This is a genomic window from Pseudundibacterium arcticum (genome assembly GCF_042646465.1).
Lineage (GTDB): Bacteria > Pseudomonadota > Gammaproteobacteria > Burkholderiales > Burkholderiaceae_D > Undibacterium_A > Undibacterium_A arcticum.
Map to the genome: position 1 here is coordinate 1 of NZ_JBHRTP010000007.1, position 57671 is coordinate 57671.

51 protein-coding genes, 1 tRNA gene and 1 pseudogene (1 of these 53 running past the window's edge) are annotated in these 57671 nt (G+C 58.9%); 17 read left to right on the forward strand and 36 right to left on the reverse strand.

The annotated features are described in order from the left end of the window. Positions 1-51: 51 nt before the first annotated feature. The 4 genes and pseudogenes from ACFOFO_RS02520 to ACFOFO_RS02535 all read right to left on the reverse strand — a co-directional run. A pseudogene (locus ACFOFO_RS02520) lies at positions 52-228 on the reverse strand (4Fe-4S dicluster domain-containing protein); the annotation flags it as partial. A 66-nt stretch (positions 229-294) separates the two neighbouring features. Continuing rightward, positions 295-1350, reverse strand: a complete 1056-nt coding sequence (glcE, locus tag ACFOFO_RS02525; protein WP_390330766.1) for a glycolate oxidase subunit GlcE — start codon at positions 1348-1350, stop codon at positions 295-297. Positions 1351-1393: 43 nt separating this feature from the next. Next, complete coding sequence (locus tag ACFOFO_RS02530) at positions 1394-2881, reverse strand: FAD-linked oxidase C-terminal domain-containing protein (protein WP_390330767.1); 1488 nt, start codon at positions 2879-2881, stop codon at positions 1394-1396. Positions 2882-2977: 96 nt separating this feature from the next. After that, positions 2978-3124 carry a hypothetical protein gene (locus tag ACFOFO_RS02535; RefSeq protein WP_390322634.1) on the reverse strand — a complete coding sequence of 49 codons (147 nt, stop codon included), beginning with the start codon at positions 3122-3124 and terminating at the stop codon, positions 2978-2980. A 237-nt stretch (positions 3125-3361) separates the two neighbouring features. Between ACFOFO_RS02535 and ACFOFO_RS02540 the strand changes: the two genes are divergently transcribed. Then, complete coding sequence (locus ACFOFO_RS02540; RefSeq protein ID WP_390330768.1) at positions 3362-4144, forward strand: FadR/GntR family transcriptional regulator; 783 nt, start codon at positions 3362-3364, stop codon at positions 4142-4144. A 53-nt stretch (positions 4145-4197) separates the two neighbouring features. After that, the gene (locus ACFOFO_RS02545) at positions 4198-4701 is read left to right on the forward strand and encodes an HAD domain-containing protein (RefSeq protein WP_390322632.1); all 504 of its coding nucleotides are present in this window, start codon (positions 4198-4200) and stop codon (positions 4699-4701) included. Here the strand turns inward: ACFOFO_RS02545 and ACFOFO_RS02550 are convergent. After that, positions 4695-4862 (reverse strand): hypothetical protein, encoded by a 168-nt coding sequence (locus ACFOFO_RS02550; protein ID WP_390322631.1) that lies wholly within the window; start codon positions 4860-4862, stop codon positions 4695-4697. The two genes, ACFOFO_RS02545 and ACFOFO_RS02550, sit on opposite strands and share 7 nt — an antisense overlap. A gap of 200 nt (positions 4863-5062) precedes the next feature. On the opposite strand from ACFOFO_RS02550, the gene ACFOFO_RS02555 reads away from it, so the two are divergent. From ACFOFO_RS02555 to ACFOFO_RS02570, 4 genes are all read left to right on the forward strand, one after another. Beyond that, complete coding sequence (locus ACFOFO_RS02555) at positions 5063-5581, forward strand: PH domain-containing protein (RefSeq protein ID WP_390330770.1); 519 nt, start codon at positions 5063-5065, stop codon at positions 5579-5581. A gap of 174 nt (positions 5582-5755) precedes the next feature. Then, entirely contained in the window at positions 5756-6121 is a 366-nt protein-coding gene (locus ACFOFO_RS02560) for a nucleotide pyrophosphohydrolase (protein WP_390322629.1), read from the forward strand. Between the two features lie 502 nt (positions 6122-6623). Further along, the gene (locus tag ACFOFO_RS02565) at positions 6624-6974 is read left to right on the forward strand and encodes a PA2779 family protein (protein WP_390322628.1); all 351 of its coding nucleotides are present in this window, start codon (positions 6624-6626) and stop codon (positions 6972-6974) included. An 8-nt stretch (positions 6975-6982) separates the two neighbouring features. Continuing rightward, the gene (locus ACFOFO_RS02570) at positions 6983-7954 is read left to right on the forward strand and encodes a PA2778 family cysteine peptidase (protein ID WP_390322627.1); all 972 of its coding nucleotides are present in this window, start codon (positions 6983-6985) and stop codon (positions 7952-7954) included. Between the two features lie 29 nt (positions 7955-7983). On the opposite strand, the gene ACFOFO_RS02575 is transcribed toward ACFOFO_RS02570, so the two are convergent. After that, the gene (locus tag ACFOFO_RS02575) at positions 7984-8139 is read right to left on the reverse strand and encodes a hypothetical protein (protein ID WP_390330771.1); all 156 of its coding nucleotides are present in this window, start codon (positions 8137-8139) and stop codon (positions 7984-7986) included. A 457-nt stretch (positions 8140-8596) separates the two neighbouring features. On the opposite strand from ACFOFO_RS02575, the gene ACFOFO_RS02580 reads away from it, so the two are divergent. Together ACFOFO_RS02580 and ACFOFO_RS02585 are read left to right on the forward strand one after the other, a co-directional pair. After that, positions 8597-8851 carry a hypothetical protein gene (locus tag ACFOFO_RS02580; protein ID WP_390322625.1) on the forward strand — a complete coding sequence of 85 codons (255 nt, stop codon included), beginning with the start codon at positions 8597-8599 and terminating at the stop codon, positions 8849-8851. Between the two features lie 90 nt (positions 8852-8941). Beyond that, positions 8942-9223 (forward strand): hypothetical protein, encoded by a 282-nt coding sequence (locus tag ACFOFO_RS02585; protein WP_390322624.1) that lies wholly within the window; start codon positions 8942-8944, stop codon positions 9221-9223. Between the two features lie 649 nt (positions 9224-9872). Here ACFOFO_RS02585 and ACFOFO_RS02590 read toward each other — a convergent pair. From ACFOFO_RS02590 to ACFOFO_RS02615, 6 genes are all read right to left on the reverse strand, one after another. Continuing rightward, positions 9873-10079: a dodecin gene (locus ACFOFO_RS02590; RefSeq protein ID WP_390322623.1), complete on the reverse strand. Its 207-nt coding sequence runs from the start codon at positions 10077-10079 to the stop codon at positions 9873-9875. Between the two features lie 43 nt (positions 10080-10122). Next, the gene (locus ACFOFO_RS02595; RefSeq protein WP_390330773.1) at positions 10123-10842 is read right to left on the reverse strand and encodes an ABC transporter ATP-binding protein; all 720 of its coding nucleotides are present in this window, start codon (positions 10840-10842) and stop codon (positions 10123-10125) included. Then, positions 10839-11615, reverse strand: coding sequence for an ABC transporter ATP-binding protein (locus ACFOFO_RS02600; RefSeq protein ID WP_390330775.1), 777 nt, complete (start codon positions 11613-11615; stop codon positions 10839-10841). The genes ACFOFO_RS02595 and ACFOFO_RS02600 overlap by 4 nt, the downstream gene beginning before the upstream one ends. Next, positions 11612-12766: a branched-chain amino acid ABC transporter permease gene (locus tag ACFOFO_RS02605; protein ID WP_390330777.1), complete on the reverse strand. Its 1155-nt coding sequence runs from the start codon at positions 12764-12766 to the stop codon at positions 11612-11614. Before ACFOFO_RS02605 ends, ACFOFO_RS02600 begins: the two co-directional genes overlap by 4 nt. A 4-nt stretch (positions 12767-12770) precedes the next feature. After that, positions 12771-13691, reverse strand: coding sequence for a branched-chain amino acid ABC transporter permease (locus ACFOFO_RS02610; RefSeq protein WP_390330779.1), 921 nt, complete (start codon positions 13689-13691; stop codon positions 12771-12773). Positions 13692-13760: 69 nt separating this feature from the next. Next, on the reverse strand, positions 13761-14933 hold the full coding sequence (locus ACFOFO_RS02615) for a branched-chain amino acid ABC transporter substrate-binding protein (protein WP_390330780.1): 1173 nt from the start codon (positions 14931-14933) through the stop codon (positions 13761-13763). A 348-nt stretch (positions 14934-15281) separates the two neighbouring features. Between ACFOFO_RS02615 and ACFOFO_RS02620 the strand changes: the two genes are divergently transcribed. Genes ACFOFO_RS02620 through ACFOFO_RS02630 form a run of 3 tightly spaced genes read left to right on the forward strand, consistent with a single transcriptional unit; the run spans position 15282 to position 16746 of the window. Continuing rightward, complete coding sequence (locus ACFOFO_RS02620) at positions 15282-16268, forward strand: GlxA family transcriptional regulator (protein ID WP_390330782.1); 987 nt, start codon at positions 15282-15284, stop codon at positions 16266-16268. Then, positions 16268-16420, forward strand: coding sequence for a hypothetical protein (locus ACFOFO_RS02625; protein ID WP_390322619.1), 153 nt, complete (start codon positions 16268-16270; stop codon positions 16418-16420). Before ACFOFO_RS02620 ends, ACFOFO_RS02625 begins: the two co-directional genes overlap by 1 nt. After that, on the forward strand, positions 16417-16746 hold the full coding sequence (locus ACFOFO_RS02630) for a hypothetical protein (RefSeq protein WP_390322618.1): 330 nt from the start codon (positions 16417-16419) through the stop codon (positions 16744-16746). Before ACFOFO_RS02625 ends, ACFOFO_RS02630 begins: the two co-directional genes overlap by 4 nt. Positions 16747-17522: 776 nt before the next feature. Here the strand turns inward: ACFOFO_RS02630 and ACFOFO_RS02635 are convergent. The 14 genes from ACFOFO_RS02635 to nirB form a co-directional block, all read right to left on the reverse strand. After that, positions 17523-17601: transfer RNA gene (locus ACFOFO_RS02635), tRNA-Ile, on the reverse strand. Between the two features lie 83 nt (positions 17602-17684). Continuing rightward, a complete protein-coding gene (gene rpoD, locus ACFOFO_RS02640) occupies positions 17685-20243 on the reverse strand; it encodes an RNA polymerase sigma factor RpoD (RefSeq protein ID WP_390330784.1) in 2559 nt (852 codons plus the stop codon). A 292-nt stretch (positions 20244-20535) separates the two neighbouring features. Continuing rightward, positions 20536-22335 (reverse strand): DNA primase, encoded by a 1800-nt coding sequence (dnaG, locus tag ACFOFO_RS02645; RefSeq protein ID WP_390330786.1) that lies wholly within the window; start codon positions 22333-22335, stop codon positions 20536-20538. A 98-nt stretch (positions 22336-22433) separates the two neighbouring features. After that, positions 22434-22883, reverse strand: coding sequence for a GatB/YqeY domain-containing protein (locus ACFOFO_RS02650; protein WP_390327884.1), 450 nt, complete (start codon positions 22881-22883; stop codon positions 22434-22436). A gap of 103 nt (positions 22884-22986) precedes the next feature. Continuing rightward, positions 22987-23199: a 30S ribosomal protein S21 gene (rpsU, locus tag ACFOFO_RS02655; RefSeq protein WP_008451879.1), complete on the reverse strand. Its 213-nt coding sequence runs from the start codon at positions 23197-23199 to the stop codon at positions 22987-22989. Positions 23200-23338: 139 nt separating this feature from the next. After that, positions 23339-24538 (reverse strand): BaiN/RdsA family NAD(P)/FAD-dependent oxidoreductase, encoded by a 1200-nt coding sequence (locus ACFOFO_RS02660; RefSeq protein ID WP_390322617.1) that lies wholly within the window; start codon positions 24536-24538, stop codon positions 23339-23341. A 36-nt stretch (positions 24539-24574) separates the two neighbouring features. Next, on the reverse strand, positions 24575-25813 hold the full coding sequence (locus ACFOFO_RS02665) for a YbdK family carboxylate-amine ligase (protein ID WP_390322616.1): 1239 nt from the start codon (positions 25811-25813) through the stop codon (positions 24575-24577). 9 nt (positions 25814-25822) lie between these two features. Then, positions 25823-27034 carry a cation:proton antiporter gene (locus tag ACFOFO_RS02670; RefSeq protein ID WP_390322615.1) on the reverse strand — a complete coding sequence of 404 codons (1212 nt, stop codon included), beginning with the start codon at positions 27032-27034 and terminating at the stop codon, positions 25823-25825. Between the two features lie 451 nt (positions 27035-27485). After that, positions 27486-28268, reverse strand: coding sequence for a uroporphyrinogen-III C-methyltransferase (cobA, locus tag ACFOFO_RS02675; RefSeq protein WP_390322614.1), 783 nt, complete (start codon positions 28266-28268; stop codon positions 27486-27488). A 147-nt stretch (positions 28269-28415) separates the two neighbouring features. Beyond that, entirely contained in the window at positions 28416-29417 is a 1002-nt protein-coding gene (gene ybiB / locus ACFOFO_RS02680; RefSeq protein WP_390330787.1) for a DNA-binding protein YbiB, read from the reverse strand. Positions 29418-29537: 120 nt separating this feature from the next. Then, complete coding sequence (locus tag ACFOFO_RS02685) at positions 29538-32375, reverse strand: nitrate reductase (RefSeq protein ID WP_390322613.1); 2838 nt, start codon at positions 32373-32375, stop codon at positions 29538-29540. Positions 32376-32383: 8 nt separating this feature from the next. Next, positions 32384-32734 carry a nitrite reductase small subunit NirD gene (gene nirD, locus ACFOFO_RS02690; RefSeq protein WP_390330788.1) on the reverse strand — a complete coding sequence of 117 codons (351 nt, stop codon included), beginning with the start codon at positions 32732-32734 and terminating at the stop codon, positions 32384-32386. A 114-nt stretch (positions 32735-32848) separates the two neighbouring features. Then, positions 32849-33604: a type IV pili methyl-accepting chemotaxis transducer N-terminal domain-containing protein gene (locus ACFOFO_RS02695; protein ID WP_390322612.1), complete on the reverse strand. Its 756-nt coding sequence runs from the start codon at positions 33602-33604 to the stop codon at positions 32849-32851. A 74-nt stretch (positions 33605-33678) separates the two neighbouring features. Continuing rightward, a complete protein-coding gene (nirB, locus tag ACFOFO_RS02700; protein WP_390330789.1) occupies positions 33679-36117 on the reverse strand; it encodes a nitrite reductase large subunit NirB in 2439 nt (812 codons plus the stop codon). Between the two features lie 246 nt (positions 36118-36363). On the opposite strand from nirB, the gene ACFOFO_RS02705 reads away from it, so the two are divergent. Together ACFOFO_RS02705 and ACFOFO_RS02710 are read left to right on the forward strand one after the other, a co-directional pair. Further along, entirely contained in the window at positions 36364-37578 is a 1215-nt protein-coding gene (locus ACFOFO_RS02705) for a nitrate/nitrite transporter (RefSeq protein WP_390330790.1), read from the forward strand. 71 nt (positions 37579-37649) lie between these two features. Further along, complete coding sequence (locus tag ACFOFO_RS02710; protein WP_390330792.1) at positions 37650-39362, forward strand: protein kinase domain-containing protein; 1713 nt, start codon at positions 37650-37652, stop codon at positions 39360-39362. Between the two features lie 11 nt (positions 39363-39373). Here ACFOFO_RS02710 and ACFOFO_RS02715 read toward each other — a convergent pair whose 3' ends face one another. From ACFOFO_RS02715 to ACFOFO_RS02735, 5 genes are all read right to left on the reverse strand, one after another. Continuing rightward, a complete protein-coding gene (locus tag ACFOFO_RS02715; RefSeq protein ID WP_390322608.1) occupies positions 39374-39847 on the reverse strand; it encodes an aminoacyl-tRNA deacylase in 474 nt (157 codons plus the stop codon). A gap of 189 nt (positions 39848-40036) precedes the next feature. Next, entirely contained in the window at positions 40037-40855 is an 819-nt protein-coding gene (locus tag ACFOFO_RS02720) for an ABC transporter ATP-binding protein (protein ID WP_390322607.1), read from the reverse strand. Between the two features lie 82 nt (positions 40856-40937). Then, positions 40938-41882, reverse strand: coding sequence for a nitrate ABC transporter permease (gene ntrB / locus ACFOFO_RS02725; protein ID WP_390330794.1), 945 nt, complete (start codon positions 41880-41882; stop codon positions 40938-40940). A gap of 9 nt (positions 41883-41891) precedes the next feature. Beyond that, a complete protein-coding gene (locus ACFOFO_RS02730; RefSeq protein WP_390330796.1) occupies positions 41892-43142 on the reverse strand; it encodes a CmpA/NrtA family ABC transporter substrate-binding protein in 1251 nt (416 codons plus the stop codon). Between the two features lie 280 nt (positions 43143-43422). Beyond that, the gene (locus ACFOFO_RS02735) at positions 43423-44070 is read right to left on the reverse strand and encodes an ANTAR domain-containing response regulator (protein WP_390322604.1); all 648 of its coding nucleotides are present in this window, start codon (positions 44068-44070) and stop codon (positions 43423-43425) included. Positions 44071-44193: 123 nt separating this feature from the next. Here ACFOFO_RS02735 and tsaD point away from each other — a divergent pair, with 123 nt between their 5' ends. Then, positions 44194-45228: a tRNA (adenosine(37)-N6)-threonylcarbamoyltransferase complex transferase subunit TsaD gene (gene tsaD, locus ACFOFO_RS02740; RefSeq protein WP_390322603.1), complete on the forward strand. Its 1035-nt coding sequence runs from the start codon at positions 44194-44196 to the stop codon at positions 45226-45228. Positions 45229-45309: 81 nt separating this feature from the next. On the opposite strand, the gene plsY is transcribed toward tsaD, so the two are convergent. After that, positions 45310-45915 (reverse strand): glycerol-3-phosphate 1-O-acyltransferase PlsY, encoded by a 606-nt coding sequence (plsY, locus tag ACFOFO_RS02745; RefSeq protein ID WP_390322602.1) that lies wholly within the window; start codon positions 45913-45915, stop codon positions 45310-45312. 139 nt (positions 45916-46054) lie between these two features. Beyond that, complete coding sequence (ybaK, locus tag ACFOFO_RS02750) at positions 46055-46546, reverse strand: Cys-tRNA(Pro) deacylase (RefSeq protein WP_390327882.1); 492 nt, start codon at positions 46544-46546, stop codon at positions 46055-46057. Between the two features lie 128 nt (positions 46547-46674). Here ybaK and ACFOFO_RS02755 point away from each other — a divergent pair, with 128 nt between their 5' ends. Next, positions 46675-47784, forward strand: a complete 1110-nt coding sequence (locus ACFOFO_RS02755; RefSeq protein WP_390322601.1) for an endonuclease/exonuclease/phosphatase family protein — start codon at positions 46675-46677, stop codon at positions 47782-47784. 69 nt (positions 47785-47853) lie between these two features. Here the strand turns inward: ACFOFO_RS02755 and ACFOFO_RS02760 are convergent, their stop codons facing one another. Continuing rightward, positions 47854-50484: a sensor domain-containing protein gene (locus tag ACFOFO_RS02760; protein ID WP_390322600.1), complete on the reverse strand. Its 2631-nt coding sequence runs from the start codon at positions 50482-50484 to the stop codon at positions 47854-47856. 968 nt (positions 50485-51452) lie between these two features. Here ACFOFO_RS02760 and ACFOFO_RS02765 point away from each other — a divergent pair. Together ACFOFO_RS02765 and ACFOFO_RS02770 are read left to right on the forward strand one after the other, a co-directional pair. Continuing rightward, positions 51453-52679 carry an efflux RND transporter periplasmic adaptor subunit gene (locus tag ACFOFO_RS02765; protein WP_390322599.1) on the forward strand — a complete coding sequence of 409 codons (1227 nt, stop codon included), beginning with the start codon at positions 51453-51455 and terminating at the stop codon, positions 52677-52679. Between the two features lie 3 nt (positions 52680-52682). Beyond that, a complete protein-coding gene (locus ACFOFO_RS02770) occupies positions 52683-55808 on the forward strand; it encodes an efflux RND transporter permease subunit (RefSeq protein WP_390322598.1) in 3126 nt (1041 codons plus the stop codon). A 493-nt stretch (positions 55809-56301) separates the two neighbouring features. Here the strand turns inward: ACFOFO_RS02770 and ACFOFO_RS02775 are convergent, their stop codons facing one another. Both ACFOFO_RS02775 and xerD read right to left on the reverse strand, forming a co-directional pair. Beyond that, complete coding sequence (locus ACFOFO_RS02775) at positions 56302-56463, reverse strand: hypothetical protein (protein WP_390322597.1); 162 nt, start codon at positions 56461-56463, stop codon at positions 56302-56304. A 339-nt stretch (positions 56464-56802) separates the two neighbouring features. After that, a protein-coding gene (xerD, locus tag ACFOFO_RS02780; RefSeq protein ID WP_390322596.1) for a site-specific tyrosine recombinase XerD crosses the window boundary here: on the reverse strand, positions 56803-57671 show its 3' portion. 88 nt of this gene lie beyond the right edge of the window; 869 of the gene's 957 nt are visible here — the last part of the coding sequence; the start codon falls outside the window, past its right edge; its stop codon occupies positions 56803-56805.

The window sequence follows — 57671 nt, forward strand, 5'->3', positions numbered from 1 at the left end:
CCTTTCAAGTGCGGAATTTCAATACGAAGCATCAAGAATGCAACACTACACTAGCACCTGCTTGATCAGATAAATCCGTCCGCGCGGGCCATCCAGCTCATCGCCCAGCAATTGATACGTGGGACAGGTTGCGGTACAAAATCCGCAGTGCACACAGGCGCGTAAAATCGCCTCGGCTTCCTGCCCTTCGCGGGTGTCTTTAATGAATGCTGCTAAATTGGTTTGCATATAATCCTGTGATTCAGTGACCGCTCAAGTGCGCTCAATTGCGAGTAAGGCCCACGCTCATCCGTCCTACAAATCCGGATACATCCGCCCCGGATTAAAAATCCCCGCCGGATCAAATGAGGCTTTCAGGTTGTGATGAATTTGCGCGACTGCGGGCGCTAAAGGCTGGAATACACCGACATTATTTTTATCCCCACCCCGATACAAGGTCGCGTGACCGCCGACGGCACTGACGGCCGCGCGTATTGCCGCGGGATCGGCATCGGTGACCAGCCAGCGTTGCGCCCCTCCCCATTCGATTAGCGTGCTACCCGGCAAACCTAATGGCGGCGTCACCGATGGCACTGACAAACGCCATATCGATGATGCTGTAGTAAAAAATGCGTGGGTCTGTTCACGCACGCCATGCCAGAACGCGTCGGCAGCCGGCACCGCGTCGCCGCCCATCTTCTTCTCCGCAGCACTGACCGCCGCTTGCGCACCCGACAGCCGGATAGACAACACGCCATCGCACCAGCAACTGGCAGAAATCGGCAAAGGCTGACCGCCCCATTCGTTCAACCAGCGGATCGCTTCCGTCTCGGCGACTGCAAAGCGCCGGCTGCTAACCGCGATTGGCTGCGGCAGCACTTTCAAGGAGACTTCGAGTATCAGCCCTAGTGTGCCGAGTGAGCCGGTCAGCAAACGCGAGACGTCGTAACCGGCGACGTTCTTCATGACTTGCCCGCCAAAGTGCAGGACATCGCCCTTGCCATCCATCAGTACCGCGCCCAACATAAAGTCGCGCACGGCACCCACGGCCAGACGCGAAGGACCGGACAAGCCGCTGGCAACCATTCCGCCCAAGGTCGCGTCGGCGCCGAAATGGGGCGGTTCAAATGCCAGCGCCTGATGGCGATCTGCCAGCGCGGCTTCAACCTCCGCCAATGGCGTCCCACAGCGCGCGGTGATCACCAGTTCGGTGGGCTCGTAGTCGATGATCCCGCGATGCGTGCGCGTGTCGAGTAACTCGCCGCGTGATGGTTCGCCGTACCAGTCTTTCGTGCCGCCGCCGCGAATGTGCAGTGCGCTGCGAGCGCTACTTGCTGTGAGAATCTGATCCCTGAATTTTTGTACGTCCATAGTCTCGCTTCAAGTAATTCTGTTGGCTTCAGTAAATTTGCTTTTAGAATCTCGGCAACTCGGGAAATTTCATTTGCCCGCGTTGCACATGCATTTTTCCGTATTCGGCGCAGCGGTGCAGCGTCGGAATCGCCTTGTCTGGATTGAGCAGGAAGGCAGTGTCGAACGCGCGCTTGACGCCAAAAAACGCCTCGCGCTCCTGCGCCGAAAACTGCACACACATCGAATTGATTTTCTCGATGCCGACGCCATGCTCGCCGGTGATGGTGCCGCCGACTTCGACGCACAACTCCAGGATGTCGGCGCCGAACAGTTCGGCGCGATCGAATTCGCCCGGGACGTTGGCGTCGAACAGGATCAGCGGGTGCAGGTTGCCGTCTCCGGCATGGAATACATTGGCGCAGCGCAAGCCGTACTTGATTTCCATGTCGGCGATGCCGAGCAGCACGCGCGCCAAATGTTTACGCGGAATCGTGCCGTCCATGCAGTAATAGTCGGGCGAGATGCGGCCGGCCGCCGGGAACGCGTTCTTGCGTCCGGACCAGAACCGCAGCCGTTCTGCTTCCGATTGCGACACCTCAATGCGGGTCGCACCACTGCCGTTGAGTACCTCGCTCATGCGGCCGATTTCTTCTTCCACTTCTTCGGCTGTGCCATCCGATTCGCATAACAAAATCGCCGCAGCATCGATGTCGTAGCCCGCTTTGACAAACGGCTCGACCATGCGCGAAGAGGTCTGGTCCATCATCTCCAGCCCAGCCGGAATGATGCCGGCGGCGATGACGTTGGCGACCGCATTGCCGCCTTTGACCACATCGTCGAACGACGCCAAGATGACGCGCGCGGCTTGCGGCTTTGGGATCAACTTGACGGTGACTTCGGTGACGATGCCAAGCATGCCTTCAGAGCCGATGAACACCGCCAGCAAATCCAGCCCCGGCGCATCCAGCGCTTCGCTGCCGAGTTCGACGATGTTGCCGTCGATCGTCACCATCCGCACCCGCAGCACGTTGTGCACGGTCAGGCCGTATTTCAGGCAATGCACGCCGCCGGAGTTTTCGGCGACATTGCCGCCGATGGTGCAGGCGATCTGCGATGAGGGATCAGGCGCGTAATACAGGTTGTGCGGCGCGGCGGCATCGGAAATCGCCAAATTGCGCACACCGGGTTGCACCACGGCGGTCCGCGCGAAAGTGTCGAGCTTGACGATTTTGTTCAATTTGGCGGTCGACAGCACCACGCCATCGGCAATCGGCATCGCGCCGCCCGACAAACCGGTGCCGGCGCCGCGCGGCACGATAGGCACTTTCAGATCGCGGCAGGTATTGAGAATCGCCACGACTTGCGCCTCGTTTTCTGGCAGCGCAACCACCATCGGCAGTTGACGGTATGCCGCCAGGCCATCGCATTCGTACGGACGGGTATCTTCCTCATTGAACAATACCGCGTATGCCGGCAGCAAAGCGCGCAAGGCAGAAACCACCTTGCGTTGCCGCGGCAGTATCAAGGCCGGATCAGACAGGACATTCATGATGGGTTCCTCTTGTCGCATTTCATGGTTGGTTGGCCGGCCGGGGTCTTCGGCACCAATCGGCCATGGACAGTGATTGCCTGCAGCGATGCGCTCTCAATGAAATGCAACTACTGCACCAGCAAACTGGCGCGTCTTGAGCTGGGAGAAAGCGAGCGCCGCTAGCATCACAACGACAGCAATTGCCGCCGCCAGCGTCGATAGCACCGCATTGTTGAACGGGTCATACACGTGCGACCACATGATTTGTCTCCTACAGAATGGTTGGATTCCGCTTGCACTCGGATTTTTTCTCTATGGCAAGACTGGATAAAGCTTTGTTTGGCGTGACGGATTTCGCCCGCAAACCGCGTTTAAAGTTGTATAACAATAATACATCATACAACTAGTTTTTTGAAGTATAGGAAGGAAGCTGTATGATGTCAATACATCCAACAACTTTTTAAACTGATGGTTGGCAAATTAAAAACAGAGGCACATATGGTTGACGTCACGCACTTCCAAACGGAGCCAATCGCTGCGGCCGGCACGCTAGCCGACCGCGTCACCGAGGTGCTGTTGCAGAAGATCAAAAGTGGCGAGTTTGCGGTCAACTCGCGCCTTCCGTCCGAACTGGTAATGGCAGAGCGCTTCGCTGTGAGCCGCACCGTGATCCGCGAAGCGGTATCTCGCCTCAAATCGGAGGGCTTGGTTGAAACGCGGCAAGGCAGCGGCACCATCGTAGTGGAACCCAGCATTAGCGCGCCATTCCGGATCGACGTCGATGTGAAAGATTCGATGCAAGCGGTGCTGCGCGTGCTCGAACTACGCCGAGGGCTGGAAGCTGAAATGGCGGCGCTGGCTGCCGAACGCCGCACGGACGCACAAAATACGCAGATCAAGCAGGCCTTGCGCGATATTGATCAGGCAGTCCTCGCTGGCCGTGATGGGGTGGACGAAGATTTGGCTTTTCATAAGGCGATTTCAGAGGCTACTGGCAATCCTCTATACACATCGCTGCTTCAATTTCTGAGCCAGTTTCTCCAGGCAGCCATTAGGGTGGTCCGTATCCATGAGGCGCAACAGAAGGATTTCAACGGGCAATTGCAGGCCGAGCATGGTGCGATCGCGGACGCAATCGCACGCAAGGATGCATCCGCCGCACGCACTGCCGCATGGCGGCACATGGAAAATGCTGCAGTGCGCATTAAGGCCGCCGACGACGGATTTTGGAACAGCGAGGGGGGCGAGGTGGCGCGAAGCCTCGCCAAATCTGAAGTTTAGTGGCATGACTTGATGGGACATACAGTCAAGCCCAGCAATTCGTCAAGCGGTAAGTGAAGACGACCAAGAATGATGGCGCCGATGCCGCGGGAACCATAATGATCCTTTTCCTGGATTTTGACGGCGTGCTACATCCGGATCCTTGTGACGAAGGCGAACGGTTTTCGAGATTGCCAGCATTTGAGGCCCTGATGCGCGACTTCCCGGCCGTGGAGATCGTGGTGAGCAGTTCTTGGCGGGTAGCCAGGACACTAGACGATTTGCGAGCTTTTTTCGCGACCGACATCGCTCAGAGAATTATCGGCGTCACGCCGCCCGACTCCCGGGAATTTCCGGAATTGGCGCAGATTATCGGGCCAGGCTATTTCCGGCAGATCGAGATTGAGGCATGGATCCGCCATTTTGGTCGCGCCCGGGAACCATGGCTGGTCCTGGATGACCGCGCTTACTTATTCAGGCCGTTTTTGCCCAACTTGATCTTGTGTGATGGCGACACCGGCTTAACTCCAGCCGTCGAAGAAAAGCTTCGGCAAAAATTAAATCACCATTCTCAGTAGGATTTTCGTCTGCTGACCTTGGCCACGACGACGGCCAGCACGGTGGCGCGGGATATGGCGTAGCGCCGCAACAAGCTGCCGACGCTGGCGCCGCGCTTGCAATAGCAAGGCCGGTTCAGCAATGCGAGAGAATTTTTCAGTGAAGATGTTCTTGACTTCATTGAAGGGATCGTCGGATTGCATAGCCGAATACAAACGAAATTTTTTGGAGCGATCTGCTGTTTGAGCATGTATCCTTCTTCGTGATCGCAGAGTGTGGTCGAAGTAGAATTGCGGCGAATAGTCCACTGCCCATTTACATGTCGGCTACTAACTGATGCGCTGCAATCTTGGACGAAATTGAACAACGCGAGGGAGAGAGATGAGTAATGATATAAAGGATTGTCCCGTATGCGGGGAGACGATCAAGCAGTCAGCAATCAAGTGCCGCTTTTGTAATACTGATTTATTGGCCTTCAAAGCAGGTCAGGAGGCCGAAATTGAAAAGCCTCTGTATTCAGGCCATCCGGCGATCATCCATAGTGTGTGGCAGTGGATACCAATCGTTCTCACCTTGGGTATTGCGTACCTGTTCTATTGGTTCACTAGTATTGGGATCACCTATCAAATCACCACCCAAAGAATCAAGATAGAACGCGGAGTTTTGTCCAAAGCCAAGGATAGTGTTGAGCTATTCACTATCGAACATTTCGATCTACATAAGCCGCTGGGAATGCGACTGGCGGGATACTGCGTTCTACGACTTCGGTCATCTGATACCGATTTCCAGACCGTGTCAATCTACGGCATCCAGAACCTTGAATCACTGGCTGATACGCTTCGTGAATGTTCCTTACGTGAGAGAACAAGGCGGCGCATTACTTCGATAATTCAGCCGTAATATGACTGAGCAGGACATCAAGCCGGAATATTTACAGGGCCACCTCTCTTAAGGGCACCAAAATCGCAATGGATCCATTAAAGGACTTTACGGTGCTTTGCTCGAACAGCCCTCGGATGGTCCATCGCTCGGGGTGCCTAGACGATATAGAAAAATTCAAGTTGGAGCACTACCATGGATGAATGTCCGACAGACAATGATCTGCTGAAACTTCGTGATGAAATTCGAACTTTCGTTGCTGAACGTGACTGGGACCAATTTCATACCCCAAAAAATCTATCCTCAGCGCTTTGTGTTGAAGCGGCAGAGCTTCTCGAGCACTTCCAATGGCTAAAAACCGGCTCCAGTGAGGAGCTTAATGCGACGAAAATTGAGCAAATTCGGCATGAGATGGCGGACGTGTTGGTCTACTTAATTCGCCTAGCCGATAAGCTAGACATAAATCTCAACGCTGCGGTGCTCGAAAAAATGGCGCTTAATCGAATCAAATACCCTGCTGAAAAGGTCCGGGGTGACTCACGTAAATACTCGGAGTACTGAGTTGATTTGGAACATTATTTTCACCGAGAATCGCATAAAGGCTGCAGCATCGAGCTCCTCAGGGGTCAGGAGCGGCAGGCTTGCGAGATACTTTCGCAAAAGCCTTCTTGAGAAATGAGATCGGCTAATTATTCCAGCAAAGTCGACGCAGGTAACTAGCAGCTACGAATTCCAACTTTCGATTCATTGCGCCACACGCAGCGCTCTAACCGGTCGGACAAGCCGAAAGTTGGCTGCTGACAGAGGGCGGCCGTGTTTTTCGTAGGGCTATGTGCGACAAGGTCGCGGGGCTAATATCAATTGCCGACCGGCCGGATCACCCGCACACGGAAACCGCGCCTTGACACTTCGAGGTGTGCGAACTATAAACAAAAAATGCACTGTTTTATTCCAGCTATCACCGCTAGGAGTAATGCAATTCGCATCTGTCTGCACGGCCGTATTTGTTGGTAACGGCACCAATAAATGCTCTCACACAACCAAACCTCGAAGGAGCGCAAACATGAATCGTTTTTTCAGAATAATCAGTCGCGTTTTGATTGCGAGCATGCTGCTGAGCTTTCATCCGGTACACGCCGGTATCGTGGGAACCGACCAGTTGATCAGCGCGACACAGGTACAAGGCGACCGTGAAAAGGTGTTGAACTTCATCAGCCGCGCGAATGTCCAGCAGCAGTTGGAGACACTGGGGGCGAAGCCGGGGACGGCGAAAGACCGTGTCGCTGCCATGACTGACGAAGAAGTCAGAACCATCGCCGGCCAACTCGACACCTTGCCCGCCGGCGGCAACGGCTGGGCTATTGCGGCAGGCGTCCTCATTGTCGCGGCGGTTCTGTATTACGCGTACAAGTAATGCGCTGCATGCGGCTCGGAATATCGGCCCGCCTCCTGGCGGGCATTCTTTTTTTGGCGCTGACGCTTGGTGGCTGCGCAATTGCGCCACAAACGCGCCTGCTGGAAACCAATCGTCCAACCGACTTGCCGGTGCGTATAGAGCTTACGGAAGTCCCCTTCTTCCCGCAGGAAGAATACCAATGCGGACCGGCCGCACTTGCCACGGCCCTCAACAGTGTCGGCGTGGCGATCTCCCCGGATACATTGACCGATCAGGTTTATCTGCCTGCACGCAAAGGCAGCCTGCAGATCGAAATGCTTGCAGCCACGCGCCGCAACGGGCTTGCCGCATACGTTCTCGCGCCTCAGCTTGCCGATGTGCTCAGGGAAGTCGCGACGGGTACGCCGGTCGTCGTACTGCAGAATATGTTGGTGAGCTGGGCTCCGCTGTGGCATTACGCAGTCGTGGTCGGGTATGACTTGGACAAGTCGAAGCTGATCCTGCGCTCGGGCACCAACGCCCGCCAGGTATTGCCGTTTTGGTATTTCGAACACACTTGGCAGTTCGGCGGGCATTGGGCGATGGTGACGGTCCGCCCGGATCGCATACCCGCCACCGCCACCGAGATCGGCTATACGTCCGCTGCGAATGCGCTGGACGCAAGCGGACAAAAAACAGCCGCCGCCACCGCCTATTCCACGCTTTTGGCACGCTGGCCGAACAGTCTGGTCGGCCAACTGGGGCTGGGCAACATTTACTATGCCGCCGGCAAGCTGGCCGAGGCTGAATTCGCATTCCGGAATGCGACAGAAAACCACCCGGACTCGGCCCCGGCATTCAACAACCTGGCGCAGACCCTCGCGGATCGGGGGAAGCTCCCGGCAGCATTGCAGGCAGCGCAATCGGCGGTAAGTCTCGGTGGGCCTTTTCTTTCTGCATCCAAGGACACGCTTGAGGGCATTTTGAGCAGAGGGGCCGCGCCACCTTTATCACGCTAGAGTGCAGCTTATTGGATGGATCGGCGGCTTCACATTTCCGTGGCGGAGAACTTGACAACATCGGTAAAAGCGCTGGCGTTGGTGTTGGCTTCGCTTGCAAGCATGTATTCTTTGAGCTTGTTGCCATCAAAAGCAAACGCCGGTGACGCGACCAGCAGCATACAGATCAGAAGTTTTTTCATCATGCCCCCTTGATTGTTTGTCACTGTAGTGTAGGCGATGATCGGTGCGCTTAACGGCTATGCTTGAAGGGAAGTCGCTTGACCGGGATATGCCTTAACGCCGCGCCAAGGCGCTGATGCTGGTTCCGGTCATAAATCCTTTAATCATCTCCTGACGATCCGCTACGGTCGTTTTAGGCGGCCGGCCGAACGTTTTTACAAATTTCTACGATAGCCGCCAATGTGTTGGGTTCTATCTGACAGCTGCCATGAAATGTGTTTGGCAACTCCAGACACTTGACCTGCACCACCTCAAAAAGCATCGAAAAACGTCCGGTCGAAATCTAAATATTCTTATATTTTTCAATTACTTACGTCTATTCGCGCGGTGCATGGCTTGGGCTGGCACGCCCTATGCTTTATGTCCACCGAGCGCAACGAAATGCTCATCCAGCCCAACCAAACCTTTAGGAGAACTACCATGAAATCGACTCTGATGATCCAAGACCTGTCCCTCGACAAGGAACTCGACGGCCGTGAAATGTCTGCCGTACGCGGCGGTTTTAACGCCACTAATATCGGCAGCTTCAACCAGGCCGCTATTCAAAGAGGTGGGTTTGCCAGCCCGAACACGCAAGTCGGCGTGTTTACGCCGGTCGTGACCAATACCGACGTCAATTTGACCAGCCTCACCAATGTTCTTGGCAATATGCATGCAGGGGTGGCCCAGATTTAAAGGGCCACGAGAGCCGCCTTACAGGGATAGTCCAATCCTCTGCTGTGCGGCTCTCCGCTTTGCCGTTCTTGGGAATTTTGGAGATACAACATGAGTGCAATTACGATCAATGACCTCCCCACAAACCGCGCCTTGGACCGCAAAGCGATGTCGTCCATCAGAGGCGCCGACGGCGCCCCGTCGGTCTATGGATGGATTAACGCTTACTCTCCTGCCACCACTAGCCTCGTTCCGGTCGTCAACTTCTACCAGGCCAACAACAGCTTCTATATCGAAAAGATGATTAATCAGTCCCAGACAGTCAACATCAACAATTCGGGGGCCAATTCGGCTATTAACGCGGTCCTTCTAAGTTCCCTCAGCTCGTCATAATCGAAGTCCGCCAGATGTGGAACGCATTGGTATGGCCGATGCGCTACTTGGGGGCTTGGTTTAGCCGGTTCAATCATGAGCGGGCTGATTTTGGGGCTTCATGCCCTGCTTGGGGTAAAAATGGCCGCTGTGGTGCAAACCAGCTCATCGATCCACTTGCATAGCCTTGCGGTGCTGCCGGCGTGACCGTCGCCCGGTATCGTCACCCTGGCCGTGGTCGATGGCGTGGCTGCGGCCTTGTGCTGATCTGTATCCCCGCCAATATCGGCACAGGGTCTGCCGTCCCTGCCAGCATCCGTCCGATGGGCCAAGCCGCTACTCGATCTGGTCGCCAAGGATGTCAGCATAGGTGCCGACGGCGATTGTACGGCTCTATTTGCGTGCGCGCGGGAACAGTAGGCTGTGCCCGTCGGGAATTCGGCCGCTTATTTCTACTGTAGCGATGACCGGCTTGCCGAAATCATTCGCATCTATTCCGACTTGTCCGAAGCAAAACGCGAAGCGCCGCATTCAGCAGCGACCGCGCTGATTGAATAATGCGCATCGGATCAACGATGGCGCTGGCGGCGGTGCCGATTGGCTGCTCGATGGCAGCAACCGTGGATGGGGCCGACTGCGAGACTGCTGGCGCCGACCGCACCGGATTGCGCTACTCCAGCCGGAAGCCTACCTTGATCGTGACCTGGTAGTGCGAAACCTTCCCGTCTGCGATATGTCCTCGCGACTCGACCACTTCATACCAATCCATGTGCTTGACCGTGAGCGCGGCCTTGGCAATCGCGTCGCGTATCGCCTGGTCGGTACCCTCGGTTGAGGCGCCGACCAGTTCGATGAGCTTGTAAGTCTGTGCGGACATGATGTTTTCCCAATTAACGCGACAGAACCAATTTTTACCCGCCTCAAGCAAAATACGCCTGTTTCACTTCTTCGCTATTGCGCAGCGCATCGGTGCTGCCGCTGGCGACCACGCGGCCTTGCATCAAGACATAACCGTAATGCGCTACCGCCAGCGTCTGGTGCACGTTTTGCTCGACCAGCAAGATGCTGATGCCGAGCTGGTTGATGCGCTGGATCACGCTGAAGGTTTCCTTGACGAACAGCGGCGACAGGCCCAGCGACGGTTCATCGATCAACAGCAGCTTGGGGGCCGCCATCAGGCCGCGCCCGATCGATAGCATGGCTTGTTCGCCGCCGGACATGGTGCCGCTCAATTGTTTGGTGCGTTCCTTCAGGCGCGGGAAAATTTCATACACTTCATCCAGCCGCTGGCGGATCACGCCGGCACGGCTTTCGCGGTAGGCACCGATCTGCAGGTTTTCTTCGACTGTCATCTTGGGAAACACCTTGCGTCCTTCCGGGATGCAGGCGATGCCGGCCTGATTGATCAGATGCGTCGGCAGGCGCGTGATGTCGCGTCCCTCGAACCGGATGTTGCCACTGCGCGGCGCGGTCAGCGACAGGATCGAGCGGATCAGGGTCGACTTGCCCGAGCCGTTGGAGCCGAGGATGCAAGTGATCTTGCCCGGTTCGACCTGGATCGAGACATCGGTCAAGACATCCGCCTTGTCATAGGCGGTATAGATATTGTTCAGTTGTAGTCCGCGATGATGAATGCTCATGACTGCCCCAAGTAAGCTTCTTGAACTTCCGCATTGGCGGCAATTTCACGGTAGGTACCTTCGCACAGTTTGCGGCCGTAATTGAAAATGATGCAGCGGTCGGTGATCCGTTCGATCACATTCATTTCGTGTTCGATGATCACGATAGTCAGGCCGGCGATGCGTTCGCGCACTGCCAGGATGTCATCCATCAATTCCCTGGTTTCTTCATGCGTCATGCCGGCCGATGGTTCATCCAGCAGCAGCAGTCTGGGCCGGCTGATCAACGCGCGGCAGATTTCAATGCGGCGACGGTCGATCATGTTGACCGAGCCGGCCGCGTCGAACAGCTTGTTGCCGAGTGACTTGCTGAAGGTGGTCACCAGTTGTCTGGTTTGCTCGTAGTTTTCTTCAAATTGCTGTTTCAGCTTTTTGCGCTGGATCAGGTTGAACCAGAAGCCGTGATTCAAATGCTGGTGATTGCCGATCATGATGTTGTCGAAAATGGTCAGCGGCAGGCACAGGCGCGAACGCTGGAAAGTGCGGGTGATGCCGGCGCGATAGATTTTCTGTGCCGGCAGTTGGCCGATTTCACGATCTTCAAAAGCGATGCTGCCGGCACTGGCGGTATAGATGCCGGTGACGACATTGAAGAAGGTGGTTTTGCCGGACCCGTTCGGTCCCAGCAGACCGAGTATTTCTCCGCGCCGGATATCCAGGCTCAAATCGTTCAGCGCGGTCAGGCCGCCAAAGCGCATGGTCAGGTTGCGGCATTGCAAAATAGAGGCGCTCATTTGCTGCTCCAGCCGGGAATATAGCTGCGCAGGCGGCGCGGAAACAGCCCGTCCGGACGGAACAGCAGGATCAGGATGACGGCCAGCGCATACAGTAAAAAGCGGTATTCCTGGATCGCTTGCAATTTTTCCGGCAACAGTACCACCAGCGCAGCGGCCGGCAGGATGCCCCAGGGATTGCCGATGCCGCCCATCACCACGATCGAAATCAGGATCAGCGAATCGCCGAAGGTGAAGTTGGTCGGCGCGACAAAGCCGGTCATCATCGCAAAGAAAGCCCCGGCGACGCCGGCAAAGCCGTTGCCGAGCATGAAGGCAGTGATTTTCCAGCGCCGGATGTTGATGCCAAAGGCGGCGGCGGCGGTTTCATCGATGCGCACCGCATCGAAGCTAAGGCCGATCCAGGAGCGTTCCAGCCGTTTGGTGATGGTGAAGGCCAGCGCGGCCAGGATCAATGCGCAAATTGCATAGTTGGCATAGAACGAAATTGTGATGTCGCCCAGCTCGATGTTTTCACGCAGCGACCAGCCGAATATTTTCATCCCGGCCACTTTCAAGCCTTGCGGCCCGCCCAGCGTATCGTTGACTTCCAGGAAGGTGCGAAACAGGATGCCGAAGGCGATCGTCACCAACGCCGCGTAATGGCCGCGCGTGCGCAATACCGGCAACAGCAGCAAGCCGCCTATCGCTGCCGATGCGATGCCGCCGATCAGCAGGATCAACAGATGCGGCAACTGCGTATGGGCCACCAATACCGCAGCAGTGTAACTGCCGATACCGAAAAAGGCCGCGCCGGCGAAATTCACCACGCCGCAATAGCCGATCTGGATATTCAGGCCGAGGCAAACGATGGCATACAGCAACACCGTGGAGAGCATCAGCAAGGCGAAATGTTCTTCATGGAATACCACCAAAAAAGAAAGGAAGGCCAGCAGCACGATGCCGTGCATCAAGTGATGGTGGCTGGAGAAGGCTTGCTCGGCCCGGCTGGCGATGCCGCTCCTGGTGGCGGCGAATGCGGCCAGTCCGGCCCCGACCAGTAAGGCCAGCAAGAGCCACTGATTGTCCGCCGCCATGGCACGCATCGCAAAGGCCGTGGTCAGCAGCACGCCGCCGATGGACAAGGTTAGATTTTTGCTGGTGGAAGACATTTGTTCAAACCCTTTCACTGATTTTTTCGCCGATCAGGCCGGTCGGCTTGAAGCCGATCAGGACGATCACGATGCCGAACGCGACCACGTCCTTGTAGGCGCTGGCAAACGGCAGCGCGACGACCCCGATAATCTGCAGCGCGGCAAACAGGAAGCCGCCCAATATGGCGCCATAGATATTGCCCAGGCCGCCGATCACGGCTGCGCTAAAGCCGATCACGCCCAGCATCAGGCCGGTGCCGAAATTGACTTCGTTGTAGTACAGCCCGTTCATTACTCCTGCCAGTGCAGCCAGGCCGGAGCCGAGGCCGAAGGTCAGCAGCACGATCATTTCAAAATTGATGCCCATGATCCGCGCCGTCTCGCCATCTTGCGCGACGGCACGGATCGCCAGACCCAGCTTGGTGCGGTTGATCAGCAGATTGACCAGGTAAATCACCAGCACTCCGACCAGAATCAGGATCAGGGTATCCAGGCGCAGGATGAATTGACCAAAGTGGTACGACGTGGTGGGCAGCAAATGCGGGAAGGATTGCGGATTCGAGCCGCTCGGATAGAACAGCCGGATCGATTCCCTGATCACGGTGCCGATCATCAATGTGATCAGGAGCGTGATGAAGGGCGGTGCGCTGCGTAGCGGCAACACGAAAAATTTCGCGATGACGGCGCCTAGCACAGCCATGCTGGCGATGGCGCTGAACACCACGGTCACCAACAGTACAACGGGCGACTGCACACCGGCCTGATGCAGGCCGAGATAACTTGCCAGCCCGACAAAGACGCCCAGGGTCAGCACATCGCCGTGCGAGAATTTAATGACATCGAGTACCCCGAAAAACAGCGTGAAGCCGACCGCCACCATCGCGTAGATGACGCCTAGCATCAAACCGTTCCATACATATTGCCCAATGAGTCCGAGGTCCATATTGCGTATCCGGTCAAGGGTTCGCCGCACGCGGCGAACCCGGGTTAATGGCGAGGGAGGGTACGCTCCTTAACGGCCCTTCAGCTTGCGCTTGCCGCTGGCATATTCGCTATCGTTCCAGTCCAGCCATTTGCCGTCTTGCACCACGTATTTAGTGGTAACCGGATTGATGTTTTGGCCGTAATCGTCAAAGCTGATCTTGCCCACGATCGAGTCGTAATTCTTGACCTTGCCGAGTTCTTCGTTGATCTTCTTACGGTTCGGGCCGACCTTTTCTATCGTGTCCATCACCAGCGTGGTGGCCGAGTAGGCATACGGACCATACGCTTCAGGCGGCTCGTTGTACTTTTGCTGGGTGTATTTTTCGACGAAGAATTTACCGCCGGGCAATTTTTCAACCGGCGGGTTGTCGTACATCGCGACGGTGCCTTCCGCCAGCGTACCGGCGCCGTTGACGAAGGCTTCGCCGACGATGCCCGAAGTACCCTGGAACTGCGCCGTGATCCCCAGCTTTTCCATCTGCTTCAGGACGCGAATGCCGATCGGCGTCAGGCCGCCAAAGTAAATAATTTCAGGATTCAATTCCTTGATCTTGGTCAGCTCGGCATTGAAATCTTGCTGGTCGGCACCGACCCCGAAACTGCCGAGCATGGTGCCGCCGTTTTCTTTCAGGAACTGGCTAAAGTACTTGAACATCGACTTGCCGTAATCGGTCGTATCGTAGATCGCTACCCAGCGCTTGTATTTTTGCGGACCGGTCAAAAATTGTGCGGCGACTTTATTCTGATTAACCAGCGTCGCACTAACGCGGTGCATTTCCTTGGTCTTTTGGCCGTAAATGATTTCCGGCAACACCGCTGCCCAGACCACGGTCGGGATGCCGAACTGGTGGTATACATCGACTGTGGCGATGGCAACCGAAGAACAATAATGCGGGATCACCGCCATGATGCTGTTATCGGTGGCGGCCTTGGTTGCAACCTGCACTCCGACGTTGGGTTTGCATTCGTCATCGAGATTGATCAGGCTGAAGTTGTATTTCGATTTGGGATCGCCGTTATGCAGCTTGACCGCGAGTTCGGCCGAATTGCGCCCGCCCAGGCCGTGCGCGGAATTGGAGCCGGTCAGGGGACCGATGAAGGCGATTTTCACCGTATCCTTGGCCGACGCCGCGAGCGGCCCTGCACCGATGCCGAGGCCGACGATCAAGGCACTTAGTTTTCTTGTCAACGATGCTTGCATTTCCGATACTCCCCGTAAAGTTATCGCACGAATGTGACCGCCATGCGGCAGCCACAGCTGGAAATCATTACATCATCCGGGCCGGAAGTGATTGTTACTCGAAGCGACGTTCCATTGTCCTTTTCCGACAGGCCCCTAGCCAGTGCAATGATGCAAGTCGCGGCCTGCAAGCCGAAATGTGGGCCTGAAAATTGCTTTGTTTTCTGAGCTGCAATAAGCATTGTCTGGTGCTTGCTTAAGCCGCAACGGGGGTGTTTTCAATCGTTTTCTTGTTGCAGAAGTGACATTGTCAATGAATCGGCTTGCGCTAGCCTGTCGGGGCAAGTCTCACTAAAAAGAAGGCTGAAAATGGCTGTGAACGAAAATACCAAGCTGTCTGTCGCGTTTGTGCTTGCACCCAATTTCACGATGGTGGCTTTTTCCGCTTTCGTTGATACGCTGCGCCTGGCGGCGGACGAGGGCGATCGCAGCCGGCCAATTCAATGTGCGTGGACTGTGGTCAGCCATGATATGCGGTCGATCAGAGCCAGTTGTGGCATCCAAATCATGCCGACGGCAGAACTGCCGGAGCCGCATGGTTTCGACTATATCGTGGTGATTGGCGGGTTGCTGGACGGGCCGAAAATTGCCCCCGCGTTGGGTGCTTATCTGAAGCGTGCCGCCTCGCTGCATGTGCCATTGGTGGGCCTCTGTACCGGCAGTTTCATCCTGGCCAGGCTAGGCCTGATGCAGCAATACCGGACCTGCGTCAGTTGGTTTCACTCCAATCAGTTTATTGGCGAATTCCCGGAACTGGAGGCAGCATCGGACGAATTGTTCGTGGTTGACCGGGATCGGCTAACCTGTGCCGGCGGCACTAGTGTGGTGCATCTGGCGGCCTTTCTGGTGGAGCGGCATTGCAACAAGGCGCAGGCTGCCAAGGCGCTTCGGATTTTGATCGAAACCATGCCGCTATCGGCGAATACGCCGCAACCGCAGCCTTTGTTTACCGAAGAAACCGATAATGTGCGGGTGCGCAAAGCCATGCTGCTGATCGAGCGCAATCTCGGTACGCCGCTTTCTGTCGATTTCATCGCGCAGCATGTGCATGTCAGCAGCCGACATCTGGAACGCCTGTTCCTGGCCGAAATCGGCATGAGTCCATCCACTTTCGCCATGAAGCTGCGTTTGAGCAATGCTTACAATTTGCTGGCGACAACGAAAAATTCGATTATCGATATAGCGATGCAATGCGGCTTTCAGAGTAATTCGCATTTTGCGCGGAGTTTTCGGGGGGCGCATGGGATGACTCCTTCGCAGGTGCGTGAACCGTTCCGCAGCATCTGTTCAAATTAGTGTACGACCCATCGACCGGGCGGACATGGGCGCATTGGCTCGACAATGCCGATGAGGCGCGCGTCGGCAAGCCGATCAGCTACGATGAACTGGTTCGTCGCACCGGGATGGATTCCATACCTGCGCTCTCTGCGATGAAGGCCGCAGCATGACTGATCTGTCCGCCTTTGATCAATACGATAAGCTGGCTGACATGCTCATCGAGCAAGCCACCAAAGAACAAATTGCCGAATGTGCCCGGTTGCTTGCTTTGAACCTTGCCCACCACCAGAGTCTGCATGGGGAAATACCGCTGGACGAAACATTGGCGATCCTGGACGTGACCGCGCCCAATGCAGCGCAAGCCAAACTGCTGACCGATGGCATGGTCAATCTTATCGGCACACTGGGCAATGTTTGCAGCGGCCTGGGGGAGGTGAAGCATTGGGCGTGCTGCCATGCGACTGACAAAATGCACTCTATTTTGTGTGGACGATGACTTTAAAGACAACTGCAGTGGGAAACCAATTGGCCCGCCTCCGCGCAGACGATCGAGTTTACCTCCAAGCCGACTGGGGGCAAAGGACCGAACACCAGAAGACCCCAACCCAGTTGCCGCCGAATTTCTTCAGGCGAAGGAGGCGGTGTCATTTCCTGTGAGCGACGTTCAAGATACTTGCGTATCACGTACTTTGATGGGTGGTTTGCCTGCATCACGATGACCTCGCAGCGGTAACGTTGCATCAACGCAGCCCGCACAGATATCGATGCACTGGCTTCCGAATTTGCCGGTCCTTGAGGTGACCGGCTCACCTGCTGGTTAGCGCACATACAGACAAGATCTCGGTAGTGCGCTTTATGTACGCAAGTTCATCGTATCCGCGCGCGGTTCTCACTTCTGTACGTTGCCGCACACTTACTCAAGTTTGATCAAGAATGCAGCCAGTGGCCCCGGCTCAAACGCACAGTCCGAAATGAAGAGTTGCAATGTTGACGCCGTCGGCAAGAAGGGCACTTCGGTTCGGCTTTTCGTTCCATATTCGCCGCGCCCGCTTTCCAATGCCTGAAAGCGGTCGCTCGCGGGAGACGGCTTGTGGCCGTTCTGAGCCGTTCGACCTCAAGCGAAGCGCCTCTTCTAAAAGTGCATTGAGTACCTGAAAGCAGCCTCTGCAACAGCATCACGTCTCAAAAACGCTTACATGAAGAAAAATAATTCTCAAAAAGAAAAAGGATTACAAGCCGAAGCGTGTAACCCTTTGATTTTATTGAAAATTATGGTGGGCCTCCCGTGAGTCGAACACGGCACCAACGGATTATGAGTCCGCTGCTCTAACCAAGCATGAGCTAGAGGCCCAATCTGTTACATACAGACAGCTGCCGCTGCCCGCCTCTCTTTTCTATGGAGATTCGGGACAGCGGCATTGCCGCTACTGCGTATTAATTGCCTTCCAGGAAGCTCTTCAGCTTGTCGGAGCGCGATGGGTGACGCAGCTTGCGCAGCGCCTTTGCTTCGATCTGGCGGATGCGCTCGCGGGTGACGTCGAACTGCTTGCCGACTTCTTCCAGCGTGTGGTCGGTCGACATCTCGACCCCGAAACGCATGCGCAGCACTTTTGCTTCGCGCGGGGTCAGCGAGTCGAGCACGTCCTTGACCACGTTGCGCATCGAGGCGTGCAACGCCGCATCGGCCGGGGCCAGCGTGTTGTTGTCCTCGATGAAGTCACCCAGATGGGAATCGTCGTCGTCGCCGATCGGTGTTTCCATCGAGATCGGCTCTTTCGCGATCTTCATGATCTTGCGGATCTTGTCTTCCGGCATTTCCATCTTGATCGCGAGCGTCGCCGGATCCGGCTCGGCACCGGTTTCCTGCAGGATCTGACGCGAGATGCGGTTCATCTTGTTGATGGTCTCGATCATGTGCACCGGGATACGGATGGTGCGCGCCTGGTCGGCGATCGAACGCGTGATGGCCTGACGGATCCACCACGTCGCATAGGTTGAGAACTTGTAGCCGCGACGATATTCGAACTTGTCGACGGCCTTCATCAGGCCAATATTGCCTTCCTGGATCAGGTCGAGGAATTGCAGGCCGCGGTTGGTGTATTTCTTGGCGATTGAGATTACCAGACGCAGGTTGGCCTCGGTCATCTCGCGTTTGGCTTTGCGCGCGCGCATTTCGCCGGCGGCCATCTGCTTGTTGATGTTGCGCAGATCCGGCAGTGGCAATACCACACGTGCCTGCAGGTCGATCAGTTTTTGTTGCAGTTCCTTGACGGTCGGCACGTTGCGGCCGAGGATCGCGCTGTAGGCCTGACCAGCGTCGACTTCTCCATCGACCCACATCAGATTGGTTTCGTTACCTGGGAAGACCTTGATGAAGTGGCTGCGCGGCATGCCGCACTTGTTGACGGCCACATCCAGAATCTGCTTCTCGATATGGCGCACTTCATCGACCTGGCCGCGCAGCGTGTCGCACAGCTTCTCGACGACCTTGGCGGTGAAGCGAATCCCCAGCAGTTCTTCCGAGATCGTTTCCTGCGCCTTGATGTACGGCTTCGAGTTGTAGCCTTCTCTTTCGAAGGCCTTGCGCATCCTGTCGAACTGGGTCGAAATCGTCGCGAATTTTTCGAGCGCGGTTTTCTTCAGCTGGTCCAGTTGCTCGGCCGAAAAACCTGCCGCGCCGCCATTGGTGCTAGCCTCTTCCTCTTCATCTTCTTCCGCTTCGTCTTCGTCGTCCTCTTCGTCGTCGGCAGCGGCAGCGGCGACCGCGGCTGGCGGTGCAATATCGGACGCATTTTGATCAACCAGGCCGTCGACGATTTCGTCGATCTTGATTTCATCGTTCGCGATTTTTTCCGCGGAGGCGATGATTTCGGCAATGGTGGTCGGACAGGCCGAAATGGCCTGAATCATGTCTTTCAGACCGCCTTCGATACGCTTGGCGATTTCGATTTCGCCTTCGCGGGTCAGCAGTTCGACCGAACCCATTTCGCGCATGTACATGCGAACCGGGTCGGTGGTGCGACCGAAATCGGAATCAACGGTCGACAGCGCGGCTTCGGCGGCGGCTTCGGCTTCGTCGTCGCTGGCCACGGTCGCGACGTTATCCGTCAACAGCAAGCTTTCGGCATCGGGCGCGTGTTCATACACCGCAATCCCCATGTCGTTGAAGGTGCCGATGATGCCCTCGATCGCTTCCGGATCGACGATATTTTCCGGCAGGTGATCGTTGATCTCGGCGTAGGTCAGGAAGCCGCGTTCCTTACCGAACTTGATCAGGTTTTTCAGTTTTTGCCGGCGCCGCTCGAGCTCTTCCTCGGTGGCCTCGGTGTCGGACGAGAAGGCGTCTTTCAGCAAGGCCTTTTCTTTCGCCTTGCGATCCTTGGCCTTGGCCTTGTCGACCGCCTTCAATTCGGCGCGTTCGACCGCGTTCAGTGCCGCGACTTCATCGTTCTCAGGCTGAAATTCCTTTGGCTTGCGGCCGCGACGACCAGGCACCTTGACCGTCGGCAAGAAATAGCCGGAGGTATCGATCGCTGCCAGCGTCGCCGCATCGGTGGTCTGATTGACCACTGGAGCAGAGGTATTTCGGACTTCTGGCTGTACTTTTTCTGGCTTGGCCGCGCTTTTTGCCGGCTTGGCAGCTGTTTTCGGTTCGCTTTTCAACTCGGTTTTCTTGGATGTCACAGATGCTTTCGATTTCATGGCGGAGGGCTTGGCCGCGGCGCCGGGCGAGGATTTGCCGGCAGGAGCGGCAGCCACGGTCGGTTTTGCGGCGGTCTTCGCGACCACTTTGGTGGCGGTCTTGGCCACGGTTTTACTTGGTGATTTGGCGGCTGCCACTTTGGCGGGCGCGGCCTTGGCCTTGCCCAGTGATTTGGCAGCTATTTCAGTCCTGGCAACAGATTTGGCCGGCGCTTTTGACGACGTCGGTTTTGCGCCAGCCGGTTTCGCATTTTTAGCGGTAAGCGGTACAGTTTTCGCGGGTTTCTTCATTGCGTTCGCCATGGAATCAACTACAAACTTGCTAGATTGTTCATGTTGCACGGAATCCCCGCGCATTTTACGGGACCGAATTACAATTTATCCACCGACTCGGCTGCCCATACCAGTGCCTTCTGGTTTCAGCGGCATTTACATCGACGCTGCGCGCCGCATGACGCGGCACCGGGTACTGAAGACATACATACCCTAAGGCCTTGAATACTAAGCCTTTAATTATAGCATGCTGAGATGTTTTCTTCCAGCATGACAAGCATCGGCCAGTCCATCCTGGCCCGTCCCGCCATCACACACGTCGGGCAATTTCCGCCTGCGCTTCTTGCCGCAATTGCTCTTGCTGCAACATCAATTCGCGCATTCTGGCGCCGGCACCTTCGACATTGAGACCCGAAGCCGACAATTCGTTCAATTCGGCAGTCAATTTCTGCATCTTGGTTTGGCGTACCGCACCGGCCAGCTCCAACCGCGCCGATTCCGGTTCGGATTCGGTGTCGGCGGCGATCTCGGCGATCATCGCATCGAACTCCGAGCCGGTCTGGCGCAACTGCTCGGCCAGCGCCGCGAAATTGGCATGCGGTCCCAGTGCCTTGCTGGTCGTCACCAATAGCTGCAGCATTTCGGCGTTGTCCGGCGCAAAATGGGCGAACGCGGCAATCGCTGCCTGGTCCAGATCGGCTGCCAGCACCGGATGCGTGACCAGCAAGCGCATGATCTGCCGCTCCAGCCCGACTGGCGGCTGGCGGTTGCTGCGCGGCGGCGCCAACTTGGCACGCGCAATCGGTTTACTCAACTCGAACAGCGATTCGATTTCGGCCGGCGTAGTCTGCGTCAGTTGCGCCAGACTGCGCACAATCTGCAGCCGCAACGCCGATGGCGGCATCGCCTGCAACAGCGGCTTGGCGTCGAATTGCGCCCGGGCACGGTCTTCCGAACTGCTCAGATTATTGTCGGCGGTCACTTCATTGAGCAGAAATTGCGATAAAGGCATCGCCTCGCGCACCTGCTGCTCGAAGGCGTCGCTGCCGCGCTCCCGGATGTAGCTGTCGGGATCATGCTCGGTCGGCAGGAACAGGAACTTGATAGTCTTGTTGTCCGATGCATGCGGCAGGCTGGCGTCGAGCGCGCGGCGCGCAGCGCGACGGCCGGCCTTGTCGCCGTCGAAACTGAAAATCACATGGTCGGTCTGGCGCAGCAGCTTTTGCACATGCGTCGGCGTGCACGCGGTGCCCAAAGTCGCGACCACCTGCGGAAAACCAAGTTGTGCCAATGCCACCACGTCCATATATCCTTCGGTCACCAGCGCATAGCCGGCATCGCGGATCGCCTGGCGCGCTTCGAATAAACCGTATAACTCGCTGCCCTTTTGAAATAGGGGCGTTTCGGGCGAATTCAAGTATTTCGGCTCGCCTTCTCCCATCACGCGTCCACCAAACCCGATGACCTGGCCTTTGGTATTACGAATCGGAAACATGATGCGTTCGCGAAACCGGTCATAGCGCTTGCGGTGATGGCCTTCTTCATCGCTCTTGTCGATCACCAACCCCGCTTCCGCCAGCGCGCTTTGTTCGTAATCGGGAAATACCGCGCGCAGACTGTCCCAGCCTTCCGGCGCGTAACCAAGGCCGAATCTGGCGGCGATCTCGCCGGTCAGGCCGCGCCCTTTCAGGTAGGCGATCGCGGTCGGCGCGCTGCGCAATTGATTACGGTAAAAATCGCAAGCCTGCGTCATGGCGTCGGACAACGCCAGGCTCTTGGCCTGATACGCCGCGCGCTGCGCCGGCGGCAGCCGGTCGTCGTTTTCCGGCACGGTCATGCCAGCGTTCTGCGCCAGATCCTTGACCGCCTCGATGAAACCGAGCCCGGAATACTCCATCAGGAACGAGATCGCGGTGCCGTGCGCGCCACAGCCGAAGCAGTGATAGAACTGCTTGGTCGGGCTGACCGTGAAGCTCGGCGATTTTTCGCTATGAAAAGGACACAGCCCCATCAAATTGGCGCCGCCCTTCTTCAGCTGCACGTAATTGCCCACCACGTCGACGATATCGATGCGGTTCAGCAAGTCCTGAATGAAGGATTGTGGGATCACGGGGCGTTAGTCTTGCGCAGGCGGTTATGGCAAACATTTTGCCGATGGTGGTGCCGATGGGTGGCCGGGCCGCCGTGTGGCCGGCCGAACCCTTGGCATCAAGCCTTGGTCAACGCGGCCTTGACCAACCCGGACACCGCCGTCATGTCGGCGCGGCCGGCTAATTTCGGCTTCAGGATCGCCATCACCTTGCCCATGTCCTGCGGGCCGGCGGCGCCGGATGTCGATACCGCAGCAGCGACTTCGGTGGCCACTTCGGCATCCGACAATGCCGCTGGCATATAGGCCGACAAAATCGCCAGTTCGGCCTTTTCGATGTCAGCCAGATCCTGGCGTCCGCCTGCTTCGAACTGGCTGATCGAGTCCTTGCGCTGCTTGATCATCTTTTCGATGATGGCCTGCGTCTGCGCATCGTCGACTTCGATCCGCTCATCAACCTCTTTTTGCTTGATCGCAGCAGTGATCAGGCGGATCGTGCCGAGCTTGACGCTATCCTTGGCGCGCATCGCTGCCTTCATGTCTTCGGTGATTTGTGCTTTCAGGCCCATGGCAACTCCGCTCATTCAAATGGTGTCAGTGGAAACGGGAAAGCCCGCTGCGGAAAACCGGAGCGGGCTAGCGATCATCGGCCGCACACTGTGCGGCGAACAATCAGAATAGTTTTTTCGGCAATTGCTGGCTGCGGATACGCTTGTAGTGGCGTTTCACTGCAGCGGCCAGCTTGCGCTTGCGCTCTGCGGTCGGCTTCTCGTAAAACTCGCGCGCGCGCAACTCGGTCAGCAAACCAGTTTTTTCAATAGTGCGCTTGAAGCGACGCATCGCAACTTCGAACGGCTCGTTTTCTTTAAGGCGAATAGTGGTCATGTAAAATTCAAACCGAGGTTTTATGAGGAAGACAGCGATGTTAGCAGGTTTGGCCGGCGAATGGAAGCCGGGTCGGTAATTATTGACAAATTGGCGGTGCAGTGTCGCAAATTGGCAATGCGTTGGCGCGACGCCTACCTTATACCGCCAGCCCGGCCGCCATGCCCGAGGCCCAAGCCCACTGGAAGTTATAGCCGCCCAGCCAGCCGGTCACATCGATCGCCTCGCCGATGAAATGCAGGCCGGGCACCTGGTTGACCATCATGCTCTGCTGCGATAGTTCGCGGGTGTCGACGCCGCCGCGCGTGACTTCGGCCTTGCGGTACCCTTCCGAGCCATTCGGCGTGATAGCCCAGCGGTTGAGCGACTCGCCCAGCGCACGCAGCTGCTTGTCGGGCAGGTCGGCGACCCGCGCATCCGCCTTGCAGCCCATGCTGTCCAGCCAGCCGTCAGCCAGCCGCGCCGGCAGCCATTGCGCCAGCACGTTATTCAGATTCTTCTTGATCGTCGATTTACCCTCGATCAGCGTCTGCGCGACGTCGACCTCGGGCACCAGGTTAAGCCGCAGCGCAGTGCCGGGCTGCCAGAAGCTCGATATCTGCAACACCGCCGGCCCGGACAGGCCGCGATGGGTAAACAGCAGGTCTTCGCGGAAGGTCGCCTTCGTCTTCTTGTCGCCGGTGTCGATATCGACCGGCAGCGCAACCCCGGCCAGCGGCACGAAAGATTGCCAGCTGGCATCATCGAAGGTCAAGGGCACCAGCGCCGGACGCGGCTCGATCAGTTTCAGGCCGAATTGTTTGGCGATGCGGTAGGCGAAATCGGTCGCGCCGATCTTCGGGATCGACAGTCCGCCGGCGGCGATGATCAGCTTGCCGGCGCTGATCTGGCCGGTGCTGCTGTCGAGGCGAAATGCGCCGTCCGCCGTCTGGCCGACCGCCTCTACCTTGCACGGCATGCGCCAGTGGACGCCACCGGCATCGCATTCCGCCTTCAGCATGCGGATGATGTCCTCGGCCGAGTCGTCGCAGAACAGCTGCCCCTTGTGCTTCTCGTGATAGCCGATGCGGTGGCGCTTGAGCAGGCCCAGAAAATCCTGCGGCGTATAGCGCGACAGCGCACTTTTGCAGAAATGCGGATTGTCCGACAGGAAATTGGCCGGACCGGCATGCAGATTGGTGAAATTGCAGCGACCACCGCCGGAAATGCGGATTTTCTCCGCCAGCTTGGTCGCGTGGTCGATCAGCACCACCGTTTTGCCGCGCTGCGCAGCGACTGCCGCGCACATCAGGCCGGCAGCGCCGGCGCCGATCACGGCAACATCGTATTGTTTAGACATGACTACTTTAATCTTCAGGAAGCCCGAATTGTATGCCTAATCCAGAAACGGCGATCCGGTTCGCGTCATCCACAGATCCGACGACAGCCGCATGACATCGCTGAGCGACTCGCGGTGCGCGAAAGTCTGGCGCAGCCAACCGGCGTCGTTCAGCTGCTCGTAAGCGACGTTACGCAGGCGCCGCAGCGCCAGCAGTTCGGCGTCGTTTTCGGTATACCGCTTCAGATCGTCGAACCGCTCCAGTATGGCGACCGACAGCACCTGGCGGGTCGGCGTGTTCTGATCCTGACTAATGATCTCGCCGCGCAGTCCGTAGCGACTGGCCTGAAAACGGTTGTGCTGGTACAGCAGATAAAAATCCGGCGTGATCGTCAGCGGCCTCTCGGTCAACAGCCAGCGCGCCAGCAACTGCGCATAACAGCCGAGCAGCGCCGCGTGTTCGATCGTCAGCGGCGTGTCGCAGACGCGGATCTCGACCGTGCCGTATTCGGGCTTGGGCCGGATGTCCCAGTAAAAGTCCTTCATGCTGGTGACCACGCCCAGCTTCAGCAGCTTGTCGTAGTACGCCTCGAACTCGCTCCAGCGCGTCAGCAGCGGTGCGGTGCCCGACAGCGGGAAGGCCGACACCACGTTGCTGCGCGAGGAATCGAAGGCGGTATCGATGCCCTGGTAGAACGGCGACGCGGCCGACAGCGCGATGAAGTGCGGCACGAAGCGCGAAAACGCATGCGTCAGGTACATCGCATCGTCGCCGTTCGGCACGCCGATGTGAATGTGCTGGCCGAACACGGTAAAGGTCTTGGCCAGATAACCGTACTTGCTGTGCAGATCGAGGAAGCGCTCGCCCGGCGTGATGCGCTGCTCGCTCCAGTGCTGGAACGGATGCGCACCGCCGCCGGCGACGCCGATGTTGAGGTACTGGGCACCGCTCAGCAAGGACGCGCGCAATACTTTCAGTTCCTGCACCAGGTGGTCGACGCGGGTATGGATATCGGAGTTCAACTCGATCATGCCCTGCGTCATTTCAAGCTTGATCTGTTTCTGCAGCTCGCGCGGCTCGATCCAGGCCAGCAGGTCGACCGCATCGGTCGCCAGGTTGTAGTTGCGCCGGTTCAACAGCTGCAATTCGAGTTCGATCCCCATCGTGAACGGCTGCGAGGCGGTGAATGGCAGAATCGCTGCCGCCTCGATCGGAGGCGTCGGCTCGGCGGCGACATCGGCCATCGGGTCCGGATTGGTGTTGGTGTTGGTGTTGGTGTTGGTGTTGGTATTCATCCTGCCTCCTTACGCTTCGCGGCCGCTCTCGCCGGACTTGATCAGCGCAAACTGCGTCGCCACCGGACCGAACAATTCCAGCACGATCAGGCTGCCGGCCAGCAACGGTGCAATCGCCGTCGTCAAATTGGGATACAGGAAGGACACGGTCTGCATCAGCCCCAACCCGGCCTCGGTCATTGGCAGGCTGCCGATCGTAAGCAGCCCGGCCTGCTTCCAGTTCAGCCGCGCCGGCCGCGCAAACAGGAAGATGCTGCTGCCCATCGCGACGAAACGGGCGGCGACCAGCACCAGCACGGCGGCGCCGACCGTCAACAGGTCCGGCAGCCGGATTGACGCGCCGATGGTGACGAACAGCATCACGATGAACAGCTCGCTGGCGACGCCGAATTCCAGTTCCATCAGGTCATACTGCTGATCCAGATTTTTCGACAGGATCGCGAAGATCAGCATGGTCAAGAGCACCGGCAACTGCAGCGCGTGCGCGGCGCCGATGGTCAGGGTGATGACCGCGATCACCAGCACGAATTGGCGGCTGCGCTGACGCCCCAGCAATTGTGCCAGCGGCAGCATCAGGCGGTAGGTCAGATACGCCAGCAGGAACGAGCCGCCTAATGAATAGGCGGTGTGCGCGGCCATCCGCTGGAACGGAATATTGCCTTCGCGGGCTAGCAGTGGCAGCAACAGGTACACCGCCAGCAAGGCCAGCAGGATGTTGAGCGCGGTCATCGCCGCGAGGCGTCGCGTCACCATGCCTTCTGCCTTCAGGTCGCGCACCACCACCATCACCACCGCCGGGGCAGTGCCGATCGCCAGCACGCCGGCCAGCATTGCCACCGCGCGCGACAGGCCCAACCATTCGAGCGCGCCCCACACCAGCAGGAAGCACAGTGTGGCGCTGCAAAAGACGGTCGCCAGCAGCCATTTTTCACGCGCTAGCCAGCCCAGATCGAGGTAACGGCCGAGCTGGTAGACCATCAGCGCGGTCGCGACGTCGCCAAATACGCGCGCCAGGTTCAGCATGTCGCCGCTCAGCAAGTCGAGGCGGCCGGCGCCGAGCAGGAAGCCAATCAGCAAATAGCCGGTGATGCGCGGCACCCAGCGCACTTTGGTCACCAGATGGCCGCCCACCAGACCCAGCAGTAGCAGGCTACCGAAGACTAGCAGCGCATTCCACTGAATCGGTTGCGCCAGGGCGAAAGACGGAAGTGTCCATGACATAAACGTCCTTACAGAAGTACGGGCAGGCTTTGATCCTACCGGCCCGGAAAGTGGGAAATCAGTATAACGGCATGCACTGCGTTGCCGCTTTGATATTAAACATTTGCGACGGATGAGTCGAACAAGGCACTGGGTCCGATCAATTAGTTACCGGCAACTATCGCCACGAGAATTGCGGCTGCGACAGCGCCATCGAACTGGCCGAACCATTGGTTGAGGCGCCGCCAGTCTGACGGCGGTGTGGCAATGATAATGAAAATTGCGCAACTTGTGGTCCTGAGACCAGATACTGCCACGAAATTATACACCCGGCTGTATTTTTTAAAACCGCCGTATTATTTGCGGGAAGACGCACATTTTTCGGCATACTCCCGATAAATGTGCAAGAGATGGATGTCGCCGACGGTCCCGGTGCGCGCTGTTGATGGCGCACAAGGGAATCAGGTCAGCGTTATTGGAATACCATGTTTGCCGTCGGCAACGCATCCGACTGTTCGGCGCGTCCGGCCACGGTCGCGCAGCGCACCACGTCGCCGATCACGATGATGCTCGGGCTGCCGATATTCGACGCCGCCAGCGCAGCCGGGAGCTGGCCCAGCGTGGTGATCAGTTGCGCCTGGGATGCGCCGGTGGCGGACTGGATCACGGCCGCCGGCGTCGTCGCCGGCTTGCCGCCGGCCAGTAATGCGGCGGAAATCTCGCCGCACCGTGCGACGCCCATGTAGATCACCAGCGTCAGATTCAATTTGGCGAGCGCGGCCCAGTCGGGATTGGATTCAGCGGTCTTGCCGTGGCCGGTGACGAAAATCGCGCCCTGGCTCCAGTCGCGGTGGGTCAGCGGAATGCCGATCGATGCCGGCGCCGCCAGACCGCTGCTGATGCCGTTGATCACGTCCACCTCGATGCCAGCCGCCAGCAAGTGCGCACGTTCTTCGCCGCCGCGCCCGAAAATGAACGGATCTCCGCCCTTCAGCCGCACCACGCAGCGGCCGGCCTGCGCTTCGGCGATCATCAGGCGTTCGATGAATTCCTGCGGCGTCGACTGGCAACCGCCGCGCTTGCCGACCTGCACGATGCGGGCGCTGGCAGCTGCGTGTTGCAGCACGGCAGGATTGACCAGGTCGTCGATCAGGATCACGTCGGCGCGCGCGATCGCCTTGACCGCCTTGAGCGTCAACAGATCGGGATCGCCGGGGCCGGCGCCCACCAAAAAAACCTTACCTAAGTGCACCATGATCGCTCTGCCTGCTATGTAATTGTCCAGGAGCCTGTCCGATTTAGGGAATCGAAGCGAGAAATTAACTGAGCGAGGGCAGATTTTGCCGCTTTTGCAGTGTCAATAGCGAGCTATTGACCAAAAAAGCGGTGAAATATGCACCGCTCAGGTAATTTTGCAGCCGATTCTCCCTAAGTCCGACAGGCTCCTGGACACATGCAAACATTGTTCCACCTGCTCGGCGATCGGCTGCGGTATCGGCTGCTCGCCCTTCAGCGCCGCCTCGATCCAGCGCGCAGTGGTGTGCGCATCGCTCTCTGCCGGCAACGCCGGCAGGATGTCCACCGGCTCCTGCTTTTGCACCAGCACGGTGCGCTGGCCCTGATGGAACCATTCGATTTGCTGGCCGCGCCGCGCGTTGGCCACGGTTTCGCCCTCGGTACCGCGCATCAGGAAGGCGTCGCCGCGCTGCTGCGGTGCCGCACTGGCGAAATAGCTGGCCAGCATCTCGAGATATTCCGGATGGGTGTACGAGGTCAGGCGCAACGCCGGCTGCGCAAATGGCTGGATGATCTTGACCAGCGTGTGGGTCGAATTGCGCACCCCGAGCCGGCTGCGCATCGTCAGCAGGCGCGCCATGCGCGGGGCCAGCACCTCGATCGGCATGAAGATCGGTTCGCGCCGCGCCAAATGCGCCTCGGCCTCGGCCACCGACCGCGAGCACGGGTATCCCATGGCCTGCAAGATTTCTGCGGTGGTGACGCGACCGTGGTCGCGCGTGACGCCGTGTACCAGCACCGGCACACCTTGCCTGGCCAACAGCAGCACCAGCAGCGGTGTCAGGTTCGCCATATTGCGCGAGCCGTTGTAGCTCGGGATTACGATCGGTGCATAGCCCGCAGCATGGCCGGCAGGCACCACCAGCTGCTCGAACGAGGCTTCGGCGGCGTCGAGAAAACCGGCGATCTCGTCCACCGACTCACCCTTGATCCGCATCGCCAGCATGATGCCGCCCAGCTCCAGATCGGCAACCCGGCCGTCCAGCATCGCCGCATATAACGCAAACGCATCGTCGCGCGACAGGCTGCGCGCACCCTTCTTGCCGCGGCCGATTTCCTTGATGAAACGGCCGGCCGCGAAGGGTTCTGTGTGAGGTAGATTTTCCATATCCGAAGCTTACTATGAAGTGTTGCTGCTACCCACAGCTTGCGGATACCAGAGTGATTGCATGGAGATCGTTGCTGGCTAAGGTTTCTCGCCCCTAACCCCCTGCATGGGGGAGGGAACTTAAGCCGCCAGCTTGGGCGCAACCGATCGGAGCTGGATGATTTTTCGCAACTCCGGCACGCAAGAACCGCAACTGGTGCCGCACTTGAGCTTGCCCTGCAGCCCTGCCAGCAGCGTATCCGGCGCACCTTGCATGGCGCCCAAGGCGTCGCTGATCTCGCTGTCGGCCACGTTCAGGCAGGTGCAGATGATGCGGCCACGCGCCTTGAATCCTTGCGGCGCTTTCGATGACGGCATCAGCAACATGCGCCCCAGTTCGGCTACCGGCAATTCGGCTTCGAGATATTGCCGCAACCAGACTTCGGCCGAGATATCGCCGGCCAGCGCGACCGCGGTCAGCTTGCCGTCCTGCACCCGCATGTGACGCGCATTGCCGCGCTTGCTATCGTCGTAACGGAGCACGCCGGCCCCGACGATCCCGAAGCGGGCTTCTATCTCGGCGGTCAGCTCTGCCGCTGCCGGGTAGTCGTCGGCGGCACGCAACAACACACCGACCTTGTCGCGCCCGAACAGGGTGCAGGACGCATACGCAAATTTCTGCAGATAAGGGCGCAGCGCCGACTGCAGGGCCAACACCTGCGACGCATCGACCCAGCCGAACACCAGAAAACGCCATGGCAGCTCGGCTTTCAGTATCTTGACCGCCGCATGCTTCAGCTCCGGCTGCTTCGAGCTGGGGTCGAACACCGGCAGCGTCAATGCATTCACGCCATAACTGCCGTGGCCATCGTGGCCACGGCCCGACACGTACTCCTCGCCCCAGTGCATCGCGACGAATGCTTGCCCGGCACGCATGTCGTCGCCGCTGAGCGCCGGCAGAATTTGCGAGCCGCGCCGGCTGGTCACGTGCACCAGGTCGCCATTCTTGAGCAGGCGCCGCGTCATGTCGGTCGACGATAGCACCACCGCTGGCTCGGGCGCATGCGCAAACAGTTGCGCCACGGTGCCTGTGCGACTCATGCCATGCCATTGGTCGCGCAGGCGACCGGTGTTGAGGTGGAATGGATAACGCGCATCGACCGGCTCGGCCACCGGTCGGTAGACCGTGTTGACGAATCTGGCACGGCCGCTGGCTGTCGGAAAGATGCCGTCTTCATAGAGTCGCTGCTTGCCGCTGCTGGCGCCGGTCGGAAATGGCCATTGCTGCGGTCCCTGCTGCTCGAGGATCGCGAACGACAAGCCGGTGATGTCGAGGTCGCGGCCACGCGTCGATTCGCGATGCTCGTTCCAGATCGCCTCGCTGCTCCGATACGGAAACAGGCTGTGCTCCTTGCCCAGCCGCGCTTCCAGCTTGCGCGCGAAATCGCACACGATTTCCCAGTCATGGCGGGTCGCGCCGGGTTTCGGCAACGCGGCCTGGATCCGGGTGATGCGGCGTTCGGAATTGGTGACCGTGCCTTCCTTCTCGCTCCAGCTGGTGGCCGGCAACAATACGTCGGCATAGGCGACGGTGGCCGTCGTTTGGTAGGCTTCCTGCACGATCACCAGCTCGGCCTTCTTCAGCGCCTCGCGCACCAGTCGTTGGTCCGGCATCGATTGCGCCGGATTGGTGCACGCAATCCACAGGATCTTGATGTCGCCGGCGCGCACCGCGTCAAACAGTTCGACCGCAGTCTTGCCGGAGGTCGATGGCACCTGGTCGACACCCCACAGCGCGGCGACTTCGGCGCGGTGCTCTGGGTTGGCCAGGTCGCGATGGGCCGACAATAAATTGGCCATGCCGCCCACTTCGCGCCCGCCCATCGCATTCGGCTGGCCGGTCAGCGAGAACGGGCCGGCGCCAGGTTTGCCGATCTGGTGCGTGGCCAGGTGCAGGTTGATCAGCGCGGCATTTTTCGCGGTGCCGGACGAGGACTGGTTCAAGCCCTGGCAATACAGCGACAATGCACTCTTCGCCTGGCCGAACCAGCGCGCCGCCTGGATCAGATCGGCCTCGCTGATGCCGCAAATGTCGGCGACGTATTTGGGTGTATATTCGCGCACCGTCTGCTTCAACTCGGCGAAACCTTCGGTATGGGCCTCGATGTAGGCGCTGTCGATCAGGTCTTCCCACAGGCAGATGTGCAGCATGCCGTTGAACAGCGCAACATCGGACCCGGGCAGGATCGCCAAAAACAAATCAGCCTCGCGCGCGGTATCGGTGCGGCGCGGGTCAACCACGACCACCTTCAGGTTCGGGTTATTCTTGCGCGCGTCCTCGATGCGCCGGTACAGGATCGGATGCGCGTAGGCGGTATTGGAGCCGACGATGAAAATCAGCTCTGCGTGATCGATATCTTCATAACAAGCCGGCGGCGCATCGGCACCCAGCGTCTGCTTGTAACCGGCGACCGCGCTCGACATGCACAGGCGGGAATTGGTATCGATGTTATTGGTGCCGATCAAACCCTTGGCCAGTTTGTTGAAGACGTAATAATCTTCGGTCAGCAATTGGCCGGAAACGTAGAAACCGACGCTGTCCGGTCCATGCAGCCGGATCGTGTCGGCAAATTTTTTCGCGATAAGATCGAGCGTGTCGTCCCACGAAGCGCGCTCAAGCGGTGCGTTACGCGCACTGCGCAGCGCGGGAAACAGCGCCCGTGCCTGTTGCTGCAATCCCGCCTCTGCCGATAAATGCAGCGTGCTGCCCTTGGTGCAGAGTCGGCCAAAATTGGCCGGATGGTCGGGGTCGCCACGCACCCCCGTCACCTTCGCGCCATCCGACTGGACAATGATGCCGCAGCCGACTCCGCAATAGCAGCAGGTCGCTTTGGCTTCGAACCGATCCTGCGCACCGCCGGTGCGCCCGTTCTCGCCCTCCCCCTCAGGGCGAAGGCCGGGTTGAGGATGGGTTCGCATCAACTCACTCATGCAGCTTTAGCCTCGAGCGCCAGCGAGTTCAACTCTTCAGCGTCGAGCAGAACCTGGCCATTCTCGACCTTCACGCTGAATTTTTGGGTGCAGCCTTCATCCGGCGAAATTGCACATCCTGACCCCAATTCGACGTTCCAGTTATGCAAGGGGCAGGCGACGCGCTCGCCGAACACGATACCTTGCGACAGTGGACCGCCCTTGTGCGGACATTTATCGAGCAAGGCAAACACCTTGTCCTCGCCATTGCGAAAAACAGCCACCGGCACGCCTTGCGCTCGTTCTACCACACGCGAGCCCAGGGTCGGGATGTCCGTCACGCCACAGATTGTGATCCATTTACTCATGATATTCAGCTCAGTTCGGTTAACTCAGTTCGGTTAAATTAAGTTCAGCTGTCGATGGCGGAATAGTTCGATTCATTTCGACTCATTTCGAGTCATACTTCGAAAGTATCCGGACTACAACTTCAGCTTTTCGTACAAACCAGTGACGTGATCCATGACCTCAAGAATACGCTCGCTGGTGGTGGCAACTGTCGACGGAGCGGCCTTCTTGCTACTGACAGTGTCGGATTGAATCGCATTGTCGAAAAAAATCCATTGCATTTCCGCCAATTCCAGTTCATTACGAATTTCCGGCGTGTCTTGCACGGCGCGCTTCAATTCCGCATGCGCCTTGATGAATTCACTACGCGCCTTGTCAATCTCCGTGCGTGCATTGGTGTCAGCCACCCGCCATTCCAGCGCCTGTTGAAACTTCGCGATCCGTTGCGACAACATGCGCTGCCGACCGGAAATATTGACCAGCCTGGCAAGCGCGCCGCCGGCATTCTTTTCCAGCGCCACCGTCCCCTGATGCGCCAGCGCAAGCACCTCATCACTCAAGACCAAGACCTGGCGTGCTGCCCCGAGGTTCGGTGTCTTGACTGACAGCAGCTCCTTGTAAGGTCCCCACTTCAGCTCAAGTTGCTGGTAGATTTCCTTGATTTCAGGCGTCGGCGCGTAGGCCTTGAGTTCATTCAGTTGCCGTTCAAATGTCGCCAGCGATGCGTCCAGGTTTTTTTTCGAATGCTCGGTCTCGACCCCCATGCCAATCTGGAAATAGCACTTGGCCATGCGTTGCGACAACATGCGTTGCCGGCCCGCCTTGTTGATGGCGACTGCAGGGTCCGCAATCTGGGCATGGACGCTGTTGTTGAAAAAAATCAAACTCAAAAAAACCAGCAGCGCGGTGACCACAGACGGCCACTGGTTTTTTACCGCATTGCATTGCCTCGTCTTGCGCATGCTTACGCTTTCAGCATCTCGAACTGACGCGTATCGACCAGCGCCTTCTCTGGTTCGTGCCACGGATCGACCTCGCCATCCAGCGCGAACAGCAGCCGCTCATACAGCGCCTTGCGGTGCTCCGCATCTTCCAGTACGGCTTTCTTGACGTGATCGAGCCCGACCCGCGCGATGTAATGCACGGTGCGTTCCAGATACCAGCCTTGTTCGCGGTACAACTGCAGGAAGGCGCCGGCATATTCCAGCACTTCTTCATGCGTCTTCAGCTTGACGAAGAAATGCGCGACTTCGGTCTTGATGCCGCCATTGCCGCCGACATAGATTTCCCAGCCGGAATCGACGCCGATCACGCCGACATCCTTGATGCCCGACTCGGCGCAATTGCGCGGGCAGCCGGACACCGCAATCTTCACCTTGTGCGGCGCATACATGCGCGCCAGCGCATGCTCCAATTGCTGACCCATCAGGGTCGAATCCTGGGTGCCGAAGCGGCACCATTCTGAACCCACACAGGTTTTTACGGTGCGCAACGCCTTCGCATAGGCCAGGCCACTTGGCATGCCGAGGTCCTGCCAGACCGCGCGCAAATCTTCTTTCTTGACGCCCAGCAAATCGATACGCTGGCCGCCGGTCACTTTCACGGTCGGTATGTTGAATTTATCAACCACATCGGCAATGCGGCGCAGTTCCGATGAATTCGTGTGTCCACCCCACATCCGCGGAATCACCGAATAGGTGCCGTCCTTCTGGATGTTGGCGTGCGCCCGCTCGTTGATGTAGCGCGATTGCGGATCGTCCTTGGCTTCATGCGGCCAGGTCGACAGCAGGTAGTAATTGAGTGCCGGGCGGCAGCTCGCGCAACCGTTCGGGGTGCGCCACGCCATCAACTCCATGGTGCCGGCGATCGTCAACAGTTTGTTGAGCCTGATCGCGTCGCGCACTTCCTGATGGGTGTGATCGGTGCAGCCGCACATCGGCTTGGCCTTGGTCGCCACCGAATAGTCGCCGCCGGCGGTGAACATGATGATCTGCTCGACCAGCCCGGTGCAGGAACCGCACGAGGCCGACGCCTTGGTGTGCTTGCGCACGTCTTCGATCGTGAACAGGCCTTTTTCCTTGATCGCCTTGACGATGGTGCCTTTGCACACGCCGTTGCAACCGCACACCTCGGCACTGTCCGGCATCGCCGCGGCCATCGTGAAGCCTTCATGACCGAGATCGCCCGGACGCCCGGTATTGGCCTCGCCAAACATCAGGCTATCGCGGATCTCCGCGATATTTTTCCCTTCGCGTAACAGCTTGAAATACCAGCTGCCATCGACGGTATCGCCATACAGGCAGGCACCGACCAGCTTGTCGTCTTTCAGCACCAGCCGCTTGTAGACGCCGCCGATCGGATCGGATAACACGATTTCTTCAGTGCCTTCGCCGCCCATGAATTCGCCGGCAGAAAACAAATCGATGCCGGTCACCTTCAACTTGGTCGACGTGACCGAACCCTGGTAGCGGCCGATACCGAAATTGGCCAGATGGTTGGCGCATACCTTGCCCATCTCAAACAACGGTGCCACCAGGCCATACGCAATGCCGCGATGGTTGACGCATTCGCCGACTGCGTAAATGCGCGGGTCGTAGGTTTGCATGGTGTCGTTGACGACGATGCCGCGATTGCAGTGCAGACCGGTAGCTTCCGCCAGTGCGGTATTCGGGCGGATGCCGACCGCCATCACCACCAGTTGCGCCGGGATCTCGAGGCCATCGGTGAAACGGATCGCTTTCACGTGACCCGCTTCATCAGCGATCAATTCTTGCGTATTTTTTTCGAGCAAGAAATTCAGGCCGCGATCTTCCAGCGATTTTTGCAGCATCTTGCCGGCAACCGGGTCGAGCTGACGCTCCATCAGCCAACCCGGCAGATGCACCACGGTCACGTTCATACCGCGCATCTTCAAGCCATTCGCCGCTTCCAGTCCCAGCAAGCCACCACCGATGACGACCGCATCGGTATGCTTTTGTGCCGCCTCGATCATCGCGTTAGTGTCGTGGATGTCCCGATACGAGATCACGCCATCCAGATCTTTGCCCGGCACCGGCAGCATGAATGGCATGGAGCCAGTCGCCAGCAGCAGGCGGTCATATTCGGCCGTGGTGCCGTCTTCCGCGATCACCACGCGTTTTACGCGATCGATCCTGGTGATTGTCTTGCCGAGATGCAGCGTGATCTTGTTTTCAGCGTACCAATCGACATCGTTCAACATGATGTCCTGGATAGTCTGCTCGCCCGACAGCACCGGCGACAACAGGATCCGGTTGTAATTGGCATACGGTTCGGCACCAAAGACGGTGATGTCGTAGATGTCGGGCGCAATCTTCAGCAACTCTTCCAGTGCACGCACGCCAGCCATACCATTGCCTACCATTACTAATCTCAGCTTCTTCATTACCATCCTCTAGCGGAAAATTGTCTCCACCTCGGCATAAGCAAAAGCAATGCCATGCCATTTCCGGTAGCCGCCAGCGAGATCGATAGCCGCCAGCACTTCAATCGTGCACCGCGCTACCCCTTTTGGTGCGACGCACAACAATGAGTCGTTTTTGGGAATTTTGCCGCGTCCCACGGCAGATAAGCCGTGGCACGACCCTTGCGTAGTGCAGCGTCATCATTCACCGTAAGCAGGAACCACCCCATGCAAAAAAATTCATTCTGGAAAGCCGGACACACACCCACCCTGTTCGCGGCGTTTTTCTACTTTGACCTGAGCTTCATGGTGTGGGTCATCCTGGGCCCACTTGCCGTGCTGATCGCCAAAGACATGGGGCTGACCGCGGCACAAAAAGGCTTGATGGTGGCGACGCCCTTGCTGGCAGGTGCGCTGCTACGCATCGTGATGGGCGTGCTGGTCGATCATCTGCAACCAAAGAAGGCCGGCATCATCGGCCAGATTGTGGTGATGATCGGTTTGCTGTGGGCTTGGCTGGGGCACCTGAATAGTTATGGCAGCCTGCTGGTGCTCGGCATCATCCTCGGCATGGCAGGTGCGGCCTTTGCGGTCGCGCTGCCGCTGGCGTCGCGCTGGTATCCGCCGCAGCATCAGGGAACAGCGCTCGGCATTGCCGGCGCCGGCAATTCTGGCACCGTGTTCGCCGCGCTGTTTGCGCCGTCACTGGCGATCGCCTTTGGCTGGCAAAACGTGTTTGGCCTGTGCCTGATTCCGTTGGGCATTGCCTTCCTGGTTTACCTATACTGTGCGAAAGATGCGCCATCGGCACCGCCCGCCAAAGCCATGATCGAGTATCTGAAAGTGCTGAAAGACAAGGACGCCTGGTGGTTCATGTTTTTCTACAGCGTCACGTTTGGCGGCTTCTCCGGCTTGGCATCCTCGCTGACGATTTATTTCAACACCCAGTACGGTCTGTCGCCGGTGACTGCCGGTTATTTCACCGCCGCCTGCGTGTTCGCCGGTTCGCTGGTGCGGCCGATGGGCGGCCGGATTGCGGATCGCATCGGCGGCATCAAGACGCTGTCGATCATGTACGCGCTGGCAGCGGTCTTCCTGTTCATCGCCAGCATCGGCCTGCAGTCGGCAGTGGCGGCGGTCGTCGTTTTTGTGCTGGCGATGCTGGCGCTGGGCACCGGCAACGGCGCGGTGTTTCAGCTGGTGCCACAACGTTTCCGCAAGGAAATCGGCGTGATGACTGGCTTGGTGGGGATGGCGGGCGGCGTCGGCGGCTTTTATCTGGCGTCCAGCATGGGCTACTCGAAGCAGCTGACCGGCAGCTATCAAGTGGGTTTAGTCCTGTTCGCGACGCTGGCGTTAGTTGCGCTGATCGGCCTGTCACTGGTCAAGAAGCGCTGGCGTACCACCTGGGGTTCGGCCGCGATGACGGATGCGATGGTTTAATGACCACGACCACAAGAAATAATCTCCGACACCTTGTTGATGACTGGTCGACCTTCTTGCAGGGGTCCCCGATGTCGCTGTCCGTCACCACCAGCCATGCGTCGCTCGCCGGTCCGCGCGAGCGCAACGAGGACTTCGTCGGCATGGTCACGCCGACCGACCCGGAGCTGTCGACCAAGGGCCTGATGGCAGCCGTGGCCGATGGCGTGTCCGGCAATGAAGGCGGGCGCGAAGCGTCGGAGTACACGGTACGCGGCTTGCTGGCCGACTATTATGCGACGCCGGATACCTGGGAAATCAGTACCGCGCTGGAGCGCGTGGTCAGCGCCATCAACAGTTGGGTCCTGAGTCAGGGCGCGGCGCGGCGGGAAATGGCCGGCATGGCCACGACGCTGACCGCGCTGGTGTTGCGTGGTCGCATGTACTACACCGCACATGTCGGCGACTCGCGCTGTTATCTGTTACGCAATGGCACGCTGCAGCGCCTGACCCAGGACCATGTCTGGGAACGGCCCGAGATGCGGCATGTGCTGACGCGCGCGATCGGGCTCGATAGCCGCATCGCAATCGACCACGGCATGGGCGAGATGCAGGTCGGCGATCTGTTTCTGCTGGCGTCTGACGGCGTCTGGGCCGCGCTCAGCGAATACGACATCACCGCGCTGCTCAGTGACGTGGCGCGCGGCCAGCAGCCGGCACAGGATGCGGCGCAGGCGCTGTGCGAGCGCGCGCTGGCCGCTGGCTCGCAAGACAATGCCAGCGCCATCGTGCTGCGGGTCGACCAGGTGCCGCAAGGCGATTTGCGCGACCTGCTGTCGCAGGAGCGCCATCTGCACGTGCCCCCCAGACTGAAGCCGGGTCAAATGATCGACCATTACCTAGTCGAAGAAGTCATACACGTGTCGCCGGCAAGTCTGCTGTATCGTGTGCGCGATACCCACGGCGGCCGCCAGCTGGTGCTGAAAACCATCACGCCGGAGCGCGCCGACGACCCCCAGGAATGCAGCGCTTTCACGCATGAAGAGTGGCTCGCCAAGCGGGTCGTCGCGCGCTTTTTCCCGCAAGTCATCACGCCGCAACAAAAGAGTTATTTGTACTACCTGACCACTTGGCATGCCGGCAGCACATTGCAGCAACTGCTCGATGCCGGCATCCATTTCACGGTCCCGGAAGCGATCGCGCACGGCACCCAACTGGTGCGCGCGATCGGTGCGCTGCACCGGCGCAGCATCATCCACCGCGATATCAAGCCGGCCAACACCCACGTCGGCGACGATAAGCAGTTGCGGGTGCTGGATATGGGGGTCGCGCAATCCGGACTGAAAGCCGAGAGCGCGAACGCCACGCAGCAGGCGGCGATGGCAGGCACGCCGTCCTTTCTCGCGCCGGAACAATTCGAAGCAAAGGCGGCGTCGCGCCAGACCGATTTGTACGCTGCCGGCGTCACGCTGTATTACCTGCTGACCCGGCGCTACCCGTATGGCGAGATTGAACCGTTCCAGCATCCACGTTTCGGCACGCCGGTGCCGCCGACCCGCTATCGGCCCGACATCCCGTGGTGGCTGGAAAACGTGTTGTTGAAGGCGGTCGCGCGCGACCCGGCCGACCGCTTTGAAACCGCGGAAGAATTCCTGCTGGCGCTGGAACGCGGTGCCAGCCGGCCGCTCGCCGCACCGGCCCCGACACCGCTGGTCCGGCGTGATCCTGTGTCGCTATGGCGCACCGTGGCGATCGTCTCGCTGGTGCTCAACCTGCTGCTGCTTTACTTGATCGCGGTCCGTTAGGGCTGGTCTTTTTACCATGTGCGATGCGCGCACTGCACCGTTTGCGCTTCCGCCATCAGATCAAGAAATTGATCGATATTCATGTGTATCAATTGCTCGTGATCGCCGACTTCGAAGTATATGTCCGGCTGCCGCATCAGGCTTTCATCGAGATAAGTCTGCATGCCATACGCGGTGCAGACCGGTGGCACTGCCCCCAGCTCGCAATCCTTGAACAACTCGCGCATCCCGCTTTCGCCCGCCAGTATCAGGTGGCGACCGGTCCTTTTTCGCATTTCAGACAAACGCACATGATAGGTTGACGGCAGCACCGTCGCGACATAACCAAATTCGTCTTGCAACAGCACCGTCTTGGCCAGTTGATCGCCGGGAATGTGCGCGGCTTGCGCCGTGTCCATGCTGGTGTGGCTATGCGGGTGACGCAAGATTTCGTATCGACTACCTTTATTGCGCAGGCAATCTTCCAGTGTAGCTGAGACTGACATGATGCTCTCCTTCCATGCTGAGACGGATGGAAAATTGCTCCCTTTAGACTCCCTTTTTTGCACCATATTGTCAATTCACTATAGTGAAAGTTTGGTCATCTGTGAAGGCCGCATTTTGCGCTACGCATTGCGTTCCTGTGCTTGTCCGCGAGCAAGGAGTCCCGCGGATCTTCCGCCGACGTCGCGCCTTTACGCTGCTTCCTGCAACGCCGGATGCGCCTGACGGTGATACAGGAATTCAAGCACCGAGGTCCGGTATTCTCCATACAGCGCATCCTGCGCCAGCGCCACCCGCTCGCGCGGCCGTTCCAGCCGCACTTGCAGGATCTCGCCGATGGTCGCCGCCGGTCCATTAGTCATCATCACGATCCGGTCGGACAGCAACACCGCCTCATCCACATCGTGCGTCACCATCACGACGGTCGAACCGGTCTTGCTGATGATTTTCAGCAACTCATCCTGCAAATGGGCGCGCGTCAATGCATCGAGCGCGCCAAATGGCTCATCCATCAGCAACACTTTCGGTTCCATCGACAGCGCCCGCGCAATTCCGACCCGCTGTTTCATGCCGCCCGAAATCTCGTGCGGACGCTTGTGCTCCGCGTGCATCAGCCCGACCAAGCCCAGTGCGGCCCGGGTGCGCTCTGTCAGCCGCGCCTTCGACTCGGTCGCACCGAACACGCGCTCGACCGCCAGATGCACGTTCTGGTAACAGGTCAGCCAAGGCAGCAGCGAATGATTTTGAAACACCACCCCGCGCTCCGGCGATGGCCCGGCGATTTCGCGCTTGGCGCACAGCAGCGTGCCATCGGTTGCGGTCAGCAGGCCGGCGATCAAGTTCAGCAGCGTCGATTTGCCGCAACCGGAATGACCGATCAGCGTGATGACCTCGCCCTTTTTCACCGTCAGGTTAATGTCACGCAATGCGTGGAACGTTCCTTTTTTGGTATGAAACGCCATTTCCACATGTTGAATCTCGATGAATTTGTTGAACGCGTTATCCGTCATTGTTTTCTCCACTTTCTCAACTTTCCCCACACCGCATGTCAATGCCGGTTCGCTGATGCGACGCATCGCATCGCATCGCAGCCTAGCTACCCACTTCTTCGTACGTGAATGCCTTGGCCAGCGCCACCAGCGCCTGTTCCAGCAATAAACCCACGACGCCGATCACCACGATCGCGATGATGATGTGTGGCACGTTCAAGTTATTCCATTCATCCCAGACCCAGAAACCGATACCGACACCGCCGGTCAACATTTCCGCTGCGACAATCACCAGCCACGCGGTGCCGATCGCCAGCCGGACGCCGGTCAGCATGTAAGGCAGCACCGACGGGAACAGTATCTTGGTGAGGATCTTCCACTCGGACAGATTCAATACCCTGGCCACGTTCATGTAATCTTGCGGCACCCGCTGCACACCCACCGCGGTGTTGATGATCATCGGCCAGATCGAGCAAATGAAAATGGCCCAGATCGCCGCCGGATTGGCGGCCTTGAACACCAGCAGACCGATCGGCAGCCACGCCAACGGCGACACTGGCTTGAGCAGGCTGATGATCGGACCGAACATGCCCGACAAGAACTTGAAACGGCCCACCATGAATCCGAGCGGGATGCCGATCAGTGCCGCCAGACTGAAGCCGACGGCGACGCGCTTCAACGAAGCGAGGATGTTCCAGCCGATGCCCTGATCGTTCGGTCCTTTTTGATAAAACGGATCGGAGAACAGTTTGATCGCCTCGTTCAGCGTCAGCAGCGGCGACGGAATGCCGCTGTTTTTTTCCGCGACAATTGCCCACACCAGCACCAGCAAGGCCAAACCCAGCAACGGCGGCAAGACGGCCGCAAAGAGTGCCCGCAACGACGACCCTTTGTTGCCGGTTTTCGGTCGCGAGGCAACTGCAACGATGGCTTTCCTGGTTTCGATCTGATCCGATTTGGCAGACATTTTTTTAGGGACGGACGCCGATGGCGGCGCTGCTGGCGGCGCTGCGTTCTGATTTAATACCGTGTCTATCACTGCATTCATGGCGCCTCCTTAAGCCTTGATCTTGAACGAAGCGGCATACGCTGCCGGATTCTTGCCATCCCACACCGTGCCATCCATCAGCTTGCTGGATCGCATCACGTCCTTGGGCAGATTGACCTTGGCCATGCTGGCGGCTTCCTTGTACAAATCGATCTGATTAACGGCCTTCGCCACCGCCAGGTAATCGGGATCGCTCTTGAGCAGACCCCAGCGCTTGTGCTGGGTCAGGAACCACATGCCGTCGGACAGGTAAGGGAAATTGACTGCGCCGTCGTTGAAGAACTTCATGAAGTTCGGGTCATCCCAGGTCTTGCCCAGGCCGTTCTGGTAACGACCAAGGATGCGCTGATTGATCACGTCGACCGAGGTATTCACGTACGATTTATCGGCAATGGTCGCCGCCATCTTGTTTTTATTGGACAGCGAGGCGTCGATCCAGCGGCTCGCTTCCAGAATTGCGGCGGTCACTGCGCGCGCGGTATTCGGATATTTCTGGACGAACTCGGCGGTCGTGCCGAGCACTTTTTCCGGGTGATCTTTCCAGATATCCTGGGTTGTGGTGGCAGTGATGCCGATGCCATCGACGATCGCGCGATGGCCCCACGGTTCACCGACGCAAAAGCCGTCCATGTTACCGACCCGCATATTGGCGACCATTTGCGGTGGCGGCACGGTGATGACCTTGGCCTCCCGCATCGGATTGATGCCGTTCGCAGCCAGCCAGTAGTACAGCCACATCGCGTGGGTGCCGGTCGGGAAGGTTTGCGCAAAGGTGTACTCGCGCTTGTCGGTTTGCATCAATTTGGCAAGACCGGCGCCGTCGACTGCCCCCTTGTCTGCAATTTTCTTCGACAGCGTGATCGCCTGGCCATTGTTGTTGAGTGCCATCAACACCGCCATGTCCTTCTTCGGCCCGCCGATGCCAAGTTGCACGCCGTAGATCAAGCCATACAGCACATGCGCGGCGTCGAGCTCGCCATTGACCAGCTTGTCGCGCACGCTGGCCCACGAAGATTCTTTGGTAGGAATAATCTTGACGCCGTATTTCTTGTCGAAACCCAGCACCGACGCCATGATCACCGAGGCGCAATCGGTCAACGGGATGAAGCCAATCCTGACTTCCTCTTTTTCCGGTTTATCGGAACCGGCAGCCCATACGCCCCGCGTGGCCAAACCGGCGAAGGCGCTGGCCGTGAGGCTCGCCCCAACCTTCAGGATGGTGCGTCGGCGCGTGTTGGTATTGCTGTCTTCTGTCGTCATGAGGTCCTCGAGATCCAAGTGGTATGGGCAAAAAGAAAGGCGTCCGGTCAGCGTGAGCTTGGCTCACCTGACTCGGACGCCTTTGTCCAAATTGTCTCGACCGACGTTGGTCAAAACGAATTAATGTTCACTGTACTGTTCGCAGCGCCGCCGTTGGCGCTACCTACTCCATTGCAATTGGTGTGCCAGCCAGATTCGGAATCTTTTGGCGCAATCTGCTCCCTTTACAACCAATTTCCGCTCTATTTTTGTGCGACGCATCAAAATGAGGCGCAAAAGATCAGCCCAGCAATTCGGCCGCATCGAGTATCCGTTGCGCCACATCCGACAATTTCAGATTCTTGTCCATCGCCAGCCGGCGCAGCTTTTGATAAGCCTCGTCTTCCGTCATCTTGTGGCGCTCCATCAGCAAGCCCTTGGCGCGGTCGATGGTCTTGCGCTCGGCCAGCTTGAGCTTGGTATCGGATAATTCGGTGCGCAATTTCTGGTCGACATTGAAGCGTGCCAGCGCCACATCGAGCACCGGCTTGATGCGCTCGGACTGCAAACCGGCGACGATGTAAGCCGACACGCCGGCCGCCATCGCCGCTTCCATACTCGACTTGTCATGGTCCTCGGTAAACAGGACGATCGGGCGCGGCGCGCCCTGAGTCGCTATCACGACATGCTCCAGCACGTCGCGCGCATCCGATTCGGCATCGATGATGATCATGTCGGGCTGCAATTGCGCCACCCGGTCCGGCAAATGCAGATCCGCCGGAAACACCGCGATGATGTTATAGCCCGCCTCCAGCAAGCCGATCCGCAAGGCGCGCGCCCGCTCGGCTTGGGCCCAGGCCAGCTCGTCCTGCTCGCCTTCGGGCGGCATGATGGAATTGATGACGACGATGCGCAGCGAGCGCACGTCATTGGGTGGGTATCGATTCATCGCCATTCGTCAGACACGCCAGACACTTCGGGCCTCGTTATTGATGGAGTAGGTTGGGAGTACATTAGGAGTACGTTCGGAATACGTTACAATCCACGCAAGAATCACGCCAACTGTCTCCCCATGCTCGTTCTAGGTATTGAATCGTCCTGTGATGAAACCGGTATTGCGCTGTATGACACGCAAAAAGGTTTGCTGGCGCACGCGCTGCATTCGCAAGTCGCGATGCATGAAGCCTACGGCGGGGTCGTGCCCGAACTGGCCTCGCGCGACCATATCCGGCGCGCGATACCGTTGCTGGAACAGTGTTTTGCCGCGGCTGGCGTGGAACACGCGGCGATCGATGCGATCGCCTATACGCAAGGGCCGGGCTTGGCCGGCGCGCTGCTGGTCGGCGCCTCGGTTGCCTGCAGTTTGGGGCTGGCGCTCGGCAAGCCGGTGCTCGGTGTGCATCATTTGGAAGGCCATCTATTGTCGCCGTTGCTGGCCACGAATGCATCCTATGCGCCGCCACGATTTCCATTCGTGGCCTTGCTGGTATCGGGCGGCCATACCCAGCTGATGCGGGTCGATGGCGTCGGCCAATATGCCTTGCTGGGCGACACGCTGGACGACGCCGCCGGCGAAGCGTTCGACAAATCGGCCAAGCTGCTCGGACTTGGCTATCCCGGCGGACCGGCGATTTCGCGCATGGCTGAATTCGGCGACCCGCTGGCCTACAAGCTGCCCCGACCGATGTTGCATTCGAAGGATCTGAATTTCAGCTTTTCCGGCTTGAAAACCGCGGTGCTGACGCTGGTCAAGAACCATCCCGCCAATATCTGCGAGCAGGACAAGGCCAATATCGCGCGCGCATTCGTCGATGCGATGGTCGAGGTGCTGGTCGCAAAATGCATCGCGGCGCTCAAGCAAACCGGCCTGAATCGGCTGGTCATCGCCGGCGGCGTCGGTGCCAACGCACAATTGCGCAGCGCGCTCAATGCCGCGGCCGACAAGAAGCGCTTTCAGGTGTTCTACCCGGAACTGGAATTTTGCACCGACAACGGCGCGATGATCGCCTTTGCCGGCGCGTTGCGCCTGCAACGCGATCCGGCAGCGGCGACGCATGATTATGCGTTCAATGTGCGGCCACGCTGGCCGCTCAATGAGTTGACCTGAGTCGCGCAGTTGTGACCGATGGTGTCAGACCTTCAGTGCCGGAGAATCACGCCGGGTTAGCGTAATCACGCTGGCCGCAGCTCATTTCTTCTTGCTGCCCAGGCGCCCTTCCTTACCCGCCATCAGATTCGCTATATTCTGCCGATGCCGGTAAACCAGTAGCACGCTCATCGCCAATACCGCAAAAAAAGTGGCGTCGACGCCAAACAGCAAACCCGAATAAAACGGTGCGAAGATTGCCGCTATCAGTGCCGCCAGCGACGAGTACCGGAAGGCATAGGCCACCACCAGCCAGGTCACCAGTGTCGCCAGCCCCAGCCACGGATTGATGCCGAGCAGCACGCCCAGTGCGGTGGCGACGCCCTTGCCGCCGACAAAACGAAAATACACCGGCCACAGATGACCGAGAAATACCGCGATGGCGACCAGTGCGATGCCGCCGTCTTCCATACCGAACTGCGGGCCATAGCGCTGCGCCAGCCACACCGCCAACCAGCCCTTGAAGCCGTCGCCGATCAGGGTCAGCACGGCTGCCGCCTTGTTACCGCTGCGCAGCACGTTGGTGGCGCCGGGATTGCGCGAGCCATAGGTGCGGGGATCGGACAGGCCGAACAGTTTGCTGACCACCACCGCGAAGGAGATCGAGCCGATCAGGTAGGCGGCGATTGCGAACAGTATTGTGACCATCGACTTTCTTTCTTTTTTATCTACGAATTTGTTGGCAGCACGGCATCTTGGTTGCCGATGCGCACGCTAGTGTAATCGCGCCTGCGCATTTTTTTCGGTATTTTCAAGGATTTTTAACGGCATATCTGAGCCATCGCGACTACTGCGCCATGCCCACCTGGACCAGTACCGGCCGCAGTACTCGCACCAGCTCCTGCGGTTCGATCCCGACCAGATAGCCGCGCCGGCCGCCGTTGATATACAGCCGCGGCAAATCGCAGATGCTTTGTTCCAGATAGATGGGCATGTGCTTTTTTGTGCCGAACGGCGAGGTGCCGCCGACCAGGTAGCCGGTGTGGCGCTGCGCCACTTCGGGTTTGCAGGGTTCGATCGATTTGACGCCGGCGGCACGGGCCAGCGCCTTGGTCGAGACTTTCCGCGTGCCGTGCATCAGCACCAGCAGCGGCGCCCCGGTTTCGTCTTCCATCACCAAGGTCTTGACTACCGCATACTCGTCGACCCCGAGCGCCTGCGACGATACGCTGGTGCCGCCGTGCGGCTGGTAGTCATACAGATGATCGGTGAAGACGATGCCCGCATCGCGCAGGAATTTGGTGGCGGGGGTTTCGGGAGCGTGTTTTGACATCGGGATTGCAGGTTGCGGTTGGACTATCGTGCACAGCCCGGTATCGTACCAAAATGACGAACACTATAGCCAATGCCGGTATAGGCGACCGCTGGCATGCGTGATACGCTAGTTCCAAACACCGCGAGGACACGATGCGACAAGAAATCCATTTTGCCACCTTCAATGTCCGCAATCTGGCGCTGCCGGGTGCGAAGTATTACGACAATCAGGAGCCGTACACACTGGCCGAATATGATGCCAAGGTCAGCTGGATCGCACAGCAGATCGATCGCCTGAACGCGGACGTGATCGGTTTCCAGGAAATTTTTTCACAACAGGCGTTAAAGGATGTGCTGGCCCGCAGCCAGCATTATCGCCAGGCGCATCATCTTGGCTTCGACCCCGACCCGCGGCTGCCGCTGACGCCGAGCGTGGCGCTGGTCTCCAAACTGCCTCTGATCGAAGGCACCAATACCTACGCCGAGTTGCCGCGCAATCTGGCGGTCACGCTGCCCGATGCGGTGGATGCCACCAACCGCTTCACGCGGCCAGTGCTGCATGCACGGGTAGCCGTGTCCAGCGAACTGGTGATCAATGTGTTCGTGGTGCACCTGAAGTCGAAGCGGCCGGACTTCAATAACGGCGAGAACGACGACGATCCGTATCATCTTGGTATCGCGAGCCTGCGCTCGCTGATCAAGCGCGGTACCGAGGCGTTGGGCCTGCGCTATCTGCTGACCGATGCGGTGCAGGACAATCGGGTACCGCTGGTGGTGATGGGCGACTTCAACGACGTGGCGACGGCGGTCTCGACCCAACTGGTGATGGGCGCCGGGCGGCATGGCAAGACGGGTTTCGACGATCGGCTGTTCGACAGTTACCTGATCCAGTCGCGCCACGATCCGGTACGCAATGTGGGCTTCAGCAGCGTGCATGAAGGCAGTTACGAAACCATCGACCACATCCTGGTGTCGGAGGAATTCAATCCAGCCTCGCGCTTTGCGATCGGCGAAGTGACCGAGGTACTGTACCTGAACGACCATGTCGCACTGCGCCAGCCGGAGACTTCCGATCACGGCCAGGTGCTGGTGCGGATCAGGCTGTATGGTGCCGCGAACGGAAACGGCGACGGGATGATGGCCACCGACAATCGTGGCGGCGCTGCGCTCGCGCCCGGTGCCACAGGCGACATCGCGCCGGCAAGCAGCCCCGCATCCACCGTCCCCGGCATGGCGCCGGGTCCAATCACTCCAGCGATGTAAGTGGCACGCAAACCATGCCATGCGCTCGATGGTCCTGCGCTGTCGGCGTGGACCGAACGCCTCAATGCCTCAATGCCACAGCGACTGTCCATCAATCGGCGCCCGCAGCCGCGCCAGATTCTGCGGTGACAACGACCGGCTGGAGTAGTAGCCCTGATATACGTCGCAGCCATGCGCCTGCAGGAAATCGAGCTGCGCAGCGGTCTCGACGCCTTCGGCGATCACTTTCAGGTTCATATTTTTCGCCATCGCGATGATCGCGCTGATGATCGCGGCGTCGTCCGGGTCGTCGCCGATGTCGCGCACGAAGGATTTATCAATCTTCAACTTGTCGATCGAAAATCGTTTCAGATCACTCAGGCTCGAAAATCCGGTGCCGAAATCGTCGAGCGCCAGCTTGATGCCCAGTTTACGCAGCGCCTTCATGGTCTCGACCGTGCGATCGTCGGTGCCCATGAGGATGCCTTCGGTGATTTCCAGTTCCAGGTATTTCGGATCCAGGCCGGTCTGCTGCAGTACATCGGTCACGCTTTGCAACAGGTCTTTTTGGCGGAGCTGGGACACTGACATGTTGACCGACACCACCATTGGCATGCCGTCGTCGAGCCAGACCCTGGCTTGGCGACAGGCGGTCGTCAGTACCCAATTGCCGATCGCGTTGGCCAGGCCGCAATCGTCGGCGATCGGTATGAAGCGCGCCGGCGACAGCAGCCCCAGCTCTGGATGGCGCCAGCGCAGCAGGGCTTCGGCACCAATGATGCGGCCGCTGGCGATGTCGATCTCGGGCTGGTATTCGAGGAAAAAGTCGCCCTGCGCGAGCGCCTGCTTCAGGCTGTTTTCCATCGAGGTACGTTCGACAATGCGCAGGTTCATGTCGTCGTTGAAAAACTGGTAGCCGTTGCGGCCGCTTTGCTTGGCGTGATACATCGCGAGGTCGGCATTCTTGATCAGCATGTCGATGTCCTTGCCATCGCCCGGATAGATGCTAATGCCAATGCAGGTCGTGATCACAATCTCGTAGTTCTCGATCTTGCATGGCATCGCCAATGATCGCAGCACGTTGGCCGCGATGTGCGCCGCGTGCGCCTGGCCGCCGGGGTTGATCAGCAGGATCACGAATTCATCCCCCCCCTGGCGGCTGACGGTGTCGACGCTGCGCACACATCTTTTAAGACGCTCGGCTACCACTTGCAACAGCTTGTCGCCAATATGATGGCCCATCGAGTCGTTGATGCTCTTGAAGCGGTCGAGATCGAGGAACAGGATCGCCAGCTGGCCGCTGGTGCGTTCCGCCGCGCCGATTGCCTGCCCGAGCCGGTCGAGCAGCAGCAGACGGTTTGGCAAGCCGGTCAGGAAGTCATGCTCGGCGATGTGGCGGGTCTTGTCCTCGGTTGCCTTGCGCTCGGAAATATCGGAGAAAATCGCGATGTAATTACAGACCTGATGCCGGTGATTGCGCACCACCGTGATCGACAGCCACTGCGGATACACCGGTCCGCCCTTGCGCGTTCCCAGCAATTCGCCTTGCCAGTGATCGCTGGCCGTGAGCTGGTCCCAGATGGTGCGGTAAAACTTGGGGTCGTGCAGGCCGGTGCGCAACATCGGCGGCGCCTTGCCGATCACTTCATCGGGACGAAAACCGGTGATGTCGGTAAATGCCTCGTTGACCGACATGATCCGCCGGTGGCGGTCGGCGATCAGGATCGCCTCGCGGCTGTTCTGAAATACCTGTGCCGCCAGGTGCAACGATTGTTGGTCGCTCTTGCGTTTCGAAATATCGCGCACCACCGCATACAGCAAGGGGCCATGGTCGATCGGGATCGCAGTGATTAGCACCTCGCACCAGAACGGCTCATGCTTGCTGTCGAGATATTGCCACTCGAAACGGTGGTTACCCTTCTGCTGTGCCAACCGGAGCATCGCGCGCGCCTTTTCATACGAGGGCTTGCCGTCGGGTTGTCGCGGCGGCGAAATATCTTCCATAAATCTGCCGACCAAAGTGGGCTTTTCCGCATACCCGAACAGCTTTTGTGCGGCCGGATTGACATCGAGAAAACGCGCCTCTTCGATCTGCATGATGGCGTCGGCAGAGCTGTCAAACAGGGCGTGAAAATGGCCCTCTCTTGCCATCAGCGCCGACACTTCGGCCTGCTTGCGCCCGGTGACATCAACGTCCATACACAAAATCTGACTGACAGCGCCCTGTCGGAACACCGGCAGCATGGTGGAATATACCGTCAGAGCACGCCCGCCGCGGGTGCTGACTTGCCATTCGGCCGGCATGGTCGGCACTCCGGTATCCCAGATCTGCTGAACTACGGCGGAAAATTCCTGCTCCCGCTCGGGATGCGACAGCAGCTCGCGCATCGATTTGCCGAGCGCATCGGCGGTCGCGATCTGGTACAGCGCGGCACTTGCACTATTCCACAGACGCACGACGCCGTTGCGGTCGAAACTCAGGACCGCCATCACCGACGAGTCTTCGATCATCGCCACAAAATGCGACATCGCGTCACGCAAAATATCGCGCGCATCCAGATCGGCCCCGACATCTATGTCTGCCGGCGATGCGTGAATCGACGCTTGCATCGATGCCGGATGCGGGCCGATGCCGGCTTCCTGCCGACTGCCAGCTTCAGACGCGGCGGCACCGGTGTCTGGTGGAGGGCGGGAACCATTTCCGGGGACTGACTTGAGCACTGCACTGGTCCTTGAAGACTGATGCCAAATTCACGTTGCGTCGGGCCCGGTCAGGCAGACTTCGCAACAGCCTCGTAACGCACAGCATGCACCGTTATATGGCGGCTCTAAAGCTGGTGCAAAAATGTAATCGGCCGCGACTCCGAACGCGCGCAGTCCATCGCGGTCTTGCCACATTCATTCTCATCCGTGGTAACCGAAAGTCAATTGAGCTAGGTCAATAGCTTGATTGCATTATTCGATTCGGCGCCATCATGCGCCGCAGTCACTGTCGGCTGCCATGCCAATATACTGCCGCATACAGCACCCCATTTATCAATTAAGTCTTAGGTAATTTTTATATACCCCACGCATCAATTTTCCGGCCCGGCAAAGCCTGAAGAATGCCGGCCACAGTTAAACGTCGTTGCTGCAATCACTCCAGCCGCGCTTTTTTGCATTCCATGCCATCCAAGCCGCAGCCCGTCGCATTCCGTTAGCACCGGCTGCCACCTTTACTTACAGTGATCGGACCCGACGGCGCCGGGGGGAAATGATACGGCAAAGCGGGGCAAATCGATGACGCGAGATCGGTGCCACGGCCAGCGCGGCAGCATGCGGTACGCGCCGCCATGCGGACGAATTTTGTCGCAGCCAGTGGCATTGTGAGCGGCGATCTTCCCGCATAATATCGGACGCTCAGAATAAGTAACAAAAAGATGCACCGGCAGCCGGGTCCGACACCTGGAACGGCGATGACAGCCGCATGAAGAATCAGCGAGGAGATAGATACTCCAATATCAAGTCGTTCTTCCCACTTAAAAAATAAAGGCGTCAAGCCCATACTCCCATATCAATGCAGGGATCACGGACAGCATGAAGTAGCCGCAGTCGATCGTGTTGTACACGATTAGCACCAACCCGCAATACCAGCGCATCGACCATGCGCTGGTATTTCCTTTTCATTTTTCACATCGTCAAAAGCCATCATGAAACCTGAAAACACGCAGCCAGCACCCAGCTCCCCAACCGCCAGCCGCAAACGCTGGCGCATACCACTCGCGGCACTGATCCTGATCGGCGCCACCGGCGGCGGATGGATGATGATGCACGCAAAAAAATCCGCTGCAAAAGAACAGGCCGAAGCCAAATCGGGGGACAGGCAGCCGACCGTGTTCGAGCTTGCCGCCGGCGATGTCGCCACCATCGACGCGCGCGAATTGCGCGTGACGCTGCCGGTTTCAGGTTCGTTGTTGCCACTAATGCAGACCACGGTCAAGGCCAAAGTCGCAGCCGAGGTGCGCGAGACCCTGGTGCAGGAAGGCATGAAGGTAACGCGCGGCCAGATCATTGCGCGGCTCGACAGCGCCGACCTGCGCGCGCGCGTCGCGACCCAGCAAGCGGCGCTGGACGAGGCCACGGCCAAGCTGTCATTGGCCAGCAAGAACAATGACACCAATCAGTCGCTGTTGAAGCAGAACTATATTTCGCAGAATGCGGTAGACACCGCGCATAACAGCGTCGAACTGGCGCGTGCCAGTCTCAAGTCGACCTCGTCGCAGCTCGAGATTGCCCAACGTGCGCTGGACGACGCCGTGATCCGCGCACCGATCGACGGCATCGTCAGCAAACGCCACCTGCAGACCGGCGACAAGGCGTCGCCCGATTCGGCGCTGTTCTCGATCGTCAATCTGGCGCAGCTGACCTTGGAAGCACAGGTACCGGCCAGCGAGATCCCGCGCATCCGGCCGGGCCAGGACGTCGGCTTCCATGTCGATGGATTCGCCGGCCGTCAGTTCTCCGGCAAGGTGGCGCGCATCAACCCGACCACCGAGGCCGGTTCGCGCGCAATGCTGGTGTATGTGTCGGTGCCGAACGCCGACGGCGCCCTGCGCGGCGGCATGTTCGCCAAGGGCAGCATCACCACCGAACGCTCGCCGGTGATGCCGCTGGTGCCGATGGCGGCGCTGCGCACCGAAAAAGGCCAGCAGGTGGTCTACAAGATCGAAGGCGGCAAGGTGGTGGCGCAGCCGGTCAGGCTGGGCCTGCGCAATGAGGACGAAGGCTATGCCGAAGTGACGGCGGGCCTGGACAAGGGCGCCAGCGTCATCATCTCCAAGCTCGACGACGTCAAGCCGGGCAGCCAGGTCAAGCTGTCCACGCCGCCGCCGGCTGCCAAGGCGGCCATGGTGGGCACGCTGGCGCAAAAGGGCTAAACCATGTGGATCACTAAAACCAGTATCCAGAACCCGGTGTTCGCCACCATGGTAATGGTGGCGCTCGTCGTTCTCGGCCTGTTCTCCTACAAGGGCCTGGGCCTGGAAAGCATGCCGAGCGTCGAATTCCCGTTCGCCGCGATTGAGGTGCAGTATCCAGGCGCCTCGCCGGAAGCGGTGGAAAACGACATCACCCGTCCGATCGAAGACATCGTCAACACCGTCAGCGGCATCAAGACCATCCGCGCCAACTCGTGGGAAGGCCGGGCCGGGGTCTATCTGGAATTCGAACTATCCACCAATATGGACAAGGCGATGCAGGATCTGCGCGACAAGGTGGCGCTGGTGCGTCCGCGCTTCCCGAAAGAAGCCAAGGATCCGTTCATCGCGCGCGCCGAAGGCGACAATGAGCGCGCGATTGCGCAGCTGAGCCTGACCGCCAGCCACCATACGCTGCGCGAGCTGTCGACCATGACCGAGCAGACCATCACCAAGCGCTTCCAGAGCGTGGCCGGGGTCGGCCAGGTCAAGCTGAGCGGCACCACCGCGCGCCAGATCCTGATCAGCCTGAAGCCGAACGACATGACGGCCCAGGGCATCGGCGTCGATGAAGTGATCCGCGCGATCCAGGCCGCCAACACCAATCTGCCGGCCGGCAGCATCAGCTTCGGCGCCGCCGAGCAGCTGGTGCGGGTCGAGGGCAAGATGAAGGATGCGCGTGAATTCAACAAGATCATCGTGGCGCGCCGCGCCAACGGCCCGGTCTACCTGGAACAGGTGGCCAAGGTGGTCGATGGCGAGCAGGAAGAGCTGTCGATCTCGCGCCTGAACGGCGAACGCGCGATCTCGATCGAAATCACCAAGGTGCAGGACGCCAACGTGGTCGAAGTGGGCACCGGCATCCAGCGCGTCGTCGCCGAGCTACAGAAATCGCTGCCGTCCGACATCAAGCTGCGCCTGATGAACGACGAATCGGAACGGGTGCAGAGCCAGCTCAACAACGTCAAGGAAACCATTGTGGAAGGCGCGATCCTGACCATGGTGATCGTGTTCTTGTTCCTGCACTCCTGGCGCAGCACCATCATCACCGGCCTGACCCTGCCAATCTCGGTGATGGCCAGCTTCATCGCGATGAAGGCCTTCGGCTTCACCTTGAATTTCCTGACCCTGATGGCGCTGTCGCTGTGCATCGGCCTGCTGGTCGACGACGCCATCGTGGTGCGCGAGAACATCGTACGCCACCTCGGCATGGGCAAGAACCACCTGAAGGCGGCCAACGACGGCACCAATGAAATCGGCCTGGCCGTGATGGCCACCACCTTCGCAATCGTTGCCGTGTTCGTGCCGGTGGCCTTCATGAAGGGCATCATCGGCCGCTTCTTCCTGCAGTTCGGAATTACCGTGGCAGTAGCGGTGCTGGTGTCGCTGTTCGTCAGCTTCACGCTCGACCCGATGCTGTCGTCGGTGTGGCGCGATCCGGTCAAGGACCGCTTCAAGTATGCGCCTTGGCTGGGCCGCTTCATGGCTTGGATCGAACACCGCATCGACCAGCTGCACCTGGTGTACGGCAAGGTGCTGGGCGTGGCGTTGCGCTGGCGCAAGCTGACCCTGACTACGGCGCTCGCGCTGTTCGTCGGCAGCATCATGCTGGTGCCGCTGATAGGCGGCGAGATGTTCCCGGAAACCGACCAGGGCTGGATCAACCTGCGCTTCAAGACGCCAGTCGGCTCCAGCCTGGAATACACCGACATCAAGGTGCACCAGATCGAGGACGCGCTGAAGGGCTTCCCTGAAATCGAAAGCCTGCTGGCCGTGGTCGGCACCCAGGACGGCCGCAACACCGCGCGCGTCGACCTCAAACTGACCGACGTCAAGGTGAAGAAGCGCCACTCGCAGAAGGAGCTGGAAAAGCTGATCCGCGAGCGCCTGCAACCGATCGCCGGCATCACCCTGTCGGTCGGCCAGAAACCGATCTTCATCGCGATCCTGGGCACCGACGAAGGCAAGCTGGACGACGTGGCCCATCGCCTGATGGACAAGATGCGCAACATCAAGGGCGTGGTCGACCTGGAATACAGCCAGGAAGGCGCCAATCCGTCGACCACGATCAAGATCAACAACGAACTGGCCAGCGACCTGGGCCTGTCGGTGCAGCAGATCGGCAGCGCGCTGCGTCCGTTTGTGGCGGGCGACACGGTCAGTCACTGGCTGGCGGGCGACGGCCAGAACTACGACGTCAATGTGCAGCTGCCCAAGTCCGGCCGGCAGAAGATCGCCGACCTGGCCGACCTGTCGCTGGCCTCCAGCAAGATCGGCGCAGACGGCAAGCCGATCATGATCCCGCTGCGCCAGGTGGTCGAGTTCGTGCCGTCGTCCAGCCCGCAAGTGCTGAAACGCCAGGCGCTGCAACGCCGCGTGGCGGTCTACGCCGGGGTCGAAGGCCGCCCGAACGGCGACGTCGACAGCGATGTGCAGAAAGCCATCAAATCGATCGAGCTGCCGGCCGGTGTGCGCTTCGACGTGGCCGGCAGTGCCCAGCAGATGCAGGAAACCATGGCCGGCGCCATGATGGCGCTGGGGATCGCGGTGATCTTCATCTACCTGGTGCTGGCCTCACAGTTCGGCAGCTTCCTGCAGCCGATCGCGATCATGGTGTCGCTGCCGTTCTCGCTGATCGGCGTGCTGCTGGCGCTGCTGATTACCGGCAGCACGCTGAACATCTTCTCGGTGATCGGCTTCATCATGCTGATGGGCCTGGTGACCAAGAATGCAATCCTGCTGGTCGATTTCACCAACCATGCGCAGCGCGAAGGCCAATCGCAGCACGATGCGATCCTGACTGCCGGACAGGTACGCCTGCGGCCGATTCTGATGACCACGCTGGCGATGATTTTCGGGATGTTGCCGATGGCGCTCGGTCTGGGCGATGGCGGCGAGCAGCAGGCGCCGATGGGACGCGCGGTGATCGGCGGCATCATCACCTCGACCGTGCTGACGCTGGTGGTGGTGCCGGTAGCGTACTCGTATCTGGACAGCTTCGGCAAGCGGGTGCTGCGTTACCTGAAGGGCGCGCATCCGCATACCCACGACGAGGTGGCGGCGGTGACGACGGCTGCTGCGGAAGCCTGATTAACAGGGACCAATTCGCGACCAATCCGCGACCAATTCCGATCACCGAAAAAATAAAACCGGGGGCGCCGATGATGGGCGCCCCCGGTTTTGTATTGGCCGCCGCGCTTGGCGATGTACAGGCCGTGATCGGCCAGCTTCGCCGCCTGCGACCATGACATCAGGCGCGGTGGCTGCAGCAGGAACGGGGAACAGGCAAACCGATCGAACAGGTTGTCGGGATTGCGCGGCCGTGTGATTCAGTCTGGACATTTCCATGTGGCGGCCTTCTCCCAAGTACAGCAAACACTGGGACAGACTGATGGATGCTTTATTGCAGTGACAGTACTGACGGCAGGTCGATGCGGGGCCAGCAAGCATCGAACATGGTAACTGAGGCATGCATCAAACTCATACCCGCCAGAATCCGTCTGCCGGAGGTAGAACCGCCGTGGCATGGCGGTGCTGGGACCGGCTCATTCGATGTGCGGCGAGATGTTGCCGCATTGAAATTTTACGCCGCGTCGGGCGGTTCCACCGCCGGCGCTGCCGGTTCCGGATTTTCGTCGGCCGGCGCATTCTGCCGTTCTTGCTTGCGTTTTAATTTTTCTTCAGTCTTGCGTTTCTTTTCCAGTTCCTTCTGGCGTTTTTCATATTGAAAATTTGTTTTGGCCAATTTGCATTCCTTTCAGTAATACGAGGGCGTGTTGACCTTTAATTTGAGTGTGCGAACGAGTCTAAACAAGTGCAGGGCTAGGCGCAGCACGCGCCGCAGTGCGAGCACTGTAAGCGGGCTGCAACAACGCCATGCGCCTGTTTAGACCCGTTCCCTCCGGGTTCAAGCCAAAACGCGCGCTGGACTGCGTTGCGCGTCTTGCTAAGGCACCAGCCTTAGCCGCACCGCACGCCTTGCCAGCGCGCGTTTTGGCTTGAACGCATCGCCCAAATTAAAGGTCAACACGCCCTAGTGTGTCGCAGTAACGCAGCGAAGTGTCCTCATTATCGCTCATATCGCTCACTCGCCGGCCTTGCTACTGCTGCCGCCAAGGGCATCGGCCGCGCCGCCGCCGCGCGGATGATGGTCGGCGTGCAATTTCTTCAGCCGTTCACGGGCGACGTGCGTATAGATTTGTGTGGTCGAAATATCGGAGTGGCCCAGTAGCAGCTGCACCACCCGCAGATCGGCGCCGTGATTCAGCAAGTGGGTAGCGAATGCGTGCCGCAACGTATGCGGTGACAGCGGGGTCTCGATCGCGGCGGCCAGTTTGTATTTTTTAATCAGTATCCAGAACATCTGGCGCGTCATCGGTCCGCCGCGCGCGGTGACGAATAGCGCGTCGTCGATCTGGCCGCCCAGGATCGCCGGCCGCGCTTCTTTCAGGTAGCGTTCGATCCAGCTGCGCGCCTCGGTGCCGAACGGCACCAGCCGCGTCTTGCTGCCCTTGCCGGTGACGCGCAGCACGCCCTCGTTCAGACCGACTTCGACCGATTGCAGCAACACCAGTTCCGATACCCGCAGACCGCTGGCATACATCAGCTCCAGCATGGTGCGGTCGCGCAAACCGAGCGCGGTGTCGGTATCGGGCGCAGCCAGCAGGGCTTCGACCTGCGCCTCCGACATGGTTTTCACATGGCGCAGTGGCTGCGTGGCGGCTTTGAGGTGCAGGCAGGGATCGACGCTGATCCTGTTTTCACGCAGCGCCATCTGGTAAAAACGCCGCAGCACCGCGAGCCGCCGGTTGGCCGAAGTCGGCTTGGAGCTGGCATGCTTGGCCGCGATATAGGCCGCCAGATCGTCACCATCGGCCAGATAGAGACTGTGGCCGCGCTGGTGGTCCAGCCATAGCGCACACAGCCGCATGTCGCGGCGGTAGGCGTCGAGCG

What these genes read in the sequence shown, in the direction of transcription:
- glcE (WP_390330766.1), bottom strand. Translation starts at nt 1,350, where the DNA reads ATGGACGTACAAAAATTCAGGGATCAGATTCTCACAGCAAGTAGCGCT.
- ACFOFO_RS02530 (WP_390330767.1), bottom strand. Translation starts at nt 2,881, where the DNA reads ATGAATGTCCTGTCTGATCCGGCCTTGATACTGCCGCGGCAACGCAAG.
- ACFOFO_RS02535 (WP_390322634.1), bottom strand. Translation starts at nt 3,124, where the DNA reads ATGTGGTCGCACGTGTATGACCCGTTCAACAATGCGGTGCTATCGACG.
- ACFOFO_RS02540 (WP_390330768.1), top strand. Translation starts at nt 3,362, where the DNA reads ATGGTTGACGTCACGCACTTCCAAACGGAGCCAATCGCTGCGGCCGGC.
- ACFOFO_RS02550 (WP_390322631.1), bottom strand. Translation starts at nt 4,862, where the DNA reads ATGAAGTCAAGAACATCTTCACTGAAAAATTCTCTCGCATTGCTGAAC.
- ACFOFO_RS02555 (WP_390330770.1), top strand. Translation starts at nt 5,063, where the DNA reads ATGAGTAATGATATAAAGGATTGTCCCGTATGCGGGGAGACGATCAAG.
- ACFOFO_RS02560 (WP_390322629.1), top strand. Translation starts at nt 5,756, where the DNA reads ATGGATGAATGTCCGACAGACAATGATCTGCTGAAACTTCGTGATGAA.
- ACFOFO_RS02565 (WP_390322628.1), top strand. Translation starts at nt 6,624, where the DNA reads ATGAATCGTTTTTTCAGAATAATCAGTCGCGTTTTGATTGCGAGCATG.
- ACFOFO_RS02570 (WP_390322627.1), top strand. Translation starts at nt 6,983, where the DNA reads ATGCGGCTCGGAATATCGGCCCGCCTCCTGGCGGGCATTCTTTTTTTG.
- ACFOFO_RS02575 (WP_390330771.1), bottom strand. Translation starts at nt 8,139, where the DNA reads ATGATGAAAAAACTTCTGATCTGTATGCTGCTGGTCGCGTCACCGGCG.
- ACFOFO_RS02580 (WP_390322625.1), top strand. Translation starts at nt 8,597, where the DNA reads ATGAAATCGACTCTGATGATCCAAGACCTGTCCCTCGACAAGGAACTC.
- ACFOFO_RS02585 (WP_390322624.1), top strand. Translation starts at nt 8,942, where the DNA reads ATGAGTGCAATTACGATCAATGACCTCCCCACAAACCGCGCCTTGGAC.
- ACFOFO_RS02590 (WP_390322623.1), bottom strand. Translation starts at nt 10,079, where the DNA reads ATGTCCGCACAGACTTACAAGCTCATCGAACTGGTCGGCGCCTCAACC.
- ACFOFO_RS02595 (WP_390330773.1), bottom strand. Translation starts at nt 10,842, where the DNA reads ATGAGCATTCATCATCGCGGACTACAACTGAACAATATCTATACCGCC.
- ACFOFO_RS02600 (WP_390330775.1), bottom strand. Translation starts at nt 11,615, where the DNA reads ATGAGCGCCTCTATTTTGCAATGCCGCAACCTGACCATGCGCTTTGGC.
- ACFOFO_RS02605 (WP_390330777.1), bottom strand. Translation starts at nt 12,766, where the DNA reads ATGTCTTCCACCAGCAAAAATCTAACCTTGTCCATCGGCGGCGTGCTG.
- ACFOFO_RS02610 (WP_390330779.1), bottom strand. Translation starts at nt 13,691, where the DNA reads ATGGACCTCGGACTCATTGGGCAATATGTATGGAACGGTTTGATGCTA.
- ACFOFO_RS02615 (WP_390330780.1), bottom strand. Translation starts at nt 14,933, where the DNA reads ATGCAAGCATCGTTGACAAGAAAACTAAGTGCCTTGATCGTCGGCCTC.
- ACFOFO_RS02620 (WP_390330782.1), top strand. Translation starts at nt 15,282, where the DNA reads ATGGCTGTGAACGAAAATACCAAGCTGTCTGTCGCGTTTGTGCTTGCA.
- ACFOFO_RS02630 (WP_390322618.1), top strand. Translation starts at nt 16,417, where the DNA reads ATGACTGATCTGTCCGCCTTTGATCAATACGATAAGCTGGCTGACATG.
- rpoD (WP_390330784.1), bottom strand. Translation starts at nt 20,243, where the DNA reads ATGAAGAAACCCGCGAAAACTGTACCGCTTACCGCTAAAAATGCGAAA.
- ACFOFO_RS02650 (WP_390327884.1), bottom strand. Translation starts at nt 22,883, where the DNA reads ATGGGCCTGAAAGCACAAATCACCGAAGACATGAAGGCAGCGATGCGC.
- rpsU (WP_008451879.1), bottom strand. Translation starts at nt 23,199, where the DNA reads ATGACCACTATTCGCCTTAAAGAAAACGAGCCGTTCGAAGTTGCGATG.
- ACFOFO_RS02660 (WP_390322617.1), bottom strand. Translation starts at nt 24,538, where the DNA reads ATGTCTAAACAATACGATGTTGCCGTGATCGGCGCCGGCGCTGCCGGC.
- ACFOFO_RS02665 (WP_390322616.1), bottom strand. Translation starts at nt 25,813, where the DNA reads ATGAATACCAACACCAACACCAACACCAACACCAACACCAATCCGGAC.
- ACFOFO_RS02670 (WP_390322615.1), bottom strand. Translation starts at nt 27,034, where the DNA reads ATGTCATGGACACTTCCGTCTTTCGCCCTGGCGCAACCGATTCAGTGG.
- cobA (WP_390322614.1), bottom strand. Translation starts at nt 28,268, where the DNA reads ATGGTGCACTTAGGTAAGGTTTTTTTGGTGGGCGCCGGCCCCGGCGAT.
- ybiB (WP_390330787.1), bottom strand. Translation starts at nt 29,417, where the DNA reads ATGGAAAATCTACCTCACACAGAACCCTTCGCGGCCGGCCGTTTCATC.
- ACFOFO_RS02685 (WP_390322613.1), bottom strand. Translation starts at nt 32,375, where the DNA reads ATGCGAACCCATCCTCAACCCGGCCTTCGCCCTGAGGGGGAGGGCGAG.
- nirD (WP_390330788.1), bottom strand. Translation starts at nt 32,734, where the DNA reads ATGAGTAAATGGATCACAATCTGTGGCGTGACGGACATCCCGACCCTG.
- nirB (WP_390330789.1), bottom strand. Translation starts at nt 36,117, where the DNA reads ATGAAGAAGCTGAGATTAGTAATGGTAGGCAATGGTATGGCTGGCGTG.
- ACFOFO_RS02705 (WP_390330790.1), top strand. Translation starts at nt 36,364, where the DNA reads ATGCAAAAAAATTCATTCTGGAAAGCCGGACACACACCCACCCTGTTC.
- ACFOFO_RS02710 (WP_390330792.1), top strand. Translation starts at nt 37,650, where the DNA reads ATGTCGCTGTCCGTCACCACCAGCCATGCGTCGCTCGCCGGTCCGCGC.
- ACFOFO_RS02715 (WP_390322608.1), bottom strand. Translation starts at nt 39,847, where the DNA reads ATGTCAGTCTCAGCTACACTGGAAGATTGCCTGCGCAATAAAGGTAGT.
- ACFOFO_RS02720 (WP_390322607.1), bottom strand. Translation starts at nt 40,855, where the DNA reads ATGACGGATAACGCGTTCAACAAATTCATCGAGATTCAACATGTGGAA.
- ntrB (WP_390330794.1), bottom strand. Translation starts at nt 41,882, where the DNA reads ATGAATGCAGTGATAGACACGGTATTAAATCAGAACGCAGCGCCGCCA.
- ACFOFO_RS02730 (WP_390330796.1), bottom strand. Translation starts at nt 43,142, where the DNA reads ATGACGACAGAAGACAGCAATACCAACACGCGCCGACGCACCATCCTG.
- ACFOFO_RS02735 (WP_390322604.1), bottom strand. Translation starts at nt 44,070, where the DNA reads ATGAATCGATACCCACCCAATGACGTGCGCTCGCTGCGCATCGTCGTC.
- tsaD (WP_390322603.1), top strand. Translation starts at nt 44,194, where the DNA reads ATGCTCGTTCTAGGTATTGAATCGTCCTGTGATGAAACCGGTATTGCG.
- plsY (WP_390322602.1), bottom strand. Translation starts at nt 45,915, where the DNA reads ATGGTCACAATACTGTTCGCAATCGCCGCCTACCTGATCGGCTCGATC.
- ACFOFO_RS02755 (WP_390322601.1), top strand. Translation starts at nt 46,675, where the DNA reads ATGCGACAAGAAATCCATTTTGCCACCTTCAATGTCCGCAATCTGGCG.
- ACFOFO_RS02765 (WP_390322599.1), top strand. Translation starts at nt 51,453, where the DNA reads ATGAAACCTGAAAACACGCAGCCAGCACCCAGCTCCCCAACCGCCAGC.
- ACFOFO_RS02770 (WP_390322598.1), top strand. Translation starts at nt 52,683, where the DNA reads ATGTGGATCACTAAAACCAGTATCCAGAACCCGGTGTTCGCCACCATG.